This is a genomic window from Arcicella sp. GW458-12-2-14-TSB2, from assembly GCF_059423785.1.
Map to the genome: position 1 here is coordinate 1 of NZ_JBWKYN010000005.1, position 57,671 is coordinate 57,671.

The window sequence follows — 57,671 nt, forward strand, 5'->3', positions numbered from 1 at the left end:
GCTAAATAACGTTATAGACATTGAAGTTAATAACTTTATTGAGGAACAAATTTTAATGGTTTTTCTACCAATTTCAGATTATTTAAAGAAAGATTATATTCTTTCAAAAAAGGATTTGCCTCAAATAAACGCAAGCTTAATTTTATCATTTGCATTATTGAAGAGTATCACTAATAATGGCATAGACATAGAAAGTTATCTAAAAATTCTAAGATATACTTTATCAATCAATATGAATTTATTAGAGGATAAACGTTTGTTAAACTGCTTTATAATACTATTTGCAAAAAAACAATACCATTCAGTACTCTCTTTTTTTGAAGAAACGCCAGCATTCAAAGACCGCCTAAAACCAATTTATTTTTTAACAATGGAATATTTAAAAGACGAATATCCAAACGAGTATCTGAAAGCAGGTGAGGAATACAGAGAAACAATTGAGGAATTAAAAGCAAGCGTAAAATTGTTTGAGGAACATTTGAATTAAGGATTGAAGTATTTTTTCGAGAGTATTTTGTGCTATCACAATACCTTTAATATTAGTAGAACCAACCACTTAATAACATAAAGTATTGTTATTTTTAGATATTGTTGGTTATTTCGTGTAAATATTGCTTGAAAAATGACCAACCCCATTAAAAGTACACAACTATCGCAAGAACAATTGCTCTGGAATCATTTCAGAGCAGGTGACGAGGTGGCTTTTACACAATTATCTAAGCAGTATTATAAAACGTTGGTGCATTATGGCAGAAAGTTTACCTCCAACAATCAAATCATTGAGGATGCTATTCAAGACTTGTTGATAAAATTATGGATTCGCCGTGCTTCTCTCAATGAAGTAGAATCTGTAAAATTTTATTTATTAAGGGCTTTTAGAAACCAACTTTTCAAAACCTTGCAACTTTTCAAGGCTGTGCCTTTAGAAGATGATTTTAACGATATTCATGTGGAGGATTCTTCTGAAATATCTTTTATCGCAGAAGAATCTTCAAAAAGCATTAATAGCAAAGTATCGTCTTCCTTAAAACAGTTGCCAGAAAGGCAACGCGAAATCCTGTACCTTCGATTTTACCAAGACCTTCGGGTGGAGGAAATCGCTCAATTACTTCAAATAAAACCACAATCGGTTAGTAATACTATCCAGAGAGCTTTAGCCACTATTCGCGAAAACTGGGAACTTGTATTGCTACTATTCTGCTGGTTGACTTTCTAATATTTTACCTCCTACCTCATTATATTTCCCTAAGTAGCATTTCAAAGTAGGTTTTTAGCAAACCGAAAGGCTTGATAATTAGCGAAATATGAAGCCAAAAAAAATATTTGTATAATTTTATTAAAAAATTGTCTTTTTTGTGAGTATCCAATGCCCTCTTTTGGGATGTTAGCATTAGAACAGCTATTTCAAGCATTTTATGATAACTAATAAAGAATTTCAAGAGCTATTGGAAAATCCAAGTTTCAGGACTTGGGTATTTGATAGAAATTCACAAGATGGTGCTTACTGGACATCTTGGATAGCAGCAGATATAGATAGAAAGGAACTTGTAGAACATGCCCGAGATTTCTTAATGTCGATTCAAGGGGAAGCTGTTGATTTGGAAGACCAGTATATCGATTCTCAGATTCAGAAAGCAATCACCGAAGCTAAAAAACAAGAGCATTTACCAGAAGAAGAAGTAGAAATAACCGAAGTGGTTCCGCTTTGGAGAAGATATTGGGCAGTAGCAGCATCTATTATCGTATTGATAGGCATAAGTTGGTTTTTCTTGAATAAAAATGAAGGAAAACAAGAATATGCCCTCTATCAAAAACAGACCTCTGATGCAAAGGCGAATAGTGAACTTGTGGAGGTGATTAATGATGGAGAAAAAAGCAAGCTGGTACAGTTGCCCGATGGGAGCTCAATTATCCTCCAAAAAGATAGTCGATTAAGCTATCAGAAAACATTTAATGGTACCAAAAGAGAAGTTTATTTAATAGGGGAAGCCTTTTTTGAAGTAGCTAAAAATCCTGAACGTCCATTTTTTGTATATGCCAATGAATTGATTACCAAGGTGCTAGGGACAAGCTTTACCATAAAGGCTTTTGGAAAAGATAAAGACATTCGGGTAATTGTAAAAACAGGGAAAGTATCGGTTTTTACCCAACATGATGAAAGTGCTTCACAGCTCAAAAATAATAGAGAACTAACGGGAATGGTTTTAACGGCTAATCAACAGGCTATCTACCAACGTCAGGAAATCAGGCTAGTGAAAGCTATTGTGGATAATCCTGTGATATTAACATTGCCTATTGAAAACCAAAAGTTTGAATTTAATGCAACCCCTATTTCAGAGGTATTTAGCATCCTTGAAAAATCGTATGGAGTAGATATTGTTTATGATGAAGAAGTAATGTCTAAATGTAGCATTACAGCAAAACTTGGTGATGAACCTCTTTTTGAAAAACTAAAATGGATTTGTTCGATTACGGAGGCTAGCTATGAGGTTTCAGATGGGCAAATTATTATTTCTGGTAAATCTTGCAAGTAATTTAATATGAGTACTACATAATCAATAAAAAAGGTGAACAATGTTGACGCATCGTTCACCTAAAATGTCCCCTTCGCTTTGCTTCGACACAAACATCCAGAAATGGATGAGGGGATTCCTTTGCCAATTCTTTCCAACTAACAAATTATTCAAAAGTATGAAAAAAAAGTTGCCATCGTATCAAATTTTACGAAAAATCATGAAAATCAGTTTACTGCAAATCGCTTTATCTGTTTTGTGCATGAGCTTCTCATTTGCTCATGATACTAAAGCTCAAGATTTGTTGAACAAGAAAGTGACACTCCATTTGAAAAAGAATGAAGTAGAGGATGTTTTACAAAAAATTGAAAAGTTAGTGGGAATCAATTTTATGTATAGTCCCGAGTTGATTGAATCAAAAAGAAAGGTTTCAATTGATGCAGAAGGAAAACCACTTTCTGAGGTTTTGACTGACTTTTTATCTCCATTAAGTATTAATTATGAAGTATCTGGACAGCAAATTCTTTTAAAAAGAAAAAACGAAGTTCCCTCAGAAAACAAAATCAGTACCGCCCAAGCGTCCGAAAAAATTGAGGATGTAATAACGGGTACTGTCACGGATGATAAGGGGGAAGCACTTGTTGGAGTAAGTATTTTAATAAAAGGAACAAGCAGGGGGACTACTACCGACCCAAACGGAAAGTTTAAGCTATCAATTCCGAACGAACAAGCCGTTTTGGTATTTACTTCTGTGGGATATTTAAAAAGCGAAGTTGTTGTTGGCAAGCAAACTTCACTGAATGTAGTTTTAAAGGCAGATATTGGCAATCTTGATGAAGTAATTGTAGTAGGTTATGGTACGCAAAAGAAAAGTGAAATTTCTGGGGCAGTATCTGTCGTAACACCCAAAGAAATAAGTCAGAATCCTTCCCCAAACCTTAGTAATTCATTAGTTGGACAAACCGCAGGGCTTATCGCTACGCAACGTTCAGGGGAACCGGGCAAAGATGCTTCTAATATTTATATCAGGGGTATTGGTACTACAGGAGATGCTTCGCCAATCTTTGTTATTGATGGAATTGTGCGTTCTTCTAGCGACTTTGCTCAGTTAAATTCTAGTGAAATACAGTCTTTCTCTATCTTGAAAGATGCCGCAAGTGCTGCTGTTTTTGGGATTCGTGCGGGTAACGGTGTAATTCTTGTGACTACTAAAAGAGGTGCAGAGGGAAAAATGCAAATCAATTTTTCTTCTAACATAGGGGTACAAGAAAGAACCAGAAACCCTCAATTTTTGAATTCATACGAATTTGCATCATTATATAATGAAGCTTTGGCTAATGAAGGAAAATCTCCACTTTATACCGAAGACGACTTACAAAAGTATCGCACGCATTCAAGTCCTGATACACATCCAGATTCCGATTGGTTTTCTGTATTGAAAAAAAGTGCTTTAATGCGTAGTTACAACCTATCAGCTTCAGGTGGGTCGGATAAAATACGCTATGCTACTTCCTTTGGTTATTTAAAACAAGAGGGTATCATTCCTTCAAACGTATTCGATAGATACAATTTTAGAACTAATATTGATGCTAATGTTACCAGTACTACCAAGCTATCATTTGATATTTCTGGTAGAGATGAAAAAACTAATAATGTGGCATCAACAGAGGTATTTCGTTGGATGTCTGGAACGCCACCCAATAGAGCACCCATTCAATGGTCGAACGGACAGTATTCTAATGGTCCGTCTTATTTAACATTACCTGATAATGGATACAGAAAAACTGGCATACAGTCGTTCAGAGGCAGAATAGAATTAGAGCAACAATTGCCATTTATACCTGGTCTATCAATAAAAGGAATAGCAGCTTATGACAAAACTTTTACAGGAGACAAAAACTGGACTTTTACTAAAATTCCATTTTATAGCAGAAACCCAGACGGAACTTTTGTAGAAGGAGCAAAGGGTGCTAGTTTGTTGGAACAAAGAAATTATGATGACCAATCGGTAACATTAGAAACACACTTGAACTACAAAAAGACGATTGGATTAAGTGCATTATCAGGGTTATTATTATATACACAAACAAAACAGTCATGGAATTCATTATGGGCTTCAAGAGATGGCTATAATTTAGGGATTGATGAGCTGAATTTTGGTGCAGCCGCCAACCGTAACAATAGTGGTTATTCGGGAAGTAGTGGAAGACAAGGGATTGTAGGTAGATTTAACTGGTCTTATGATGACAAATATACGATTGAAGGTAGCTTTAGAGCCGATGGTTCAGAGCAGTTTGCTAAAGGAAAACGTTGGGGCTTTTTCCCTTCAGTTTCGCTAGGGTATGTAATATCACAAGAGTCATTCCTGAAAGAATCTTCAACAATTGATTACTTAAAGATTCGTGGTTCTTACGGTATTTTAGGAAACGACCGTTTGGGTAGCCAAAGATTCCTTTATTTACAATCTTACTATGTAAATAGTTCAGCCGTTTTTGGTAATGGAAGCGTACAACCGGGTATTGATGAAGGTCGTTTGTCTAATCCAGATGTAACATGGGAAACTGTTAAAAAACTTAATATTGGTGTTGACGGAACGTTTTGGAAAGGTAAATTGACGACCAGTGTCGACTATTTCTTTGATAAAAGAAGCGATATCCTAGCAGATAGAAACCTTTCAGTGCCGGGTCTTTTGGGTATTGGATTACCGATTGAAAACCTCGCAAAAGTTAATAATGGAGGGATTGAAATAACCGTAGGTCATAAGAATAGAGTAAACAAAGATTTACGTTATTCGATGAGTGGAAACTTCACTTTTGTGAAAAACAAAATTATTTTCATTGATGAAGCTGATTCAGAAAATCCAAACATCAAGAGAACAGGTCAGCCGCTTAATACGCAATTTGGACTTAGAGCGATAGGAATATTCCAAACGCAACAAGAAGTTGACAATGCACCAACCCAAATAGGAAAGACGGCCCCTGGCGATATTCGTTTTGAAGACATCAACAAAGATGGTAAAATAAACGACCTAGATAGAGTACCTATCGGAAAATCTAATACGCCAGAAATTATTTTTGGGTATAACGGTAACGTGCAATACAAAAACTTTGAATTTTCATTCCTATTTCAAGGAGCTACCAATGTGAACCAATATTATGCAGGCGAAGGTGCATGGCCATTTTTTGTAGGGGCGGGTGCTTTGCAATCAAATTTGGATCGTTGGACGCCAACAAACCCTAATGCCAGTGAGCCACGTGTACTAATTGATGTGAGTAACCTTAACCACAGTGAATCTTCATTCTGGATGAAAGATGCCTCGTATATACGTCTTAAAAATATAGAATTGGCGTATAATCTTCCGGTAGATAAATTAAAGCAAAAATTCATTAAAGGCTTACGCATTTATGTCAATGCCAATAACATAGCTACGTGGTCGAAGATAAAAAATTATGACCCTGAAAATGCAAGTGGTAGAGGGTGGGATTACCCACAATTCAGAATATGGAATGCAGGAGTAAACTTTAAATTTTAGAAGACATCAAGATGAATATAATTATTAAAAATACAATATTACGTCAATGTACGCTAGTGGCGTGCATCTCAATACTTTTAGGTTGTGATAGCGGTATCTTAGACCAAGTGCCTAAAGATTCGCTTACAGAAGAAACAGTTTGGACTGACCCACAAGGAGCAACACAATTTATTAATGCCATTTACGGGCGAATGCCTTCAGGCTTTGACCGCAACTACCAAGGCTGGGCTAAGGGGCTTTATTTATTAGATGGTGTTTCGGATGATGGCGAAGTGTGTATGCCTTGGACGCATTCTAACGAGTTACAATCGGGTAATTTTTTACCTTCTGGAACTCCTTGGGGTGAAACATGGGGTGATTATTATGCCTTAGTCAGAAAAACAAATGTTGCCTTAGAGAACCTTGGTAGACTAAAAGATGAGACCCTTAGGAATCGTCTTATGGGAGAAACCTATTTTTTAAGAGGGTTTATTTATCATGAACTTTTGAGATTATACGGACAGAAATCTACAGGTAGCGAACCTACAGGAGTACCATTAATCAGTAAAAGCTTGACACTTAATGATAATTTTCAATTACCGAGAGCTACTTATGACCAAGTGGTAGATTTTATCTTAAGCGATATGGATAAAGCGGCTTCATTATTACCTAAAAAAGGAGCTATTGAAGCAGGTAGAGCAACATCAGGGGCAGCAAATGCGTTAAAAAGTCGTGTGTTATTATATGCCGAACGTTGGGCTGCTGCGGCAGATGCTGCTAATAAAGTAATTAATACAGACTATACGTTGTTCAGTGATTATAGAACCTTGTTTCTTGTAAAGAACAATAACGAAGTAATATTTGCGAAGAAATTTCAAGCACCTGATAAAGTTCATTATGGATTGAATAACGGATTTGACGTTGTGAATACACCGCCTTCATTCAAAGGAGGTAGTGATGCGGGATGGGGTGGTAATGTACCTACTCAGAATTTCGTAGACTCTTACGAGATGATTGATGGAAAGTCTCAAACTACTTCTCCTTTATATAAACCAACTGATCCTTATACAAATCTTGACCCTCGTTTTGAAGCAACAGTAGTACATAATGGTTCTACTTTCCGCGGAAAAGTAATAGAATTGTTCCCTGGCGGAGGAGATGTAACTGGTAAGCCTGAAGATACAAAAACAGGGTATATTCTGCGTAAATTTCATGAAGAGCAATATGTTATTTATACAAAAAGTAGTGACCAAGATTGGATTTTTATGAGATATGCAGAGGTTTTGTTAAATTATGCAGAAGCTAAAAATGAAGCGTCTGGTCCTGATGCTACGGTATATAATGCCATCAACGCTATCAGAAAAAGAGCAGGTATGCCAGATTTAGAAACAGGACTTTCAAAAGAACAAATGCGAGCTAAAATCAGAAATGAGCGTAGAATAGAGCTAGCCTTCGAAGAACACAGATTCTTTGATATTCGTCGATGGAAAATAGCTGAAAGCTTATTGAATGGGCCTTTGTATGGGATGAAAGTAACTAAAACTGGTAATACGCTTACTTATACAAAGTATGCTTTTGAAACACGAAGTTTCCCATCTAAATTATATGTGTTACCGATTCCACAATCTGAAATAGATAAAAACCCAGCGGCTAAACAAATAGCTGGTTGGTAATTATTTCAATGAAGCTGTTTGAATTTTCCGTTTCTGAGGTGAAAGTATTGTATTTTTGAATTGATTTTTTCAAAATTTGCGAGGCATAGCATCGCTACGCTGAGAAAATGTTGAAACAAGCTATTCTAAAAGACTTAGTTTAACCCGAAAGGGAAAGTTTAAACAGCTTCAATGTTTTAATAGTTGAATTTATTTAATCAAAGAGGTTATTAAGGACTAACATGCTATAAAGTTAATTCTTGATAACCTCTTTCAATATTCTGGCTTTTTCACAATGATACAGCGACTTCTTCTTTTGTTAGTACCTTTTGTTTTATATGCTTGTAAGTCATCCACAGACGAACCTTTGTTTCATCTGGTAAAACCCGAAGATTCGGGAATAACGTTTGTGAATGAAATTCAAGAAAATGAACAATTAAATGTATTAGAATATCAGTATTTATACAATGGTAGTGGGGTTGCTATCGGCGATGTAAATAATGATGGACTACCTGATGTTTATTTTTCAGGAAATATGGTTTCGAATAAACTATATCTCAACAAAGGGAAATCAGATAAAGCAGCTTTTCAGTTTGAAGACGTGACAGATATTGCAGGGGTGGCTGGTAGAAAGAAATGGAAAACAGGCGTGACAATGGTTGATATCAATGCCGATGGAAAGCTTGATATTTATGTTTGTTACTCAGGGTCGGGTACTGACGAAGACCGAAGAAATGAACTGTATATCAATACAGGAAGCAAAATTGGTGTTCCCACTTTTGTGGAAAGTGCGGCAAAGTATGGCTTAGATGCCGTTGGTACATTTACCACACAGGTGGCTTTTTTTGATATGGACCATGATGGCGACCTTGATATGTTTATGGTCAATCATGCAGATATGTTTTATAATGCATTTTTTAATACTGAAAAGCTACGAAAAACGAGACATCCTAAATTTGGGAATAGGCTATACAGAAACGACAAGGGATATTTTACAGATATAAGCGACGAAGCAGGGATTAATGGAAGTGGTTTGAACTTTGGGTTGAGTGTTGCCATTGGCGATGTAAACAATGATGGTTGGGCAGATTTGTACGTAACCAACGATTATAACGAGCAAGATTTTTTATACCTAAACCTTAAAAATGGACATTTCTCTGAGATATTGAAGAAAAGTATTGGGCATATTTCTAAGTTTTCGATGGGGTCGGATATTGTTGATTTCAACAATGACCAAAATGCAGATATTGTAACATTAGATATGCTTCCAGAGGATAATCGTAGGCAGAAACTATTAAAAGGACCAGATGAATACGATACCTATCAATTACTGGTAGATAGTGGTTTCCATCATCAGAATATGCGCAATATGTTGCAGATGAATGTTGGCAATAATAGCGAAGGCATCCCACAATTTAGTGAAATAGGGCAACTAGCAGGAATGTCTAATACCGATTGGAGTTGGAGTCCGCTAGTGTGTGATTTAGATAATGATGGTAACAAAGATTTATACATTACCAATGGCTATTTACGAGATTTCACTAGCATGGATTTCTTGAAATATACTTATCAAGAAGAAGTAAATAAAGCCAAAGCACTGGGGCAAAAAATTAATACTTGGGAGTTGATTAAAAAGATGTCGAGTACCAAAATTAGTAATTATTGCTTTTTGAACAGAAACAGTAAAGAAGGCTTGGTCTTTCAAAATATAACAGAAAAATGGGGTTTGTCTGAACCCTCTATTAGCACAGGTGCTGCTTATGCTGATTTAGACAACGATGGAGACTTAGATTTGGTTGTCAGCAACAGCAATTCGCCCGCTATGGTTTATGAGAATCGTAGCAGACAAGTTTCAACCAATCATTATATTAAACTGCATTTGAGGGATAGCGGAGGGAATCATTTTGGATTAGGTGCAAAAGTGATACTGAAAACAGCGCATTCAACCCAAATGCAGGAAATGTATCCTTCACACGGCTTTCAGAGCAGTGTTGAGCCATCATTACATTTTGGATTAGGAAAGGATACAACAATAAAATCAATAGAAATATATTGGACTAATGGGAAAAAAACGCAACTGAACAATATTAAGGCTGATACAGCTATCACTATTCATAGCAATACGGCTAGGATTAATAACCAGAAAGTTCAGACTCCTGCCTTTTGGTTTGCGGATAATTCAACCTCAGCAGGTTTTTCATATACGCATCAAGAAATGCCTTATGTCGATTTCAAGCATCAATCACTCTTACCTTATCAGATTTCTAAACAAGGACCATTTATAGCTAAAGGAGATGTAAATGGAGATGGGTTAGAAGATGTTTTTGTAGGAGGAAACCAAGTGCATTCAGGGGAGTTATACCTTCAAAATGCTAGTGGAGGCTTTCAGCGAAGTGCTGCTCAACCTTGGGAGAAAGAAACATTGTCCAAAGATATGGGGATGAGCTTTTTGGATGCTGATAAGGATGGAGACCTAGATTTATTTATTGCAAGAGGAGGAACAGAATTCGATGCGCATCATGAAGTGTATCAAGACCAATTGTATATCAACAATGGCAAAGGCATTTTTACTAAAGCTAAAAAAACGTTGCCAGATTTGACAAGTAACGGAAGTTGTGTAGCAGTAGCAGATTATGATAAAGATGGTGATATTGATGTTTTTGTAGGAGGACGCTCTATGCCAAATAGTTTTCCTGAGGCTGACTATTGTTATTTGCTGAGGAATGAGAGCAAAAATGGAAATATTAAATTTCAGTATGCATCTGAACAAAAAGAGCAAACATTAAGACAACCCGGCATTGTGAATACTGCTTCGTGGACAGACATTAACCATGATGGGTGGTTAGATTTAATTATTGCAGGAGAATTTATGCCCATTACTATCTATGAAAATCATAAAGGACAGTTGGTGAATGCTACAGCCAAGTATGGATTAGAAAATACTGATGGTTTTTGGACAAAGCTAATAATAGAAGACATGGATAACGATGGAGATTTGGATATGATAGCAGGAAATTTAGGTCAAAATACCCAATTCAAAGCCTCTGAAAAAGAGCCATTGAACCTCTGTTATGGCGATTTTGACCAGAATGGCACCATTGAACCACTGATTTGCTATTATATTCAAGGAAAAAGTTATCCTTTGGCTTCGCTTGATGAGTTGGCTAATCAAATGCCTTCGGTTCGTAAGAAATTCTTGAAGTATCAAGAATATGCGGATGCAACGTTAGAAAAATTATTATCACCCGAGCAACTCAAAGATGCTAAAACATTAAAGATTAATACCCTCAGCACAACCTATTTTGAAAATACAGGTAATGGGAAATTTGTGGCTAGAACCTTACCTTTAGCAGCTCAAGCTTCTTTGGTGACAAGTATCATGATAGATGATTTTAATCATGATGGAAATAAAGACATTATAGTAGCTGGTAATTTTTATCCTTGGCGTGTTCAATTAGGAAGGAATGATGCCTCAATAGGTTCTGTTTTGTTAGGCAATGGTCATGGAACATTTACCTCAATCCCTTATCAAACTTCGGGCTTGAGTATTAATGGTGATGTCAGAGATTTGATGGTGGTTAAATCAGCCAATCAATCAAAAAACATAATTTTTACTAGAAATACTGGAAAACTTGGAGTTTTAAAACAGTTGGTGAAGTAAGAAACTTACTTCACCAATACCCAGCGATTTACAGTATTATATCGTCCTTCTATCAATATTTTGTAGAGGGATGATTTTTTTGTACTAACATCAATTTTCAAAGATTCTTTCGCTGTTGGTACAGTATCAATTAATTCATAAATATCTTTTCCACCCTCTTCAAAATGATTACTTGTACTCAGCCATATTTTTACTTCTCCTTTTTTCTCCAAAGCTTTCCAACTAATTTGTAAACTATCATTCGCTAAAACCGCATTTGGATTGGCCACTGAAATTGGATTGATTAATGCTACACCATCCATTTCAACTAGATTTTCTTTCGGAATTTCTAAACCCATAAAACGAGCAATCGTAGGCAGAATATCCACAATGGCAGGTTGATTTTCCTGAAAATAATTGTTCAGTTTTGGTGTATTCGTTGCTATCCATGTAGTACGTTCTCTGTCTGATTGCCCTCCATGATTTTTGCCTGTTTTGGCATCTCTTCCGTGGTCAGTAGTAATCACGATTAGCCAATCTTCTTTGAAGTTCTTCTTTCTATATTCAATAGCCTCCCATACTTTGCCGATTTGGTTATCTACATAGCCTAATGCTTTAGTAAATTGCTCGCTGTCACCATATTTATGTCCCATGTCGTCAGAATACTCTAAATATACCCACGAAAGGTCTGGAGCGTTTTCCTTAATAGTTTTAGCGGCTTCATCACTTACTTTCTCATCAATTTTATGAATGTATTCACTTTGTTTATCATGAGGATAAGTAAGCGTATCTAATTCATAACCATCCGCCACAAAATCCATTTTGATATTACCTGCATCTGCTAAAGATTCGCCAATGAGTTTGGTTCTATTATCTAGCCAAGTAGAGAAAACCCCTATTTTTTTTGCTGGATATTGGCTTTTCAATAGTCTAAAGATATTCCAATAATGATAATTAGGCTTTTTTATATCGTTACCCCAAACATTGTGTTTATTTACCCACGTACTTGTTAATAAACTATTATAACCTACAGCCGAAATCGTAGGAGTTTGTGAATATTGCCCCTTTTCACCACCCACATAAGCTCTTTTATAAGCACCAAGGCTACTGATTTTTTTCAGATTAGGCATATCTGTTTTTTCAATCGCATCGGCCGGAATGCCATCTACAATCATAAAAACTACTTTTTTAGCAGTTTTCTGTGAAAAAACAGTGGAAGAAAAAATCAGGAAAGTAAAAAGAATTTGAAAAGTTTTCATGGTTTTATTTTAGTTGTCTCTTTGTTAATGAATTCAAAGTTATTAGCCTACAAAATTCCATTTTCTTCCTCAAAACGCTATCATTATCTGTTTTATTTAATTGTTAATAAGCTGTGAGATTTTAGATGTCGGATTTCGGCAATCAGATTTCGGATTTTAGAATAGCTTTGCTTTATTCAATTTAAAATCACTAAATCTTCAATCACTCATTCCCTCAATAAACAAATCCCTACAAATCAGTAGAGTATTTATTTGCGGTATTTATATTTTCGCTTTTATTGATGAGACAAAAACTAAAAATACTCATAGTATGAAGAGACGACAGCTTATCAACAAATAATCACTCATTCACAATTCACTCATTAACTTATCTATGGAATTTTTAGAAACACTTTATCAAGAAATTGTTGGCTTTTTTAGTTTCAATGGACTTGTCGAAATTATTAAATCAGGTAATTATCAAGCATTACTTACGCAAGATGGTATTGGTAAAGCTTTAGGACCATTGATTCCTGTATTGTTATTCATTGAAATTATTCGTGCTTTATTCTATCGCCGACTTACTTTTCATCAATACAAAATTTCCTTTTTTACCTATGTTTTCAATCGGTTTATCTCTCGATTTATCTCGATTGGCATGGTTGGGGTGTGTATTGCTTTGTTTGAGCCTTATGCAGTTTTTAAATCTGAATTTACTTGGTATTGGTTTATTTATGGCTATATAGTGTGGGAGTTTGCTCATTTTATCTATCATTTTCTAGGACATAAAGTACGCCTTTTCTGGTGTCTGCACTCTACACATCACGCACCCGAATACATGAATTTGTCAGTGACTTATACACACTTTTTTCTGGAAGCTCCTTATGCCGATATTATTCGCACTACTATCTGTATTTTATTAGGTGTAAATCCCCCCTTATTGTTTCTCATCATGTTTATTGATGGTACATGGGGAGCTTTTATCCATGTCGGAGAGAATATTATGCATGACGGTCGTTTGGGTTTTTTGAATAAAATCATTCTTACACCTTCACACCACAGAGTACACCATGCCAAAAACCCTATATATATGGATACTAATTTTTGTAATCTATTGAATATTTGGGACAAAGCTTTTGGTACGCTGCAAGACGAAAAAGAAGAGGAAGTGATAGAATATGGTATTAGCAGACCAATGAAATCTGGCGATTTTTTAGATGCTTATTTTGGCGAAATCACTTTGTTGGTGAAAGATGTTTATCAAGCCCCGAGCCTAAAAGCTAAGGTTTTGTATATTTTTATGCCTCCAGGTTGGCATCACTCAGGCAATCATAAAACGGCGAAAATGGTAAAGAAGGAGTATTTTAATAGCGTTAAGGTTTGAGTTTCGAGCAGTGAGCTACAAGATTTTTGCCTGCTATTTCATGTCTTTAGACATGAAACCACAAATAATAATACTTCGCAAAATATGGGAGTATTTTGATAGTGTTGAGAGGTAAGATTTACAATACTCATGGCATGACTGACATTTTATTGTTTATTCTGAAAACAACTTGATAGTCATGCCATGAGTATAATATTAAAGCTCAAGGCTCAAAGCTGATAGCTTAAAGCTAAAAACCCTACTTCCCAAATTTCCCACCAAAGAAATCACCTTTATTCCAAGTAGGAGCGACGCTATCGTTGGCAACAAAATAGCCAATCAAGAAATTTAGTTTTACATGAGTAGCGGAAGCTTGGAAGTCGAAAGGCTGACTCATATCATCTTGTGGTGTATGATACGTGGTAGTTCGCCATGCCACATCCGATTTACTTCTGTCAATCGTATCCGTTGGTACTGTCATAAATCCACTTTTGATAAATAAGGCAGGAATACCCTTTTTGATAAAGCTAAAATGATCGCTTCTTACAAAAACCACTTGTTCTGGAAAAGGGTCTGGACTCACTTTCAATTTAAGTATTTCCGTGGCTTGCTTTACTTGTTTTGAAAGGCTTGAATGTTGTGCTCCATAAGGAACAACGTCTAGCACAGGATGGAAGAAAAAAGGCATATCAATGGCTAAGTTTGCTACAATTTTACCATCTTTTATCGGCGCATTTGTGGCAAAATAATCAGAACCTAACAAGCCATATTCTTCACCCGTAACTACTGTAATAATTATTGAACGCTTAGGTGCTTTGGGTAAAGAACGATACGCATGGGCGATTTCTAAGAGGATTGAAACCCCTGAAGCATTATCGTGCGCACCATTATAAATAGAATCATTTTTTACAGATGCACCAATACCAAAATGGTCAAGATGAGCGGCGTACACTACATATTCATCCTTGAGTTTTGGGTCGCTTCCTTCGATAAGTCCTACTAAATTTGAGCCTTGTACAAATTGATAAGCTGTTTTTACTTTGATTTTGGCACTAACATTTAAAGGGAAAGATTGTACTTTTCCTGCTTTGGCATTGCTGTAAATCTCGTCTGTTTTTTTGTCAGTATTACTAAATAGCTTTTCAGCATGTTCGGTGTTAAAAAAGATTACACCTTTTAATTCAGGAAAACCATCTTTGGCTATATTGTTGTCATCCAGCCATTTAAAAGAGCCTTGTTTTGCACGACGGACAGTGGCGTCCCAAGTAGTTCTTTTGTCAGTAGGAAGGTTAAATGAAATTACGCCGACAGCACCACGCTTGATAGCTTCGTTAGATTTAACAGTATTGTTGGTAAAATAGGCTCTTTCATTTGAGGGAAAAGTTTCTGGAGCACCATTGAGTATCACTACGATTTTGCCTTTTACATCAATGTTTTGATAATCGTCATAATTCATTTCGGGTGCATGTACTCCAAAGCCAACAAAAACTAGAGGGGCTTCAATCTCAGAGGCTTCATTAATAAAGTTTGGACTAGCAATAAAGTGCTTGCCATAATCTAACGTTTCTTCTTTCCCATTGATAACCAAACTCAAACCACTTGCTTTGTCATTTACTATGCCTTTTCTAAGGGGTACTTTTTGAATATATGAATTTCCATTGATGACAGGCTTCAAACCCAAAGCCATAAATTCTGTTTCAATATATTTTGATGCTAAAGCGAAACCTTTTGTTCCGGGCTGACGACCTTCTAATAAATCATCGGCGAGGTAGGTCATTGTGGCTTTAATAGCATCAGGATTAATCGCTTGAAGGGCTTGTTTGGGTACAGATTGCCCAAAAGTCAAGGATTGTGCAGATAAAAATAGGAGGGAAATCCCTGTTATTAAGTTTTTTTTCATGTTGATGAATTATTGAGTGATTTAGTGAATGTGTGATTTAGTGATTGATAATCGATGAATGGATGATTGACTTAAAGTTGTTTAGTTTAAGATGAGATAGTTAAAATAAAAACTCAACCTTTTCTATTAGCTGGCGACTTAAATCCTATCGATTACCCACAAGTGCATAAGTAATTGATAATCAAAGCGAATTAACCTCACCCCCAACCCCTCTCCTTCAGAGAGGGGAGCTTTAAACTCCAAAGTCTGCCCCCCTTCTCTGAAGGAGAAGGGGCTGGGGGATGAGGTTTGAAAGGCGATTTAAGCCCATTTTATCAATAATCTCATCATCATTTTAAATTTTTAAAAGATGTGGGTAATCAATAGGACTTAAGTCGCCAGCTAATAGAAAGATATCAATATACAAGTACACAAAAAAGCTCATTGCTCAAGGCTTAAAGCTCATAGCATTTCACAAAAATACTTAACAAAGCCAGAGTTCATAGTGCTTTAAAATTTTTCTTTGTTGCTTTAATTTAAAAATCTATAGGCGATAGAAAAATATTTTGGGAATAGTAGAAAAATTCACAAATTTTCTTGTCTAATCCCTTGATAATCAAATTAAAATGTGTACTTTTGCAAGCTAGTTGAAACTCGACGAAATCTCTTAGCGTTTCAATAAAAGTTGTTATTTCCGAGACACATCCTTTTTTCGTAGGAAGAATGCAAGGGAAATGATTTACTCACTTCTACGAGGCTCCATTTTTTACTTACGCTAATTTGCTGTAAGTCATTGATTTAAAGATTTTTTAGATATGTTTTTATTCGGAATTGAAAGGTATTTCAATGCAAAAGTTTCCAGTTTGATGTTCCATTGCTGAACATCAAAGACTTTTCTATTGACCTTATTTTACCGATTAAGAAATATCAGATTGTAAACTTCAAAACAGTAACAGCCTTGACACAGATGACAAAAACGGGCAGAATTTCTTTTGCCAAAGTCAAAAACTTACTCGAATACCCAGATTTCTTGGATATTCAGGTTAAGTCGTTTCAGGATTTCTTCCAGTTGGAAACCGCAGCGGAGAATCGTACTGACGAAGGTCTTTTCAAAGTATTTGCTGAGAACTTCCCAATTGCCGATTCTCGTGAAAACTTTGTCCTTCACTTTATTGATTACTCAGTAGATCCACCGAAATACTCTGTTGATGAGTGTATCGACCGTGGTTTGACGTATTCAGTACCTTTGAAAGCAAAGTTGCGCCTTATCTGTAATGATACAGACAACGAAGATTTCGAAACTATCGAACAGGAAGTGTTCTTAGGGAATATCCCTTACATGACTGAACGTGGTTCATTCGTAATTAATGGTGCTGAACGTGTAATCGTATCTCAATTACACCGTTCGCCAGGTGTGTTCTTCTCTCAGAGTCGTCACACAAATGGTACTAAATTATATTCAGCACGTATTATCCCATTCAAAGGTTCTTGGATTGAATTTGCTACAGACGTTAACAACGTAATGTATGCTTATATCGACCGTAAGAAGAAGTTTCCAGTAACTACGCTTTTGCGTGCTATTGGTTATGGTTCTGATAAAGACATTTTAGATTTATTTGGACTTTCAGAAGAAATCAAAGTTGATCGTGCTAACTTGAATAAAGCTGTTGGTCGCCGTTTGGCTGCTAGGGTTTTAAGAACTTGGCAAGAAGATTTCGTAGATGAGGATACTGGTGAAGTAGTTTCTATCGACCGTAACGAAGTATTATTAGAACGTGATTCTACGATTACTTCTGACGATATCGATACAATCATTGATGCTGATTTAGACACAATCATTCTTCACAAAGAAGATATGAACGTGAATGACTATAACATCATCTATAACACTTTACAGAAAGATTCATCTAACTCAGAAAAAGAAGCGGTTGAGCAAATTTACCGTCAGTTGCGTAATACAGAAGCACCTGATGAGCAAACAGCTCGTGATATTATCCAAAACTTGTTCTTCTCTGACAAACGTTATGATTTAGGTGAAGTAGGTCGTTATAGAATCAACAAGAAATTGGGTCATGATATTCCGATGGAAACAAAAGTATTAACGAAAGCAGATATTATCTCTATCGTGAAATACCTAATCGGATTGATTAACTCAAAAGCACTAATTGATGATATTGACCACTTGTCTAACCGTCGTGTTCGTACAGTAGGTGAACAATTATATGCACAGTTTGGTGTTGGTTTGGCTCGTATGGCTCGTACTATCAAAGAACGTATGAACGTTCGTGATAACGAAGACTTCAAGCCAGTTGATTTGATTAATGCTCGTACACTTTCGTCAGTAATCAACTCATTCTTCGGTACTAACCAGCTTTCACAATTTATGGATCAGACCAACCCATTGGCTGAGATTACGCACAAGCGTCGTCTTTCAGCACTTGGACCAGGAGGTTTATCTCGTGAACGTGCAGGTTTTGAGGTTCGTGACGTTCACTATACGCACTACGGTCGTTTGTGTACTATTGAAACACCAGAAGGACCAAACATCGGTTTGATTTCATCACTTTGTGTGCATGCTAAAATCAACTCGATGGGCTTTATCGAAACTCCTTATCGTACAATTGAAGACGGTAAAGTGAAAATCGATGAGATTACATTCTTTACTGCTGAAGAAGAAGATGGCAAAAACATCGTACAAGCGAATGCTCGTTATGATGAAGATGGCGTATTTACTTCTAATCGTGTAAAAGCTCGTTTTGAAGGTGACTTCCCACTAGTAGATCCTAAAGAGGCTCAATTAATGGATATTGCACCAAACCAGATTGTATCGGTAGCGGCTTCTTTGATTCCTTTCTTGGAACATGATGATGCCAACCGTGCTTTGATGGGTTCAAACATGCAACGTCAGGCTGTACCATTGTTACGTCCTGAAAATCCAATTGTAGGTACTGGCTTAGAAGCAAGCGTTGCTTTAGATTCACGTACTTTAGTAGTTGCTGAAGCTGACGGTGTAATTGAATATGTAGATAGTATCAAAATCGTAGTAAAATACGATATGTCGCCAGAAGAATATTTAGTAAGTTTTGACGGAGATACGAAGGAATATAAATTAATTAAATTCCGTAGAACCAACCAAGATACTACTATCAACTTAAAGCCAATCGTTCGTAAAGGACAGCGCGTTTCAAAAGGACAAGCTCTTTGTGAAGGATATGCTACTCAGCAAGGAGAATTAGCACTTGGTCGTAACATGAAAGTGGCCTTCATGCCATGGCAAGGTTACAACTTCGAGGATGCTATTGTAATTTCTGAGAAAGTTGTTCGTGATGACATCTTTACTTCTATTCACATTGAAGAATTTGAATTGGAAGTACGTGATACAAAACGTGGTGAGGAAGAATTAACAGCGGAAATCCCGAACGTAGCAGAAGAAACTGTGAAAAACTTGGATGAAAGCGGTGTGATTCGTGTAGGTTCTGAAGTAAAAGAAGGAGATATCTTGATTGGTAAGATTACACCAAAAGGAGAATCTGACCCAACTCCAGAAGAAAAATTACTACGTGCTATCTTCGGTGATAAAGCAGGTGATGTGAAAGATGCTTCTAAAAAAGCACCTCCATCATTGAAAGGAGTTGTAATTGATACAAAACTTTTCAGCCGTCCTAAGAAAGATAAAGACGAACGCGAGAAAGCTAAGAAAGAAATCGCTGGACTTTCAAAACAATTATCTAAAGATTTGACTGCCATCCGTGCAATGATGATTGGTAAGATGATTGAATTGTTAGAAGGTAAAATTTCTGGTGGTATCAAGCATAAATTCGGAACGGTAATTATTGAAGCAGGAACGAAATTGACTGGTCGTATGATCGAGGAAGCATTGTTCCCAGCTAAAAACTTATACCGTGACGATAGTTCATATAGCGTACCTGAAGAAGCTAACTTATTAGCTGATTTAATTCTTGAAAATGCTACTGAAGAATCTGAAATCAACATCTTGTTGTTACAAATGGTGAAAAACTATAACGTTCGTCGTAACGAAGTAGTAGGTCGCTACAAACGCGAGAAGTTTGTTTTAGAAGTAGGAGATGAATTACCAGCAGGTATTGTGAAATTGGCGAAAGTATATATCGCTAAGAAACGTAAGTTGAAAGTAGGTGATAAGATGGCGGGTCGTCACGGTAACAAAGGGGTAGTTGCCCGTATTGTACGTGATGAAGATATGCCATTCTTGGAAGACGGAACACCAGTTGAAATCGTGTTGAACCCACTAGGGGTACCTTCACGTATGAACATCGGCCAGATTTATGAAACCGTATTAGCATGGGCAGGTGAGAAACTTGGTCGTAAATACGCTTCACCAATCTTTGATGGTGGTACTGAAGCTGAAGTGGCACAAGAATTAGCAGAAGCAGGCTTACCAGCATGGGGACGTACTTACTTATACAATGGTTTAACAGGCGAAATGTTTGACCAACCAGTAACAGTAGGTATTATCTACATGTTGAAATTAGGTCACTTAGTTGATGATAAAATGCACGCTCGTTCAATCGGACCATACTCATTAATTACACAACAACCGTTGGGTGGTAAAGCTCAATTTGGTGGTCAGCGTTTTGGTGAAATGGAGGTTTGGGCATTAGAAGCCTTCGGTGCTGCTAATATCTTGCAAGAAATCTTAACGGTGAAATCTGATGACGTGATTGGTAGAGCTAAGGCCTACGAAGCTATCGTTAAAGGAGAAAGCATGCCAAAACCAGGTATTCCAGAATCATTCAACGTATTGATTCACGAATTAAGAGGTTTAGCATTAGAGATTACGTTAGAGTAATAGATAGATTGGCACACGAGCAATTGTGTGCCAATTAAAAATAATCATGTAAAGGTCAATCGTTTATTTATGAGTCAATATTCAAAAAAAACCTTCGTATGGATTGCTTGGATGTGGATGATTTTTTTGCTTTTGCCATCATTTGAAGGGGTACATGAATATACTAAAGGACTCGACCCCTCTTGGTGTATAGCATTAAAAGTAGCGATTGAAGATAAATTTAAGTTCGGACAGGATTTCCTTTTTACTTATGGCCCACTTGGGTTTTTGAATACAGGATATACGCCCAATGGCTTTATTTATCAGCTTGTAGCGTTTTTGGTTCATTTGTTAATACAAGTTGGTTTTGTTGTATTAATCGTTGAAATCGTAAAAAAGTCAGTATCAAAAGCGATGGCTTTGTTTTTTGCGGGGCTTTGTTTTTTCCCTTATCGCTTTGTAGGCGACTTATCATTTTCCTTATTGATTCTTCAAATAGGATTTTTGTTAGTCTTTCTACAACATAAGAAAATATACAGTTTGGGCGTCGTTACCATCATCACAATACTTGCCTTTTTTATTAAACTGAATTTAAGCCTAGCGATGCTAGTAATATGGTTCGGTTCGTTATTGTTCTTTGGTTTAAGGCGTTATTTAACAATAAAGTTTGTCATAGCATTGGCCAGTACTACTATTGTACTGATGCTAATTCTGGCATATATATTACAAACGGATATAATGGTATACCTGTCTTCAGGTATTAAATTGGTCGATGGATATATAGATGCTCAGGCTGTGATGAACGATATTAATGGAATTAGGCTTGTTTTAGCTTTATTGGCATTATTGGTGATAGTATCTCTATTTCTAGCAATCTGTTGGGATTATCTACCATTCAAAGCGAATAATAAGGACTTAATGGCAGACCGTTTCTATGTGATTTGTTTGATAGCAATGTCTTTGTTTTTGAGTTATAAACAAAGTTTTGCTTCATTATCATCAACCAATTTATATGGTTTCTTTTTGTTTTTCCCCGTAATGATAGGGTTAATCTTATTGGTTGAAAATAACAAAAGAATACAAGTGAAAGTAATCATTTTGATTCTCTCTAGTCTTGTGTTTAGAAACATCATTCATTGGTCTTGGTCAAAAAGCAATTTAAAGGAATATGTGTTTTCAGCTTTGCCAACCGCTAAAAGAGATTTAGGGAATTGGCAACACAGAAAATCAACACTCGAAGGTATCGGCACTTTTATCAGTAGCTCTTCGGCAGTACGATTTTTTACTCATTCATTTGATGACGAAATCGTTACTTATACCAAAGCAGATTCACTGGAAAGAGCATTCCCGAAGGAAGTGAATGATTATCTGAGCAAAGGAACAGTTGATATTTTGCCTTGGGAAATATCTTATATAATGGTTAATAAACTAAAGTATAACCCAAGACCCATTGTGCAAACGTATCAGGCATATTCTGGTTATTTAGATAGTCTGAATGCTCAGAAGTACCAATCTGCTACGGCTCCTGATTATTTATTATATCAGGAATTCCCTTACAGAGAACAGTATTTTTTCTGGGATGAAGACAGAACTAAGCTAACCATGTTGGCCAATTATAAAGTTGTTGATACGCTTGCCGTTAAACAATCTGTAGGTTACGATAGTCTACTGGTTTTAAAACAAAACCCGAATAAGAAAGAAGTTAAGTATAATCTGACTAAAAAAGCTGTGATAAACACTTTTGAAAAGATTGATTTACCTGATTCAGCTGAGTTATTATTTATAAAATTCAACCTGAAATATTCTTTGTTCGGACAATTTACCAGATTAGCTTTTCAGCCGCCTTATTTGTTTGTAAACTTTGTTTATGACGACAATACTGTAGAAAGGTTCAGAGTAATTCCATCGGTATTAAAAGGAGGAGTTATTGCCAATATTAAAGTAAAGAGTTTTTCAGACGCTATGAAGTTTTTTAACACAAGTGGTTTGAAAAATACAAAGATTAAATCAATTCAATTAGATAGTCCCTATCAATGGGGCTTCAGTAATACTACTGAGATTTCGATTGAAAAAGTGATATTTTAATAGTTTTCATCTGATTGATAATTAATTGAACGTCAATAAAATACATTCTTATATGTCATTCAAAAAGAATAGAAAATTGAACAGTGAATTCTCTAAGGTGACCATCTCATTGGCATCACCTGAGTCGATTCTTGAAGGATCACACGGAGAAGTTACACAACCGGAAACAATCAACTATAGAACTTATAAACCAGAAATGGGAGGTTTGTTCTGTGAGCGTATTTTCGGCCCTACAAAAGACTGGGAATGTCACTGTGGGAAATATAAACGTATTCGTTATAAAGGTATCATCTGCGACCGTTGCGGGGTAGAAGTTACTGAGAAAAAAGTACGTCGTGAGCGTATGGGACACATCGAGTTAGTTGTGCCTGTAGCCCACATCTGGTACTTCCGTAGCTTACCAAACAAAATTGGTTATTTGTTAGGTCTTTCTACGAAAAAACTTGACCAAGTAATTTATTACGAAAGATACGTAGTAGTTCAAGCTGGGGTAAAAGCGGAAGATGGTGTAAACAAAATGGACTTCTTAACAGAAGACGAATATTTGGACATTATCGACAAGTTACCTCGCGAAAACCAATTATTACCAGACGAAGACCCTCAGAAATTCATTGCTAAAATGGGTGCTGAGGCGTTGGATATGTTGTTGAAACGTACTGAATTAGATAACTTATCTTACGATTTACGTCACTCGGCTGCAAACGATACTTCTCAACAACGTAAGGCTGAAGCCTTGAAACGTTTGAAAGTAGTTGAAGCTTTCCGTGAGGCGGGTACTCGTATCGAGAACAAGCCAGAATGGATGGTTATCAAAATGGTACCAGTAATTCCACCAGAATTGCGTCCGCTTGTACCTTTAGATGGTGGTCGTTTTGCGACTTCGGATTTGAACGACCTTTACCGTCGTGTAATTATCCGTAACAACCGTTTGAAGCGTTTGATCGAAATCAAAGCTCCTGAAGTAATCTTACGTAACGAAAAACGTATGTTACAAGAAGCTGTCGATTCATTATTCGATAACTCGCGTAAAATCAACGCTGTTCGTTCAGAAGGTAACCGTGCATTGAAATCACTTTCAGATATGTTGAAAGGTAAGCAAGGACGTTTCCGTCAGAACTTACTAGGTAAACGTGTCGATTATTCAGGTCGTTCGGTAATTGTGGTTGGTCCAGAATTGAAAATGCACGAATGTGGTTTGCCAAAAGATATGGCTGCCGAGCTTTTCAAACCATTTGTTATCAGAAAATTGATTGAAAGAGGTATCGTGAAAACGGTAAAATCTGCCAAGAAAATTGTTGATAGAAAAGACCCTGTAGTGTGGGATATTTTGGAAAACGTAATGAAAGGGCACCCTGTTCTTCTAAACCGTGCTCCAACACTTCACCGTTTAGGTATTCAGGCATTCCAACCTAAATTGATTGAAGGAAAAGCGATTCAATTGCACCCATTAACTTGTACGGCATTCAACGCCGATTTTGATGGTGACCAGATGGCGGTACACGTACCACTAGGTCAGGAGGCAATCTTGGAAGCATCTCTTTTAATGTTAGGTTCACACAATATCTTGAACCCAGCCAACGGAGCTCCTATTACTGTACCTTCACAAGATATGGTTCTTGGTTTATACTACGTAACAAAAGGACGTAGAAATACACCAGAATATGAAGTGAAAGGTGAAGGCATGAAGTTCTACGGTTTCGAGGAAGTGGTAATCGGGATGAACGAAGGAGTGGTTTCTAAACATGCTAATATTGAAGTAAAAGCTAAAGTGCGTAAAGAAGATGGTACATTGGTTGAAGAAATGGTGAAAACTGTTGCGGGCCGTGTATTATTCAACCTTTGTGTTCCTGAAGAAGTAGGTTATATCAATGAATTGTTGACTAAGAAGAAATTACAACAAATCATTGCTACAGTATTTAAAATCTCTGGAGTTGCTCGTACTGCAAAATTCCTAGATGATATTAAAGACTTAGGATACCAAATGGCATTCAAAGGTGGTCTTTCAATGGGTATTGGTGATATCATCGTTCCAGAAGAAAAAGCTGCTCTTGTGGCACAAGCAAAAGATAGAGTAACTGAAGTAACAGATAACTATTTGATGGGTTTAATTACAGATAACGAACGTTATAACGCTGTAATTGACATTTGGACATCAGTGAACAAGAAAATCACTGATACCTTGATGAATCAAATGGAGAATGATAGACAAGGTTTCAATGCTATCTATATGATGATGCACTCAGGAGCACGTGGTTCTCGTGAGCAGATTCGTCAGTTAGGTGGTATGCGTGGTTTGATGGCGAAACCTCAGAAGAACTTACAAGGTTCGGTAGGTGAAATCATCGAAAACCCAATCCTTTCTAACTTTAAAGAAGGTCTAGACGTACTTGAATACTTTATCTCTACACACGGTGCGCGTAAAGGTCTTGCGGATACAGCCTTGAAAACTGCCGATGCGGGTTACTTAACTCGTCGTTTGCATGACGTTGCTCAAGACGTAATCGTAAATGAAGATGACTGTGGTACTTTAAGAGGTATTCAGATTGCAGCGTTGAAAGATAATGAGGAAATCATCGAACCATTATCAGAACGTATCTTGGGTCGTGTTTCTATCCATGATGTATATGACCCAGTAACGGGTAAATTGTTAATCACAGCAGGTGAAGAAATCAGCGAAGAGGCAGCGCTGTCTGTAGATGATACTGCGATTGATTCAATCGAAATTCGTTCGGTATTAACTTGCGAAACTCGTTATGGAGTTTGTGCTAAATGTTACGGACGTAACCTTTCAACAGGTAGAATGGTAGGTATTGGTGAAGCTGTAGGTGTAATTGCATCACAGTCAATCGGTGAACCAGGTACGCAGCTTACACTTCGTACATTCCACGTTGGGGGTACTGCTCAGAACGTAACGTTGGATGCAGCTATCAAAGCTAAATTCGACGGTATTATTAAATTTGAAGAGATGCGTACAGTTTCTTCGGTTGACCCAGAAGGAAAACCAGTTGAAATTGTAATGGGTCGTTCAGGTGAGGTTCAAATTTTGAATGCTAATAATCCTCAACAAGTGTTTATCGCTAATAACGTTCCTTACGGTTCTTATTTGAGAGTTAAAGACGGACAGACGATTACTAAAGGTGAAGAAATTTGTGCTTGGGATCCATATAATGCTGTAATCTTATCGGAAGTTGAAGGTACTATTCAATTCGATGCTATCGAAGAAAATGTTACTTACAAAGAAGAAGCCGATGAGCAAACAGGTTTACGTGAGAAGGTAATTATCGAATCGAAAGATAAGACTAAAAACCCTGCTATCTTGGTTAATGTAAAAGGTGCTGACGAACCAGTAGCTTATAACGTACCAGTAGCGGCTCGTTTATCAGTTGAAAACAAAACGAAAATTAAACCAGGACAAATCTTGGCGAAAATTCCTCGTGCTGCTGGTAAAACACGTGATATTACGGGTGGTCTTCCACGTGTAACTGAATTATTTGAAGCACGTAACCCATCTAACCCAGCAGTAGTTTCTGAGATTGACGGTGTTATTACTTTAGGAGGTATCAAACGTGGTAACCGTGAAATTTATGTACGTGCTAAAGATGGTGGCGAACGTAAATACTTGGTGCCATTGTCTAAACACATCCTTGTTCAAAATAATGACTTTGTGCGTGCTGGTGTACCACTTTCAGATGGTGCTATTACGCCTTCAGATATTTTGGCTATTAAAGGACCAACCGCTGTACAAGAGTACTTAGTAAATGAAATCCAAGACGTTTACCGTCTGCAAGGTGTGAAGATTAACGATAAGCACATCGAGGCTATCGTTCGTCAGATGATGCAGAAAGTAATCATCGTTGAATCTGGAGATACAATGTTCTTGAACGGACAAAATGTTGATAGATTCTTGTTCCGTGAGGAAAATGATAAAATCATGGATAAGAAAGTGGTAATGGATGCAGGTGATTCTGAGAAAATGAAAGTGGGTATGATTGTTTCTGCTCGTGCTTTACGTGACGAAAACTCTTCATTGAAACGTCGTGATATGAAGATTGTTACAGTACGTGATGCTTCACCAGCGGTTTCTCAACCAAACTTACAAGGTATCACTCAAGCATCTTTAGGAACTGACTCATTCATTTCTGCGGCTTCTTTCCAAGAAACAACGAAAGTATTATCTGAAGCATCTATCCGTGCAAAAGCTGATACATTAGATGGCTTGAAAGAAAACGTAATTGTAGGTCACTTAATCCCAGCAGGTACGGGTGTTCGTAAATATGCTGATTACGTGATTACTTCTAAAGAAGAACTACAACAAGTAGAAACAGCTAAAGAAGCCAAAGCCCAAGAAAAGGTTGGAGGTTATCGTAAAGCTCGTTGGATTGTGTAATTTAATTTTGTAGCAATATAAAAAATGCCCTTTGATTCATTTCAGAGGGCATTTTTTTGGATTTTGGATTTTTGGACTTGAAGACTAAAAGATATAAGAGGCAAGACACAAGAATTTTGACTTTAAGATTTGCTCCTCGGAGTCTCTGACTTCGTGGGTTAGATAAATGACAATCTGTGATTGTCCAAGCTGTTTTAAATGCTATCCAACGAGTTATTTGAAATAGGATTTGAGATTATTAAGTTTCATTATTTTCAGCTTTTTATCTAATTTTTAAAAGTGACCAAATAATAAAATGAGAACAAAAGAACTATTAAGCATTATCAAAAATAGTGATTTACCATTTGAGGTGATAAATCAAATAAGTCAAGTAGAGATTTTAGCAAAATTTGTGCAAACGAGAGCCATTCTATTAGATATTTATGGAGTTCGAAATAAAATGTTTGCAGATGCTACTTATCGAAATAATTCAGGAGATACTCGTTTTTATGAAGGACTGAATGAGGTTGTATCTAAATTAGAGAAAAGTAAATCTGAAAACATTTTATTTCTTGAAGTTAACACTGAGGAAGGAGACGAAATAAGTCTTTTCTTTCAAGAGGATGACAACTTATTTTTAGGATATATTTATATCTATTAATGAACTTTGGAAGAAGCATCTCATACTCGAATTTTGACAAGTTTTTGTTCAGCTACAGGCTGTAATAGCCTCTTAACTACTAAAACTCCCTATTAGCTGGTGACTTAAGTCCTATCGATTACCCACAAGTACATAAATAACTGATAATCAATGTATTTATTCCTAGCGAGGGACTTAAGTCCCTCGCTAGGAATAAGAGTTTCAGGTAGTCAGGCTGTGACATGAGGCGACCGACGCTGGGTTTGAAAGGCGATTTAAGCACATTTTAACCAATTTTTCAATAATTATATCCTCATTTTAAATTTTTAAAAGATGTGGGTAATCAGTAGGACTTAAGTCACTAGCTAATAGGAAAACTGACAATCCTGCTATTTAAGTAAGCCCTAATCCTCTCCAACCGATACCCGAAGACCGACACCCAATTACTAATACCTCTTAATCTGCTCTGTATTCCGTGGCTGGTCTCCTGACCAGTCCACAGGTTCACACGGGAAAATGGACTGGTCAGGAGACCAGCCATGTGAGCAAGCCTTAATTCTCTGCAACCGATAACCGAAGACCAAAAGCTGACAGCCACCACCACTAATACCTCTTAATCTGCTCCATAATCTTAATCTGCTCCAATACTTCTTCTGGTTTTATAAGCAATTCAGCTTTTCCAGTGATTGCTTCATAAAGATTTTGGAAAAGTATTCCCCAATCGCCTTTCTTTGTTTCAATAGTTCCTCGGAAATGTAAACCATTAATATCTGTATTAATAATGCCCGAATTACTTTCAGATTCAATTCCGAAAGCATCCATATTTGGCATGATGCCTGCTTTTAGATGGTCTTCTTGCATATCAATTCCATACTTTACAAAAGAACCTTTTGTACCATACAAAATATATCTTGGGCCTTCTTCACGAACTAATAAGCTCGATTTTAAGGTAACTTTCAATTTACCATAGTTAAGCCTGATATCGAAAGAATCATCAATTTCAGAGCCTTCTCTTTCAGTACAAGTTTCACCCCACACCTGTTGCGGAACGCCAAACAGTACTATTGCTTGGTCGATGATATGTGCGCCTAAATCATATAATATTCCATTGGCTGCATTGTTGGTTTCTTTCCATTTTTTAGCATTCAAAATGGGCTTATAGCGGTCATAATGTACTTCATAGCTTAATAAATCACCCAATAAACCCTCTTCAATTACTTGTTTAACGGTCATAAAGTCGCTATCAAAACGACGATTCTGATAAACAGAAATAACTTTACCTCGTTCTTTAGATAATTGTATCAATTCTTCTGCTTCACTGGCCGTAGCCGTAAAAGGCTTTTCTACCAGTACGTGTTTGTTGGCCAGTAAACATTTCTTCGCAAATTCGTAGTGTGTAGCATTTGGCGAACAGATACTAACTAAATCAATGGTATCATCAGCTAATACTTCTTCTAAACTTTTGGCGACTTGAACGTCAGGAAAAAAATCTTTGGGATTCTGACTGTTTGAAACAATCGTTTTAAGATTAAAATTAGGATTTACCGAGAAAAATGGGGCTTGGAGGTATCTGCCAGATAAACCAAAACCAATAAGAGCAACATTGAGCATTATTAATTGGGATTCTGTTTATAAATCAATTTTAACAAAAATAAGCAAAAAACTAGCAAAGTCTACTCGCGGTTATCATTGGATATTGCGTTTAATTTTTGTTCATCTATACCTCATTTGCTAAATTATCAGACAATTAGCAGATATTTCATTATGGTTCTAGTAAATTTGTAGTCTTATAACAAAACAACTATTAAGAACTTTAAAAATAACGGTATAACCAATGTTAAATCTAGTCTTATTCGGCCCTCCGGGTGCAGGTAAAGGAACACAGTCAGCTAAATTAATTGAGAAGTATCAGTTAGTTCATATTTCTACAGGCGATATGTTTCGCATGCACATTTCTAATAATACTGAACTCGGGCAGCGCGTGAAACAAATCTTAGCTGATGGGCTTTTAGTACCTGATTCAGTGACGATTGATATGTTAGAAGAAGAAGTAAAAAACAATCCTGAAGCAAAAGGTTTTATCTTTGATGGATTTCCACGTACTGTGCCTCAAGCAGAGGCATTAGATGCATATTTGACCAAAAATGGACAAAAAATCAATGGCGTAGTTCAGTTAGATGTAACTGAAGAGGAAATTAAAAATAGAATTGCTGAAAGACAAAAAGTGTCGAGTCGTGCAGACGACGATGCAGATAAATTGTTGAAGCGTATTGACGAGTACTTCTCGAAAACAGTTTACGTATTACCTTATTATGAAGCACAAGGCAAAGTATCTAAAGTAAACGGAATCGGAAATATCGAAGAAATTTTTACTAATATCTGTACTGCAATTGATGCAGTAAAATAATTTAAAATGGGGTAATTTGTAGTGATTTTGTAGTTCTGCGAATTACCCATTTTAAATCAATCAATAATAATTAAATATCATGGCATCCAACTTCATTGACTACGTAAAAATTAACGTCCGTTCGGGCCACGGAGGAAGCGGTTCAAGCCATTTCCGTCGTGAAAAACACGTACCTAAAGGTGGTCCAGATGGTGGTGATGGCGGCCGCGGAGGACACGTTGTATTAAGAGGGAACTCGCAACACTGGACTTTGCTCCACTTGAAATACCAAAAACATATTTTTGCTAAAGACGGAAAAGGTGGCGAAGGCGGACGCCGTTCGGGACTTCAAGGAGAAGACGCAATTATTGACGTTCCATTGGGAACAATCGTAAAAGACCCTGAAACAGGAGAAGTATTAGCAGAAGTTACCAAAAATGGCGAAGAGGTAATTTTGTTAAAAGGCGGAAGAGGCGGTTTAGGTAATACCAATTTTAAATCATCAACGAATCAAGCTCCACACTATGCACAGCCTGGCGAAGTAGGCGAAGATATGTGGGTTGTATTAGAACTTAAAGTATTAGCAGATGTTGGTTTGGTGGGCTTCCCGAATGCAGGGAAATCTACGTTACTTTCTGTCATGTCTGCGGCTACTCCTGAAATTGCAGATTATCCTTTTACAACCCTTGTTCCAAACTTGGGGGTTGTGGCTTATCGTAATTTCAAATCATTTATCATGGCTGATATTCCTGGAATCATTGAGGGGGCAGCGGAAGGAAAAGGTTTAGGAACCAGATTTTTAAGACATATCGAGCGAAATTCTATTTTGTTGTTTATGGTACCAGCTTCTGTAGAAAATATTGAAGAAGAGTATCTTATACTCCTGAATGAATTAAAAAAATACAATCCTGCTTTGTTGGATAAAGAAAGAATTTTGGCTATTTCTAAAATGGATTTAGTACCAGATGAAGAAGACAAAGCCAGAATTTTAAAGCAGATTCCTGATAACATCCCTTACGTCTTGATTTCGTCAGTGATGCAACAAGGTCTGACAGAATTGAAAGATTTATTATGGACAACTTTACAGAATGCACAGCCTGAGGTTATTGAAAGTGAAAGTCCAGAAGAATCTACAGAAATTGATTTTGAGTAAATTAACCTTTATCATCTACATTTAGCTTCAGGGCTGAATGTAGATGACTTTACCTGTTTTATCTTCATACATTACCGCAATCGATGGTAATTATATCAACATGATAATTATGAAAAAAAGCTGTTCATATCTTTTAATGATGTGGTTAATCTTATCATTTACGATATCGTCTGCTCAAACGCCTACAATTACGGCAACGGGTGTTTATAACTGTACTGGCTTAGGTACGTCTCAACTTACGCTTCCTAGTGGCTATGCCGTTTATGAATGGTATAATTCAAGTAATGTTTTGGTAGCATCTACACAAACTTACACAGCAGCTGCAGGAACTTATACCGCCAAAGTAAAGCAAACTGCGGTTGGTTCATATATTGTAGTAAGTGCTTTTACGGTAACACAGATTGTGCCAACTGCCCCAACTATTACACCACCTAGTGATGTCCTAACGGCGATTTGTGGAGTAAGTAGCAGGAATATTGTAGCCAGTGGTGCTACTAATTATGATTGGAAAAGAGATGGCGTTTCTACGACAATCACTACAGCCACTTTGTCCGTAACAGGTAGTTCTGTGACTACCCCTGGCACTTATGCCTATACTGTTTCTACCACGAATAGTGTTACAGGTTGTACCTCAACTAGTACTGCCGTGAGCTTAAAGGTATCTCCCAAACCAACAACGCCTGTCATTACTCCACTTACACCCAATCTAATTTGTGGAACAGACTCAAAAACATTAACGGCTACAACAGGAGGGGCTAGTTATACTTGGAAAAGAGATGCTACGATTCTTAGTGCTTCAACAAACACGTTAACAGTTACTGGAACGGATGTACCAACAGGTACATATAATTATAAAGTAGTACTTCAAAATGCAGTAGGGTGTGTTTCTGATACCTCTGCATCGGTGAGCTTAAAGGTATCTCCAAAGCCAGCAACACCAGTAATTACTCCAGTTACTCCTAATTTAATTTGTGGAACAGACGCTAAAACATTAACCGCTACTAGTGGTGGAACAAGTTATTTATGGAAACGAAATAATACGATACTTAGCTCAACAATAAATACACAAGTCGTTACTGGAACGGATGTTTCAGTAGCTGGTACATACAATTATAAAGTAGTGCTTACCAATGCTGTAGGCTGTACTTCAGATACTTCAGTAGCAGTTGCGCTAAAAGTTTCTCCGAAACCTAGCAGACCTGTAATTTCGGTTCCTGATACCAATTCGGTTTGTGGCGTAAGTACTAAAACATTGACGGCAACCGCTGATGGTAGTATCTATACATGGAAGAGAGATGCTACTATATTATCATCAACCATCAACACTTTGACCGTTACAGGAAATGATGTTTCTGTAGCGGGTACTTATAATTATAAAGTTGTTCTTCAAAACTCAATAGGTTGTATCTCAGATACTTCTTTAGCGGTGGGAGTAAAGGTTTCTCCTAAACCTACAAAGCCGTCTATTGCTGCAGTAGATACCAATGCCATTTGTGGTGTAGGTACTAAAACGCTTACAGCAACGAGTGGCGGAACATCGTATGTTTGGAAAAGAGATATTACAGAATTGTCAAGTTCTAAAATAAATACCTTGTTGATTACAGGAAATGATGTAACGACTGCAGGAACATATAGTTACACAGTAGCTTTAATCAATTCAGTTGGTTGTATTTCTGATGCGTCTACGGGGGTGAGTTTGAAAGTTTCTCCGAAGCCAGCTAAGCCTACTATTACCCCCGACACAAGCATAACATTAGTATGTGGAACAGACTCTCGTATTCTAAAAGCGACTAGTGGAGGAACGTCTTATAGTTGGATTGTCGGAAGTAAAACGCTCACAGGCTCTACCAGTAGTGCTATTACAGTAACGGGGCGAGATACTTCTTCGGCTAATGGAAGCAGTAACTATACTTATACGGTTGCTCTAAAAAATTCAGTGGGTTGTGTTTCTGACTATTCTACAGGCTATACGTTGCAACTGTTTCCTTCTATTCCTGCAAAGCCAACGATTACGGCTGGCGGTGTAACAACTTTTTGTGAAGGTGGAAATGTGACATTGACTTCATCTTATACAACTAATTCGAACGTTTGGAGTTCTACCACTGCAATAGATACCACTACTTCAAAAGCAGTAGGATTGGTAGTTACAAAAACAGGGATTTATACCGTAAAAGCTAAAGATGCAAATGGATGTGTATCGCTTGCCTCAGATGCCAAATTGGTTACTGTCAATCCAAATCCAACAGCACCTACTATATTAGAGGGAACAGCAGTAAGTATTTGTGAACTTGAAAGCAAAACTTTAACAGCTAATGATAAAGGCACTGGTGTATATACGTGGAATACTGGTAGCAAAACAAAGAGTATCACCGTTAGTACGGCAGGAAGTTATAGTCTTACCTTTACTGATGCTAATACTTGTACTTCTAAACCATCTGTAGCTACAGTGCTTACGGTAAATCCGTTGCCAGTTAAACCAACCATTTCAATTATCCGCCCTGCGGAGTTTTGTGATGGCGATTCTACTATATTACGTTCATCAACGGCTTCGGGATATATTTGGAGTACCAACCAAACCGTTGGGCAAATCATTGTTAAGGAATCAAAGACTATTTCAGTAATTGCGGTTTCAGACAAAGGTTGTAAATCAAAAGATGCTTCCGACCCTGTTGCGGTTATTGCCAACCCTTTACCTGCTACACCAACTGTCGTAGCAAATGGGCCCTTGATTTTCTGTCCAGATTCTACGGTTACACTATCGTCTTCGGTAATAGGTAATGAATATACGTGGACGAATATAAGTAGTAGCATCGTTTTTGGAAAAACTCAATCTGTAATAGTTGGAGAAGCAGGAGAATATGCTGTACAAGCGATTAGTGTGAAGAAATGTATTTCTAAGATTTCAAAAAGTGTAAAAGTATCTGTGCGAGAAGCACCACAGCCAGCGAGTATCTTGGCTTCACCTATTGCTACTTTCTGTAAAGGTGGAACAGCCACATTAAGAGCACTAATAGCAAATGGAAATGTGGATAGATATAGCTGGAGAGATGAAGATACTAAAAAAGAGATTGCCACGACAGCAGCTATCACAACAGATACGTCGGGAAGATATGCTGTAAAAGTAAGAGATACCTTTGGATGCTTTTCGGCCTATTCAAAAGTATTGAAAGTTACCGTGAATCCATTGCCTGCTAAACCAACATTGAGAATAGTACGACCAAAGATTTTCTGTGATGGTGACAGCACTTTATTAGAAGCAAGTTTGCCAACTACTACTACCAATGGATTGAAAAATGTATATCAATGGACAGTCGATGGGTTATTACAAACTGGTATCAGCGGTAGAACATTTACATGGAAAAAAGCTAATGGCATAGGAGTAGCCGTAATTGATACGAATGGATGTAAATCTGTAGCGAGTTCGGATACCATCAAAACAACAGTCAATCCACTACCAGCTGCACCATCTATCACCCTGAGAGGAGCCAATCCTTTTTGTGCAGACAAAAGCGTTTCTTTAACAGCGATAGGAGTACAGGCAAGTAGTTATAAATGGAGTATTTCGAATAGTACGGCTAGCACTATTACGGTAAATTATGCAGGAAATGTAACAGTACAAGCTGTTAGTGCTTTTTCATGTTATTCAAAATCATCACAGCCCATTACTTTAAGTGTATATCCATTACCAGCGACACCACAAATTAGTGCTACGGGGAATCTTACTTTTTGTGATGGTGGTAGTACTGTCTTAGCGACTGCAAATACTAATAAAGCCTATTGGTATAAAAGTACCAACGATTCGCTAGGCAATGGTACAAACAATACTATTGTAGTGAATAAATCAGGAAACTATTTTGCAAGAGTAGAAGATAAAAACTTCTGTCTGTCGGCGCCATCGAATGCTATTACAGTAGATGTTCGTTCGCTTCCAACTACGCCAGTGATTTCACAAGCTGGTGCTTTCTTTTTAGTAGCTCAAAGTTCTGGAGACGAAAATGGCTATATCTGGAAATATAATGGAGAAGAACAGAAAAGCTTTATTACCAATACCATCAAAGTGAAAAAGGATGGTAATTACCAAGTACAGGCAAGTAAAATATATAATCAAGTGGCTTTGCCAAGTGGTAGTCTGATGTGTTATTCACAACCGTCATTAGTGTATAAATATACGCAGGATTTGACTTTTGAAGGAATGAACGTTTATCCAAACCCAAGTGCTACGGGTGATATTACGATTCAAGTTGTTGAAGATTTGATAGGTGCTGATGTGTCAGTGTATACAATGGATGGAAGACTGATTGAGACATTTAAAGTCAATAAATTTGATACGCCAAGAACGCTTAAACTGAGTGGTTCTATAGGAAATATTTATTTTATCAAACTCAAAACAGATAGTTTTGAAAGAATAAAGAAAGTAGTCGTAACGCAATAGCGTAGTTTTGAGTGATGAGTTGTCATAATATCAGTTGATACAAAAAAGCGGTCAAAATTAATTTTTTGACCGCTTTTTTGTGATTGATGTTCTCCGAATTCCTACTGTTTGAGCGAAGCGAGTTTAGGAATTCTTGATTTTTTTGTTACTTTTTGCATCAAGGCAAAAAGTAAGGACGAGAATAAATTCAAAAACCTTAGAAATCGTCTGAAACACTTTCTTTTAAATAGAAATTCTAGGTTTCATTTATACATCACAAATTAAAACACCTTGTTTTAATGAAGCGATTTTATCAGATTTTGCAGGAATGAACTCTTGTCCGATGAATCCTTTATAACCAGTATCAAGGATAGCTTTCATAATAGCTGGATAATACAATTCTTGCGTATCGTCAATTTCATTTCTACCCGGAACGCCACCTGTATGGTAGTGTGAAATATATTGATGATATTTTTTAATCGTAGCAATTACGTCGCCCTCCATGATTTGCATGTGATAAATATCATAAAGTAATTTGAATTTATCTGAGCCAACCATCTCGCACAAAGCAGCACCCCAATCAGTATGGTCACATTGATAATCCTTGTGGTTTACTTTTGAATTCAGCAACTCCATCGTGATGGTTACATCATGTTTTTCTGCTGTTTTCATGATTCTCTGTAAACCTTTTTTACAGTTGATTAATCCATCTTCATCGCTTAATCCATTTCTGTTTCCAGAAAACGTAATTAAGTTTTTAACACCCGCCTTAGCTGCTTTCGGAATCAAATCCTCATATAATGCCACGAGTGCATCATGATTCTTTACATTGTTGAAACAGCTAGTTAAGCCCATACCATTTCCCCATTGGTTACTTTCTGGCCAACCGATGGCTGATGTTAAATCATATTTTTTCAAAATTTCCCATTCCGAAGGACCTGTCAACTCAAGGCTTTGCATACCAATATCTTTGGCAGCTTTACAAAGGTCTTCAAATGGAATAGAGCCATAACACCAACGACAAGCAGAGTGATTTACTCGACCTTTCAATGCGGCACCTATCTGTGTGTCTGCCGCTTCAATTCGATTACTGAGCGAAGAAGTTAGCATGGTTGCAGTTACCGCACCGACTCCCTGTAGAGCCGCTCGGCGTGAAAAAGTTTTTCCCATAGTTTTTTAAAAGTCCTGAATTAGAATTAAAGAGTATAGTTAAACTAGATTATACTCAAATTCGATGGAATTTAGGGGATTTTTTTGAAAAAACAATCCTGCAACGTATAGTTTTATGAATGCCAAGTTTTCATCAAATGAATTGTTTCATAGGCAGCTTTCTGATTATACTCAAAAGCAAGACTTTTATAATTTACTAAATCTACAATTGTACCAATGAAGCAAAGACCTAAAGTAAAGAAATAAAGTATTCCCATTCCAATTTGACCTGTTAAAAAGCGTTGAATTCCTGCAAGCCAAAAGAAACCCACAATGGTAGTTACTAAAATAAGTGTAGTGTCTCTGCGTTTGTTTTGATACATCATGATAAAGGTCTTTTGTTGGTCTTCAGACATATCTTTGATTAAACTTTGGATAAACATTGCTTCCTCAGCCTCAAGGTTCGAAAGCATCATCATTATGTTGGGTGTCATTTTCTTGTATGTTTAAGTTTAAATGTTGGTAAGTATATTTTAGTAAAGTGATAATTCTGGCAACGATAACAATTACAGCAAAAATTCCAAGTGGGTGACTGTCAAATGATTGTTGTAAATTTCCATGAAATAAAAATGAAATAGCATGACCTAATCCACAACCCGGACAAAATGAAAATCCTAAGTTTTTTATCGGACAAAAACTAAAATGGTTTTCGTGTGGATTATCAAGAAACAACCAGATTAATCCACTAACCCAAAACAAGAGTTCTATATTTAATTTCCGTATCATTGTGAATCAAAGGTGATGGATATTTTCTGATAATGGCTATAATTCTACACAGAATGTCTTTTTTAGGGGTGGATAATGTGTTTTGTAGGATGAATTTAATTTTAGGTAGTAAATCGGAAAATTATGCAACATAATCAGAAACTAATATAAATACTTATCATGTTGAAAATACGTATATTTGTAACATACTTTTACTTTTAGCATTCGGCTTTCAGTAGTCAGCTATCAGTGTTTGTTTTACTATAAGATTTAATATTAGATACATAGACATTTTCTTTAAATATTTTAGCCGAAAGCTGATTGTCGACGACTGAAAGCTTTACTTTTAAAGCTTATTATGAAAAAAGTACTCATACGCATATTTTGCCTTTTGATGGCCTTCCAAGTGCTTTTCGCAAGCGTTGGATTTGCTATGTATGAGCATCTTTGTAAAATAAGCGGAAAAAGTAATTATATGCTTTCTCAGCCTAAGCGTAGTTGTTGTGCTAAAAAAGCTAAGATGACAGAACATTCATCAAAGCTTAGTATCAAAAGAGCTAAATGTTGTTCAGATTCAGTTACTCATTATAAAATCACGCCAAATGCATCACAGGGAATTAGTATAGACTATAAAATTCCTTCTTTAGCATGGATAATTGAAACACCCATTTTTTATACTTTTACGTGGGTAGCTCAATCTGTTTCTTTCAAAATCTCTCATTATTATAATACCGCACCCCCTTTATTTGGACGACTCCGCCTTATCTTTATTCAGTCCTTTCTTATTTGATTTTTGTTAGAATATCAAACGCTATCTTTTGTGGTATTGCGTTATCTAATTGTGTTGATAACTCAAAAACCTTAGTCGTTTTAATATTTTAATATGAAAAATCATGAATTCTATTATAGTTTCAAAAATATTCTCTAGGCTCATTGTACTGATAATCACCAATGTAGTGTTGTTTTCACCATTATTTGCTCAGAGCGGCGAAACAGTTCGAGGCATTGTACAAGAGAAAAAAACTGATGGCAAAACAGAAGTCATCATCGGTGCTACCCTTCGTTGGCAAAATGCCCAACGAGGAACCACCACCAATGAAAAAGGAGAGTTCTCTATCAGCAAAGAATCTCAAAACCATCAATTAATCGTTAGTTCTGTCGGGTGTAAAACCGATACGCTGATGGTACATTCATTAGACTTCTTAGAGATTAATCTTATTCCCATAAATGCCAATTTATCTGAAGTTGTTGTAAAAGCGGAGGCTAGTGCTATGGATAGAATGAACCCTATTCATACCGAAATCATTACTTCGAAAGCCCTAGCCAAGGCCGCTTGCTGTAATCTGTCAGAAAGTTTTGAAACCAATGCTTCGGTGTCTGTTAGTTATGCTGATGCGGTAACGGGTGCAAAGCAAATTCAATTATTAGGACTATCAGGGAATTATATCCAAACGAATGTTGAAAACATTCCCGCTATTCGGGGCTTGAACAGTACTTTCGGACTAAACTATATTCCCGGCACTTGGATTTCTTCGATTGATGTAGGTAAAGGAGCAGGTTCAGTAATAAGTGGTTATGAGTCTATGACGGGAGCATTGAATGTAGAATTGGCTAAGCCAGATGTTGCAGAAAAATTGTATTTGAATACTTACTTCAATAGTCAAGGTCGAGGAGAAATCAATCTTTCTTTAGCCAATAAAATCAACGAAAAATGGTCTGTAGGTTTACTCACGCATGGGAGTACTTTGCAGACTAAATTAGATAAAAACAAAGATGGGTTTTTAGATTTACCACTTTATACACAATACAATGCCATCAATCGGTGGAAGTACCAAAGTGATAAAATGATGGCTTCGTTTGGCGTAAAAGCATTGTATGAAGACCGTTTGGGTGGACAAGTAAAATTTAATCCAGATACAGACCGCAATACTCCAAACGCTTATGGTTTTGGGAGTACCACAAAGCGTTATGAGTTTTTTAGTAAAACCGCCAAGCTATATCAAACTAAGCCCTATCAGGGCTTAGGGCTTATTATCAATGGTTTGTACCATGATAACCAGTCGTATTTTGGGTTTAAAAACTATACAGGCACTCAAAAGAGCATATATGCCAATTTAATTTATCAAAATATATTAGGCAATACCAACCACCAATACAAAACAGGAATAAGTTACCTGTTGGATAATTACAATGAAAAGTACTTAGATTCTACCTTTAAAAGAACAGAATCTGTACCGGGTGTTTTTGTAGAATATACAGAAACCATTCCTGAAAAATTAACGCTTGTAGTAGGAGGTAGGGTAGATTTTCATAATTTGTATGGTACTAGGTTTACACCTAGAATACATGCCAAATATGATATTACATCTGACCTTCACCTACGTCTTAGTGCAGGGAAAGGTTGGAGAATGCCTAATGCGATTGCCGAAAATTTTGGAATGCTAGTGAATTCGAGGCAATTGGTTGTACCTGAAATCATCCGACCAGAAGAATCTTGGAATTTTGGAGCGAGCCTGAGTAACGATTTTTATCTTTTTGGAAAGAAAGGAACAATCATTTTAGATGCCTATAGAACGAACTTCCAAAATCAATTAATCGTAGATATGGAAAATGCTGATTTAGTTCGTTTTTATAATTTAAAAGGGCGTTCGTTCTCTAATAGTTTTCAGGCAGAAGTAAATTATGCACCTAGCAAACGTATCGAAACTAAATTAGCTTATCGCTTATTTGATGTTAAAAACGACGTATTGACTCCAGCGGGGGAGCTTACTTTATTACCAAAGCAGTTTGTTAACCGAGAGCGGGTGTTATTCAACATCGCTTATGCCTTGCCTTATAATAAATGGAAGATTGACTTTACATGGCAATGGAATGGCAGACGTAGGATTCCTGACACTGCCGAAGGACATGTGCATTCTGTGACGTCTCCATCGGTATTTGCTCCTGCTTTTTCAAATATTAATGCACAAGTGACAAAGGCTTTCTTGAAATGGGAAATGTATGTTGGAGGCGAAAATCTCAATAACTTTATACAGAGCAATCCTATTATTGCAGCGAACGACCCTTTTGGAAAGAACTTTGATGCTTCAATGGTATGGGGCCCTGTTATTGGACGAATGGTGTATGTGGGGATGCGTTATAAAATTAAATAAGAGCGATGAATTTATATATCAAAAATATGGTTTGTGATCGCTGTAAGATGGCCGTAAACCAAATCCTTACACAACTGAATATTGAGGTAGAACAGATTGAACTTGGCGAAGTTATTATTCAGCATGATTTAGACGAACAAACACAGACTATTCTGGCTCAAAAATTGAATGATGTAGGTTTTGAGTTATTGGATGATAAACGAAAGAAAATTGTTGAGAAAATAAAGAATGTAGTGATTGAGATGATTTATCAAGCAGACGATAGTGTTGATAAAATAACACCATCTTTTCTGATTGCTGAACGTGTGGGGCGAGATTATAAGTACCTGAGTACCCTGTTTTCGGAAATTGAAGGAAAAACAATTGAACAATATTTAATTTTTCAGAAGATAGAGAGGGTAAAGGAATTGTTGGTGTATGATGAATTAACACTAAGCCAAATAGCTGACCAATTGCATTACAGTAGTGTTCAACATTTATCGAATCAGTTTAAAAAAGTAATGGGCCTGACGCCTAGTCGTTTCAAGGAGTTACAATCTCATACAAGAAAAGCCTTGGACGAAATATAATTTAAAGATTGAATCAGACTTTAAAATGCCATAAAAACAAATATACTTTAACAAAATAATCAATCAATAAAACAAACAACAACATGAAAAAGAACATCTTAGCATTAATCCTTTTATTAGTTTCAGTGCTTACATTTGCAGAAACGCCTAAAACAGAAACAGTAAAAATTAAAACTTCTGCCATTTGCGAAATGTGCAAAGAGCGTATCGAGAAAAAATTAGCCTTTACCAAAGGAGTTTCAGAATCTAATCTGAATATTGAGAGTAAAGAAAAAATTGTAACAGTAACGTACAACCCAAAGAAGACATCGGTAGAAAAAATTAAAAAAGCTATTGCAGATGTAGGATACGATGCTGACGAAGTAACCGCTAATGCTAAAGGCTATGAAAAATTACCTTCTTGCTGTAAAAAGGGGGGAATGTAGTTTTTTAGCTTTTAGCCTTGAGCAATGAGCTTTGAGCATAAAAAGGGGGTGCTGATTCAAAATCAACAACCCCTTTTTTGTTTTATAATTTGTCTGATAATACTTGAAAATTTATTTATGAAATTCAACCTTTATACAAAATTAAATCTTCAATTGTTTTCATTGGAATAAACATTTTTCCTGAAGTGGGGAGTAAAATAAAACCATAAGAGCTATAAAATTCTTGAGCTTTTATATCAATAGGGTCTACAACAACAGCAATTGTTCCTAATTGACTAGATAGCTTATAACATTCGTTTAGAGCATCCAATAATAAAATCTCACCCAAACGTTTACCTTGAAAAGACTTATCTATTGCTAATCTGCCTAATAACACAACAGGTAAATCAACATAATTTTTAGGTAATTTTTTGCTTAAATCTTCAGGTAATGATTCTCTTTTTATTGAGTTAGCAGACAATGTATAATATCCTATCACAGTATTTTCATCATCGACTAAAACATAGCATACTGATAGTTTTCTTTTTACATCTTGGCTTGCTTGCTTGCTTATGTAATTATCTAATAGTGCTTGACCACAACTAAATTTATTTTTTTTATGAAGATTAGCTAATTTTTGGATTTTAGCTTTCATTTGTCTCTTTAAATTTTTTATAATTTAATTGAGCTCGCTTCAATTTGCTGTTAGGCTTTGCTGGATTCAATATAGCATCAACAAAAATTCTTTTATCTTCAATTGATTTTAGAATTAGATTGTTTTCTACTATTATCTCATTTGCTTGTTTATTAATACAAAAAATTACAAACTCAGATAGGTTTTTGAATCCACTAATTTCAGAAGCGTATTTAACGAACTCTTTTTGTTCTTTGCTAATTCGAACATCAATTCTATCGTTAATTATTGTTCCCATGATTTTTTGTTGTCTTCTTAGTATATCGTATTGCCGTTTTCTTAGTATATCGTATTGCCGTTTTCTTAGTATATCGTATTGTTGTCTTCTTAGTATGTCGTATTGTTGTCTATTAGTAAATATTTAATATCATTAATAGCAAATTTAAAACATAACAGAATTAATCCTCGAATTAGCTTTGCAAATGTACGAGTATTTTCCGTACAATTCCTAAATAAATTTTTAATTTTTAGATTTTAAACTTCCTAAAGACTTTCTTTTATTTTGAACAATAAACAAAAAAAGGGATTGTCGATTCAAAATCGACAACCCCTTCTTATGCTCAAAGCTCATCGCTCAAGGCTTAAAGCTATTACGCCAACATCCCTAATAAAGATGAAAGTTTATCTTTTAAATCTTTTCTATCCACGATAAAATCAAGGAATCCGTGTTCTAATACGAATTCTGCACTTTGGAAACCTTTTGGTAAATCTTTACCGATAGTTTCACGAATAACTCGTGGTCCAGCAAAACCAATCAAAGCACCCGGTTCAGAGATATTAAAATCTCCGAGCATGGCATAAGATGCCGTTACGCCTCCAGTTGTTGGATCTGTCAATAAAGAAATATAAGGAATCCCTGCTTCGGCTAATAAAGCTAATTTGGCAGAAGTTTTCGCCATTTGCATTAACGAGAACCCAGCTTCCATCATCCTTGCACCACCCGAACGAGAAATCATTAAGAATGGAATTTTGTGTGCAAGAGCATAGTCGATACCACGAGCAATTTTTTCACCTACTACAGAACCCATTGAACCGCCAATAAATGAAAAGTCCATCGCAGAAACTACCATTTCAATGCCATTTACTTTACCATGAGCAGTTCTTACGGCATCTTTCAAGCCTGTTTTCTTTTCAGTAGCTTTAATACGATCAGGATAACGTTTTGTATCTACAAACTCCAGAGGGTCGCCAGAAGAAAGCATGGCATCCAATTCTGTATATTTTGTTTGATCGAAAAGAATCTCAAAGTATTCTTGAGAGCCAATCTTTTCATGATAATTGCAGTTTGAACAAGTATAAGCGAACAACTTATGTTCACGAGTGTGCATTGCTTTTTTGCAAGATGGGCATTGATACCAAAGCCCGTCTGGAGCTTCACGTTTTGATTCGGTAGGGGTTAAAATACCCTTATCTTTTCTGGTAAACCAAGACATATTTTATGATTGCTAGATTCGAATGTTAATGATTGAAAGCCTTTTGTTTCAATATATAATTGCGGTTAATACATTTCTAGGAAATGCAAAATCTTGGCAAAGATAAGGTATTGCGTTTCGACTTATAACATTTTTGTGAAAAATTGTTATGTAACATAATAAAAATGAGCCTTTTTGAATACACAAAAAGGCTCATTTTTATTATTCTTTGAAAATTATTTAGCTAAAACTATTTTTTTATTAATCATTCCATTTTCTGTTTGAAGCTTTAAAAGATAATAGCCATTTGAAAGATTCGCTAGGTTAATGGTATGGTTAAACTCATTTCCCGAATTAGTATGTTGTTCGTTAAAGACAGATACCCCAAAGATATTTACAACATTAATGGTTACACTCTTTGTCGCTTTAGCAAAGCTCGCTTTTAGTTTGTATTCACCATTAGGTGAAGGGTTTGGAGAAATAGTTACTTCAATTGTACTGCTTGGTTCATTACCTAATACAGTTGGCGTTACTATCACAGCTTTGCCCGATGGCCCTTGTATATTCAAGTTATCGACAGTCCATCCCCATCCATAAGCAAGAGGGTCAGCTAACAATCTAAAACGAACCAAGACCTTATCACCCGCCTTGAAATCCCCAGAAGTTAGCATATCTATTTCTCTTTTTCTAAAAAGACTAGGCGTGCCGACTACCTTTGAATTTTGATCTTTATCCAAATTTAAAGAAGTCCAAGCTTTTTTCCAGTCAGGGTCATCATTTGAATCCCAACCTGATTGGAACCACTGCCATGTTTTACCATTGTCTTTAGAGCCTTCCACTACCACATAATCAAAGAAATCTCTATCAGGGAAAACTGCACCATCTGCACCAGGTTCTACTAGTACTATTTCATCAAAGTAGATTTTAGCAGTATCGCTTCTTAAAGTAATTGGTTTCAGTAATTGAGCGATATAATTGGTAAATAAATTTCCATCTACTTCAAATGTCTCTTCTGAACCATTTTTATAAGGATGGTCAGAGTTTAAAGCAATACTTGTAAAGTTTGTGGGTTTTGAGAAAGTAAAACCTTTTAGATAAAAATCATCAGGCGCTGCTGGCGACGTATCAAAATTATTGATGTAAGTATTTACCGCAGGAAATAATTTCAAGACTTTAAATTCATAAAAACCAGTTTCAGGCGAGAAGCGTGTATTCTTAGCCTTAGCTTTATCTTTTACTACGATGCGATATTTTACTACATCATTCCCTTTAAATTGAGCCAATGTAAATTTAAAACTACCATTAAAAGTAATGGTTTTATCGCTAGTAGTATAGGTCAATATAATGGGCGTTTGTTTTACATCATTGATATAATATTCTACATAAGCACTGTCAATACCTATGTTATCAGAGGCTTGTCCTTCAGGAAGCTTTATCTCTGTATCAGTGTTGTAAATTGAAAAAATATTGTTGGTGTAAGAAATAACAGGTTTTACAGTATCTGCTCCAATGGTAAACTGATAATAATTTGCAAAACCTTTAGGACTCAATGGTGCCTCTGCGGGCGTAGCTAATTTTCTGCCTGCTAAGTCTTCACCTTGCCAGTAATAACTAATTTTGCGTCTCTCTGTTGATTTTGGTAATGTATATGAATATTGATTGCCTGCTTTGGTAAGTGGTACTTCTTTGGCATCTGCAATGCTATTAGTAGTAGTCATATACAACTTTACAGAACCATCTTTTATAGCAGTATCTCCTAATACTTTTGCTGTAAAAATGTAGTCTTTGCTCGTATCTTCATTATCAGTCAAGGGGTCATGGGTGATAGAGCTACTTATCCAACCCAAATCTGCAAATAAGTTTAATACAATTGGCCCGATACTTCGTGTCATTTCACCAGCTGCAATAGAAGGGGTCATTAAAGCATTTGGGTCGCCGATACGATAAGTAGCTTGATCTACGTGATAAATACTAGAACCCGCACTATAAGTAGTAGGAGCATATAATTTAGCCTGTTTGTTAGCATTCGCTTTTGTCGCTGAAGGGCTATTTAAAAATAGTTTGCCTCCTACAACTTCTTTACGAAGAGCCGCAGAAAAATTTTCGATAGTAGTAGAGTCAATCAATGATACACCTGCACTATTAACAATGAAATTGTCAAAAATTCCTGCTGAACCTACAAAGCTACCACTCCCCCAACCAGCTACGGTATCGCTTGCTCCAAAAGTACCTATAAAACCAAGTCCATGTCCATATTCATGCAATACAACCGAATACAGGTCATATTGTAATCTTGTGGGAGTAGATTCCCCCGTGTACCAGTCGGTACGGTCAGAATTAAAAGTAGCAACAATATCTGGTTGATCAGTACCATTAAGGTCTTTTCTTGCCATTTTCTCGGCAAGGGCAATAGGATACCAAGTACCTGCTTTAGCTGCTCCCGGAAAATTACGATAATAAGTTGACGCACCAGCTGACCCTAATACACCAGAGGCTAGACTCCGCCAGCGTACTAAAATTTTAATAGGCACATCCGAATTTAGTGCATTAGCCCATGTTGCGGCAGCTCTTTCAAAAACACTTTTTACCTCGGCGGATAAATTGGAGCCTTGTTCGTAAAAAACTTGAAAATTAGCTGCTTGAGTGGAAGATTTTCGAATATTAGCAGCTATTTTCTTATCTGCTTCTAGTTTTGCTTTCATCATCTCGGTATATCCCATTGGCAAAACACGTTCTTTGGCTTGCTCAGGTGTTGGTGCATAATCAACAATCTGAGTTCCTGGGATAGACTCAATTTTGATTTTTTGAGTGAAAGCAGCAAAGCTTCCCATGGTTATTAGAGTAGCAAGTAATAATTTTCTCATATTAAAATAAATTTTAGGAGACTTATTAAATAGAATTTGAAGTGTTTGCTACACAAGATAATAACTATTTTTGATAGAAGTTAATAAAGGTTTTAGAAACATAGTTAATCCATAGATAGCTATTAGATAAACGAAAAAAAAGGCTTTCTTTTTATATTTAAGAAAGCCTTTTTAATAAAATAATTTTCAACTATTAATATCCAGGGTTTTGAACAACGTTCGCATTTGTACGAATTTCATTGGTAGGAATAGGCAATTGAAACCTAGCATCACCTGCAGCCAATGTTCTAAAACTATAGGTTGTTCCAGTACCATCTGCTCTATCGCCCCAGTTTGAACGATTGATAGCTAATCCTTTACGTTTGATATCGAAGAAACGATGACCTTCAAATGCTAATTCAAGGCGTCTTTGTAAATCAATTTCAGTTTTCAACGCATTACCACCTTCTTGATTATCAGCAGCTACAAATCCTACATAACGGTTAGCTCTCAAAGTATTCAAATCTTTTAACGCATCGGCATCTTTGTTTAATTGAGCCAAAGCCTCTGCACGATTCAATAATACCTCTGCTACTCTGATTACCTTAGGGTCAACAACGTTGGCATTCCCTGTAGCACGACCAAAATACTTAATGATGTTGTTATATTTTAAACCACTAAAAGTACTTGAACCAATGTAAGCATTTTTACGGACATCATTGTCTTTGTATAATTTAAAGAAATCATAATCAATTACATACTCAGAGCGAACACCCGAAGCAGAACTTTGGCTATATTCAACACCTGGCGAAACGGCATCCTTGTCTACAATTTGTAATTTTAGTAGTACACCGTCGTTACTTGCATCTTTCCAAATATTTGTAAAATTAGTAATTGATCCAGGACTTGAACTCAATGCTAATGATTGAGTCGCTGAATCTGCGGCTTTTTGCCATTGACCTTCATACAAATACAAACGTGAAAGTAGGGCATAGACTGCTGCTTTATTAAAACGATAAATGCCATTTGCACTTCCAATTAAGGTTGCAGCTTCTAACAAATCTGCTTCAATTTTAGCATAATTAGACTTAACTGTTTCACGAGCAGGTCTTGCACTAGGGTCAGTACTAGTTACATAAGGAATACCTAAATCAGCATCATTTGCTTGTGTAAAAGCTTTTCCGTATAATTTAACCATATCAAAATGAGCTAATGCTCTTACTGCCAAAGCTTCTCCTTTAAAGTTATTCTTTGCCGTGCCATCTGCTAATTTGTTGATATTGACCAAAATACCGTTGGCTCTACGAATAGATGAATAAGCCTGAGTCCATAAATCCCAAGCAATATCACCGTTATAACGCCATTCTTGGAAAAAACGATTTGACAAACGACCTGTACGACACATGATAGCATTGTCTGACATAATATCAGGAAGGCTAATTGATGAACCAGCATAATATGAACTACCTGATAAACCTGATAAACCATTTACTGCACGAGCATACATACCTTGTGCTGCATTGGTAAAATCAGATTCTGTTTCAAATGCCTGTGTATCAGTTACTGAGTTATATGGACCTAATTCAAGTTCTTTGTCACTGCAGCTTGTTACTCCGATCAGAGCAAAAATGCTAAGAGTTAAAATATATTTTTTCATATTTTGTAAGTCTGTTTAATGGATGAATTTAGAAGGTTAAATCAATGCCGAATGTTAATTGACGTGTTACTGGATAGCTATACCCACGGAATAAACCTACCGTTTGTCCACCAGTGCTTTCTGCTTGACCAAAACCAACTTCTGGGTCACCTTTTGCTTCAAATGCATGATACCACCAGTTTTGTGCTTGTGCATAAATTCTAACTGATTGTATTTTAGCTTTTCTGGTAATAGATGAAGGAATAGTGTATCCTAAAGTAACATTTCTTAAACGAATAAAATCACCTTTTTGTAAATAACGGTCTGTAGTGTAACTAATTCCAGTTGGTACAGGCAAAACACCAGTATCACCAGGTTTTTTCCAATAATTCAAAGCATCAGCTGCTTGATTATTATAGATAGATTCACCGTCTGAAGTTAAGTCATTCCACATAGAGTTATATATGTAATTACCACCCGAATAATATAAATCAGCCCCTAATGAAATGCCTTTGTAACTAATATCTGTATGGAAATTACCAAAACGAGTAGCTAAACGAGATTTTCCTTCTAAAATCACTGCATCTGATGCAAGGTATTGTTCAACAACCTCACCAGTTTTGCTGTAGAATTGTTGTGCACCTGTTTGTGGATTCACACCTGCATAACGCGTCATAAAGTAAACATCGATAGGTTGTCCGATTTTTAACTTTGAAAGTCCACCCGGACGATTGAGTTCATCCTCTGTCAAAGCAGTAACTTTATTTTTGTTGATTGAATAATTAACATTTACATCCCATTTCAAGTCTTTTGTATCAATAATTTTATATCCTACCGTAAACTCCATCCCTCTGTTTTGTACCGCACCAACATTTTCAGTTCTTACTTGGAAACCCGTTGTTGCTGATAAAGGACGATCGTAAAGCAATGAAGAGTTGTTTTTATTATACCAATCTACAGTACCATAAAGACGATTATTCAAGATAGAAAAATCAATACCAATATCAGTAGCAGCCAATTTTTCCCAAGTTAAATCTGGGTTATCTACTTGTGACGGAAAGGTAGCTGATGTTAAACCATAACTACTATAACGGTACAGGCCTAATGAGGTATAGTTACCGATACGGTCGTTACCAGTTATACCATAACTTGCTCTTAGTTTTAAGGAATTAATAAAAGTTAAATCTTGAATGAATGCTTCTTTTTCTAAATGCCAACCTGCACTTACTGCACCAAATAAACCATAACGGTTGTTCTTACCAAAACGCGAAGAACCATCACGACGAGCAGATAAATCTAAGAAATACTTTTGATTGAAATCGTAGTTAATACGTCCAAAAAGTGAATACAAAGCCCAATCTTGCTTACCAGTTGTGGCTCCAGTAGGGGTAGAGGCATTGTCTTGTGTACTAACTTTGTCTGATGGGAAGCCTTTTGATGACAAAGAATATGAGCTAACTCTATCTCTGGTAAACTCTATACCACCTAATACTTTGAAATTATGAGTATTGTCTATAGACTTAGTATAAGTAGCAGTATTTGTAAAAACATAGTTGAAATTCTGGAAGCCATTGTCAGTCTTTGAACCTCTAGCCGAAGGGTCACCTACGTACTGATCTAAAATAGAGTTTGGTTTGATATAGTATTCTCTAGCGTAGTCAGTAAGTGTAAGTCCAATCTGAGAACGCACTTCCAAATCTTTGATGGGCGTTAAAGCTAAATAAAAACTACCTAAACCGCTAACGATTTTCTGATTTTCAGTATTATTTTTAATTGCTTCAGAAATACTGAACCCATTAGCCGTTAGATTATAGCTACCATCTGTATTGTATTCAGGTTCATAAGCATTATAGGCATAAATGGCATAAAATGGGTTCTGAACATTATAACGGTCTCTTTGCTCATTTGTTTGAATAGTAGAGAACTGGATATTACTACCTGTTTTTAACCATTTTGAAGCACGGTATTCAAGGTTCAATCTTCCCGTATTTAGGTCAGAATTAGAACCATTTACAATTCCTCCTATTTTAGAATTCTGAAAACCAATATTATAAGAAAAAGAATCGTTCGCACCACTAATACCAAAACGATGTGTTCTTAATTGGCCTTTTTGTAAAAGTGTTTTAAACCAATCTGTTTTACCAGCTGTAAGTTTAGCCAGCTCAGTTTGGTATTGAGCATCCGTCAAAGTTGTGATGTCGTCAACGCCATTTTCTTGAAAATATTGGTTTGTATAGCCTAATTCTTTTTCATAACGAAGCTTTTCATCAAAAGTCATCATTTTAAAATTATCTGGTGTTTTTTCAGAATAACCTGCTTGGAAAGAATAAGTAAGTTTTGGTAATCCTTTTTTTCCTTGTTTGGTAGTTACCAAGATTACACCATTAGCACCTCTTGAACCGTAGATAGCCGCTGAAGAAGCATCTTTTAATACTTGAACATCTTCGATTTCGTTAGGATTAAGCGTATTTAAAATGTTGATACCCCCTTGAGCTTCACTGTTTGATACAGGTACACCATCAATAACAACCAATGGCTGTGAACCTGCAGATAATGAGCCTTCTCCACGAATACGAATGAATGATTGACCTGAAGGACGACCATTTACCGAAGTTATCTGCAAACCTGCAGCTTTACCTTGTAAAAGATTATCAAAAGTGCTACCTCCTGGTTTACCTTCTAGGGCTTTACCAGAAATATTGGCTTGTGATGCAGTAAGGTTTTGCTTTTTAGTAGTACCATAACCTACTACAACTACTTCTTCAATATCAGTAAAATCTTGTACCAATGCTACATTGACAATTGTCTTTGTGCCAACAGATACATCTTGCTTAATAAAGCCTACAAAGCTAAAAGATAGTGTTGCACTATTAGGAACACTAATTTTATACGAACCATCCGCACCAGTAGTTGTTCCTTTGGATGTACCCTTAACCGACACACTTACACCTGGGAGTACTGCCCCATCTTCTGACGAAGTCACTTTTCCGGAGATAATTCTGTCCTGAGCCGCCATTTTTAGCGTTAAAGTCAGCATCAGTACAAAAATCATTAGTAGTTTTCTGTTCATGTTGTTGATTTTGTTTTTTAAAGTTTCGAATGTTTAGTTAGAAAAAAAATGAATCTAGTAGGTTTAACTTTACTTTAGAACTCATACTCTTTAATCAATATATAAACGAATATTGATAATTTATTATTTTAAAATTAACATATATTACTAGTCTTTTGTTGCGTTTTTTTTGACAAAACATGGTTTTTATTTTGTTATCACTAAAAAACTTCGCTTACTAATAAGTATTTGTTGAAATAATAGAAGAGTATTCAATACTAAAGATAATTTTTATTTTACACATTAGTATAGGTAAATATAACTATTTTTAAAAAAGAAGTAGTGCAACCTCATAATAGTTGCGGGTAGAAATACTATATAGAATAGCTGTATAGCGATTGACGGTAATATGTATACTAGCTTTAATAATAGACTATTACATTAAAAATAACACTACAGATAAAAGTAAAAAACTATTTTAATTCTAACTAAAAATGAGAAAGCTACTTTTAATTTACCTTTTCATTGTTGCATCCCATATTTTATATGCAAAAGGTCCTCGTTATAGGGTTATGGGGATAGATTCAACAGAAGTACAGTATGTAATTAACTTACAAAACGTCTCTAATTATCAGATATATACGATTTATACCTATAAGATTTCTTCCGAGGATTCTGAATCTTGTATTAAAAAGGGGCAAAAGAAAATTACTATTGGAGGGATATACAGATTGAAATTTGCTGAGTATCTAATGTTACCACCTGAATTTAAATTGGATAGTAATGGGAATAGAGTACATAGATTTTTCGTAGATAGGTTAGAAGGGTTATACTATGATTCTTCGCCTGTTTCAATATTTCGTGGAAGAAATTATTGGAAACCCAAGAAAGATAGTTGATTAAAACCCCAAGTAAGAATAACTAAAAAATATCTATCTTGTCATATATTATCCTACAACTCCAAATCTAAAAGAGCGTCTCGCTCGTATTTGGGCACAGGGAAGTTTTTATTTGTTCTTTAACCCTTTAAATGTGAGGCAAAATAACGATACCATAACGTTATTTAACGCTTAATTAAGTATAACCAGGAGCCAAAGAACCTTCTTCTTTTATAAAACCCTATTTTTTATTGGCTTATTCCTAAAAATTACCGTTCAATAAATCGCAATCGACTAAAGCTATAGAACAGTACTCAAAACAATAAATAATTTTTATATTTGTTGGTCGAAAAATCTCAGACTTTAACTTAACAAATAATATTATGATCGCTAGCTTAGACGCACTTACCCAAGAAAAAATCAACTTGTGGCTTTCGGGAAACTATGATGCAGATACCAAAGCCAGAATCCAACAACTTTTAGATGAAGGAAAAGAGACAGAGTTAACAGATTCTTTTTATAAAGACCTAGAGTTTGGAACGGGTGGAATGCGTGGTGAAATGGGTGTAGGTTCAAACCGTATGAACAAATATACTGTTGGTTCGGCTACACAAGGATTTGCTAATTACCTAAAAGCGAATTTCACAGGAGAAAGCATTAGCGTGGCTATCGCTCATGATTCAAGAAATAATGCTTCATTTTTTGCTAAAGTAGCTGCGGATATTTTTTCGGCCAATGGCATAAAAGTGTTTTTATTTAAAGAATTACGTCCAACGCCTGAATTATCTTTTGCAGTGAGACACTTAGGGTGTAATGCAGGGCTAGTGATTACGGCTTCGCATAACCCTCGTGAATACAATGGTTACAAAGCTTATTGGAATGATGGTTCGCAGGTAGTAGCACCACACGATAAGAATATTGTTGCTGAAGTAAAAAAAATCCAATCAGTAGATGAAATCAATTTTACGGGTAATCCAGATTTAATTACGTTAATCGGCGAAGAAATTGATGCAGAATATTTGAAAACTATTCAAGCAAATTCAATCAACCCTGATGTAATTACGCGTCAGAAAGACTTGAAAATTGTGTATTCGTCTATTCACGGAACAGGTATTACTCTTGTACCAAAAGCGTTAAAATTGTTGGGATTTGAAGATGTTAACGTAGTTGAAGCTCAAGCTGAACCTAACGGAGATTTCCCAACGGTAATTTATCCAAACCCAGAAGAAACAGAAGCAATGACTTTAGCCATGAACTTGGCCAAAGAAATTGATGCTGATTTGGTAATCGCTACAGACCCTGATGCTGACAGAGTAGGGGCGGCGGTAAAAAATCCAGCAGGAGAATGGGTGTTGTTGAATGGTAACCAAATGGCAAGTTTGATTATCTATTACTTATTAGATGCTTGGAAAAAAGCTGGAAAACTGACGGGCAAAGAATTTGTTGCTAAAACCATCGTTACGACCAACATCATTGATAAAATGTGCGAAACACAAGGCGTTAAATGTTATAATACTTTAACAGGCTTTAAATTTATTGCTGCTGTAATTCGTGAGTTGGAAGGTAAAGAAAAATTTATTGGGGGTGGCGAAGAGTCGTATGGCTATTTAATTGGTGATGCCGTTCGTGATAAAGATGCCATTGCTTCATGTGCCATGATTGCTGAATTAACAGCTTATGCTAAAGATAATGGCAAGTCGTTATTTGATTTCTTGACGAGCATGTATATGGAAAATAATTTCTATTACGAAGGCTTGATTTCATTAACGAAAAAAGGAAAAGCAGGAGCGGAAGAAATTCAGAAAATGATGGCTGATTTGCGTAGCAATGTGCCAGCAACAGTAGCAGGTTCTGAACCAGTAACGGTAATTGATTATACCAATCTTACTTCAACTGATTTGAAGTCTGGAGCAGTAACTAATATTCCAACTGGATTGGGTATGGAAGCTTCAAACGTAATTCAATTGGTTTTAGCAGATGGTACAAAAGTATCTGCTCGTCCTTCAGGTACTGAGCCTAAAATCAAATTTTATGTTTCTGTAAACGAGCCTTTAGAAAAAGCGGAGGACTTTGAAACAGTATTGGCTAAATTAAAATTGAAAGTTTCGGCTATTCAAGAAGATTTGGGCTTGAAGTAAAAAACACATATTTAAACAAAAATGGCGAGAAATTTTTCTCGCCATTTTTGTTTTATACTTCTACTGCTCTCTTGAATTCTGAGGTAAAGTGGAATTGAATATCAGGATTATTCTGAATGTTCATCCTTAAAATCCACTCAGATTCTGCCAAGAAAACAAAATTTCCATCTTTATCTTGGGCAATATTTTGTGCCTTTAAACGAACAAATTCTGTTAACTTCTTCTCGTCGTCTGAAGTTACCCAACAAGCTTTGGCAATATCACGGTGGTCAAAACGACATTTTGCACCATATTCGTGTTCTAAACGATACTGAATTACTTCATATTGAAGTTCTCCAACTGTACCTACTATTTTTCTATTTCCTAAATGTGGTTGTACAAATAACTGTGCTACTCCTTCGTCTGTCAATTGTTGAATCCCTTTTTCCAACTGTTTCGATTTCATCGGATCTAGGTTCATCAATTCCTTGAATATTTCAGGCGAGAAACTCGGGATACCTTGGTATTGTAAGATTTCCCCCTCTGACAGGGTATCTCCAATTTTAAAGTTACCAGTATCGTATAAACCCACTACATCACCTGGGAAGCCTTCGTCAATTACTTCCTTTTCCTGAGCCATAAAATTATATGGATTGTTGAAACGAAGGTTTTTATCTAAACGAACGTGCTTGTAGAATTTATTACGCTCGAATGTTCCTGAACATACCCTCAAGAAGGCAATTCTATCACGATGTTTAGGGTCTAGATTAGCGTGAATCTTAAAGATAAAACCAGTAAATTTTTTCTCTTCTGGTTCAACAATTCTTACGTCTGTTTTTCTGGCTTGTGTACTTGGTGCTATTTCAGTGAAAGTATCAAGTAATTCTTGTACACCAAAATTATTAACAGCAGAACCAAAGAATACAGGTGCTATTTCTCCAGACAGATAAACACTTCTGTCAAAATCGCCATAAACTCCCTCAATCAATTCAATATCTTCACGTAATTGATTCGCATCTTTTTCTCCTACTTTCTTATCTAATTCCTCTGACCAAATGTCAACAGCCACTACTTCTTTCTCAATTTTAGTTTTGTTGGCATTGAAAATATTCAGCGACTTTTCATAGATATTATAAACACCTTTGAAGTTTGAACCAATATTAATAGGCCAAGTAAGTGGACGTACTTTGATGTTCAGTTTTTGCTCTAATTCATCTAATAAATCAAAAGGATTTTGCCCTTCTCTATCCATTTTATTGATGAAAACAATTACAGGCGTATTTCTCATCCTGCAAACTTCCATCAATCTTTCTGTTTGCTCTTCAACCCCTTTTACACAGTCGATAACCAAAATAACTGAGTCAACGGCAGTTAAAGTTCTATAAGTATCTTCAGCAAAGTCTTTGTGACCTGGTGTATCTAGAATATTGATTTTAAGATTGTTGTATTCAAAAGTCATTACCGAAGTAGCAACCGAAATACCTCTCTGGCGCTCAATCTCCATGAAATCGGAGGTTGCTCCTTTTTTAATTTTATTTGATTTTACTGCACCAGCCGTTTGGATAGCTCCACCAAATAAAAGCAATTTTTCTGTGAGCGTAGTTTTCCCTGCATCGGGGTGAGAGATAATACCGAAAGTACGGCGTTTATGTATTTCTTCTTGTATGGTTGCCATTGTCAATCTATAAATAAGTGACTGAGGAATAATAACTCAGTCCTAAAAAACTAATCAAGTCGCAAAATTACTCATAAAAAAATAAACCTCACAGAATTTTGTTTTCTGTGAGGTCTGAAAATCAAACTATGAGAATAATATATTATTCTATTTCGTTGAGGTTACTTTTGCTTTTGCTATAAATGAAATAAACTATTAGTCCAATTCCCATCCAAACAAATGCAAATAATTGAGCTTTGCTATCTAATAATGACATTAACGCCACATTGGTAATAATACCAAGCGGAGCAATAACTACTAATAAAGGAGTTTTGAAAGGACGATCGCGATTTGGTTCACGCTGACGCAAAATTAATACGGCTAAACAAACCATAGCAAAGGCAAAAAGCGTTCCGAAGCTAGTCATATCACTTAATACACCAATAGGGGTAAATGAGGCTACTAAAGAAACTACTAAACCTACTAACAATGTGCTTTTCCAAGGAGTTTGGAAAGTAGGGTGAATTTTGCTGAAGAAATCAGGTAATAAACCATCTTTTGCCATTCCTAAGAATACACGCGTTTGTCCAAGCATCATCACCAACATTACAGACACCAAACCTACAGTAGCAGCCGTTGTGATGATAAATACTGCCCAAGGCTGTCCTACTTGGTCGAAAGCATAAGCTACTGGAGCTTTTAGTGCATCGCCTGTAATATCTTTGTAGTTAAGCATACCAGTAAGTACTAATGATACTAAAATGTACAATAAAGTACAGATAGCTAAAGAAGCAATAATGGCAAATGGGATATCTTTTTTAGGATTAATCGCTTCACCTGCTGAAGTAGAAACAACGTCGAAACCAATGTAAGCAAAGAAGATAGCTGCCGCACCGCTTAGAATACCTTTGATACCATAGGCTTCTTGCATCTTACCATCTGCATGTTTTACCATTTCTGGTTCTGGGATAAATGGATGCCAGTTATCAACATTTACGAAGAATATACCTACAATGATAACAAATAAGATAGCTGATAATTTAAGAATTACAATTAAGTTATTGGTGTTAGCAGCTTCTTTAACACCTTTTACTAGAATCCAAGTAACAAGCCATGTAATCAAGAAAGCAGGCAAGTTAAAAGAAAATGATGCGGGTTCTGTGATATTATTATCAATGGCGTACTGAGCACCAGAAAAAGGGTCATTAGTTAAATAATAGGGCATCGTAATGCCGAAGAGGTGCAGTAGCTTATTAAAGTAGCCGGACCAACTTACGGCGACGGTCATTGCTCCCATAGCATATTCGAGAATTAACCCCCAGCCAATTATCCATGCAAAAATTTCGCCCATTGTGCCGTATGCATACGCATAAGCAGAACCTTCTACAGGTAGCATTGAGGCAAACTCGGAATAACATAATGCAGCAAAAACACAACCAATTCCTGCTACAACAAATGATAATGCCAAAGCAGGCCCAGCATGATAATGTGCAGCGGTACCTGTTAATACGAAGATACCCCCACCAATGATACCTCCGATACCGATTGCTGTAAGGCTCCATTTACCCAGCACTTTATTTAATTTATTATTTTTAATATCAGCTTCATATGCTGACATAGGTTTTTTACGCCAAATACTGTTGCTCATAGGGTTTTAGTTTTTGTGTGAATTTGAAGTGATTTTTAGATTTTGGTTACTTGATTA

34 protein-coding genes are annotated in these 57,671 nt (G+C 36.3%); 20 read left to right on the plus strand and 14 right to left on the minus strand.

Annotation, left to right across the window (positions count from 1 at the left end; genetic code table 11):
* The 6 genes from AC07XN_RS01170 to AC07XN_RS01195 form a co-directional block, all read left to right on the plus strand.
* The coding region (locus AC07XN_RS01170) for a hypothetical protein (protein WP_494741752.1) at positions 1 to 487 on the plus strand (487 nt) is incomplete at its 5' end.
* Between the two features lie 135 nt (positions 488 to 622).
* Positions 623 to 1,216: an RNA polymerase sigma factor gene (locus tag AC07XN_RS01175; RefSeq protein WP_309920743.1), complete on the plus strand. Its 594-nt coding sequence runs from the start codon at positions 623 to 625 to the stop codon at positions 1,214 to 1,216.
* 199 nt (positions 1,217 to 1,415) lie between these two features.
* Complete coding sequence (locus AC07XN_RS01180; RefSeq protein WP_494741753.1) at positions 1,416 to 2,534, plus strand: FecR family protein; 1,119 nt, start codon at positions 1,416 to 1,418, stop codon at positions 2,532 to 2,534.
* Between the two features lie 199 nt (positions 2,535 to 2,733).
* Positions 2,734 to 6,045, plus strand: coding sequence for a TonB-dependent receptor (locus tag AC07XN_RS01185; protein WP_494741754.1), 3,312 nt, complete (start codon positions 2,734 to 2,736; stop codon positions 6,043 to 6,045).
* Positions 6,046 to 6,056: 11 nt separating this feature from the next.
* The gene (locus AC07XN_RS01190) at positions 6,057 to 7,697 is read left to right on the plus strand and encodes a RagB/SusD family nutrient uptake outer membrane protein (RefSeq protein ID WP_494741755.1); all 1,641 of its coding nucleotides are present in this window, start codon (positions 6,057 to 6,059) and stop codon (positions 7,695 to 7,697) included.
* A 274-nt stretch (positions 7,698 to 7,971) separates the two neighbouring features.
* Positions 7,972 to 11,337, plus strand: coding sequence for a VCBS repeat-containing protein (locus tag AC07XN_RS01195; RefSeq protein ID WP_494741756.1), 3,366 nt, complete (start codon positions 7,972 to 7,974; stop codon positions 11,335 to 11,337).
* Between the two features lie 5 nt (positions 11,338 to 11,342).
* Here AC07XN_RS01195 and AC07XN_RS01200 read toward each other — a convergent pair whose 3' ends face one another.
* Complete coding sequence (locus AC07XN_RS01200) at positions 11,343 to 12,575, minus strand: alkaline phosphatase family protein (protein ID WP_494741757.1); 1,233 nt, start codon at positions 12,573 to 12,575, stop codon at positions 11,343 to 11,345.
* Positions 12,576 to 12,948: 373 nt separating this feature from the next.
* Between AC07XN_RS01200 and AC07XN_RS01205 the strand changes: the two genes are divergently transcribed.
* A complete protein-coding gene (locus AC07XN_RS01205) occupies positions 12,949 to 13,938 on the plus strand; it encodes a sterol desaturase family protein (protein WP_494741758.1) in 990 nt (329 codons plus the stop codon).
* 238 nt (positions 13,939 to 14,176) lie between these two features.
* On the opposite strand, the gene AC07XN_RS01210 is transcribed toward AC07XN_RS01205, so the two are convergent.
* Positions 14,177 to 15,817 carry a M28 family metallopeptidase gene (locus tag AC07XN_RS01210; protein WP_494741759.1) on the minus strand — a complete coding sequence of 547 codons (1,641 nt, stop codon included), beginning with the start codon at positions 15,815 to 15,817 and terminating at the stop codon, positions 14,177 to 14,179.
* 946 nt (positions 15,818 to 16,763) lie between these two features.
* Between AC07XN_RS01210 and rpoB the strand changes: the two genes are divergently transcribed.
* The 4 genes from rpoB to AC07XN_RS01230 all read left to right on the plus strand — a co-directional run bounded on the left by rpoB (position 16,764) and on the right by AC07XN_RS01230 (position 27,715).
* On the plus strand, positions 16,764 to 20,624 hold the full coding sequence (gene rpoB / locus AC07XN_RS01215; protein ID WP_309921116.1) for a DNA-directed RNA polymerase subunit beta: 3,861 nt from the start codon (positions 16,764 to 16,766) through the stop codon (positions 20,622 to 20,624).
* A gap of 69 nt (positions 20,625 to 20,693) precedes the next feature.
* Positions 20,694 to 22,688: a hypothetical protein gene (locus AC07XN_RS01220; protein ID WP_494741760.1), complete on the plus strand. Its 1,995-nt coding sequence runs from the start codon at positions 20,694 to 20,696 to the stop codon at positions 22,686 to 22,688.
* Positions 22,689 to 22,740: 52 nt separating this feature from the next.
* Positions 22,741 to 27,075, plus strand: a complete 4,335-nt coding sequence (rpoC, locus tag AC07XN_RS01225; RefSeq protein ID WP_309920717.1) for a DNA-directed RNA polymerase subunit beta' — start codon at positions 22,741 to 22,743, stop codon at positions 27,073 to 27,075.
* A gap of 295 nt (positions 27,076 to 27,370) precedes the next feature.
* A complete protein-coding gene (locus AC07XN_RS01230; protein WP_309920714.1) occupies positions 27,371 to 27,715 on the plus strand; it encodes a hypothetical protein in 345 nt (114 codons plus the stop codon).
* Positions 27,716 to 28,297: 582 nt separating this feature from the next.
* On the opposite strand, the gene AC07XN_RS01235 is transcribed toward AC07XN_RS01230, so the two are convergent.
* A complete protein-coding gene (locus AC07XN_RS01235) occupies positions 28,298 to 29,305 on the minus strand; it encodes a Gfo/Idh/MocA family oxidoreductase (protein ID WP_494741761.1) in 1,008 nt (335 codons plus the stop codon).
* Between the two features lie 223 nt (positions 29,306 to 29,528).
* On the opposite strand from AC07XN_RS01235, the gene AC07XN_RS01240 reads away from it, so the two are divergent.
* From AC07XN_RS01240 to AC07XN_RS01250, 3 genes are all read left to right on the plus strand, one after another.
* Positions 29,529 to 30,101 carry an adenylate kinase gene (locus AC07XN_RS01240; protein WP_494741762.1) on the plus strand — a complete coding sequence of 191 codons (573 nt, stop codon included), beginning with the start codon at positions 29,529 to 29,531 and terminating at the stop codon, positions 30,099 to 30,101.
* A 76-nt stretch (positions 30,102 to 30,177) separates the two neighbouring features.
* A complete protein-coding gene (gene obgE / locus AC07XN_RS01245) occupies positions 30,178 to 31,233 on the plus strand; it encodes a GTPase ObgE (protein WP_309913122.1) in 1,056 nt (351 codons plus the stop codon).
* 109 nt (positions 31,234 to 31,342) lie between these two features.
* A complete protein-coding gene (locus AC07XN_RS01250; RefSeq protein WP_494741763.1) occupies positions 31,343 to 35,665 on the plus strand; it encodes a T9SS type A sorting domain-containing protein in 4,323 nt (1,440 codons plus the stop codon).
* Positions 35,666 to 35,911: 246 nt separating this feature from the next.
* On the opposite strand, the gene AC07XN_RS01255 is transcribed toward AC07XN_RS01250, so the two are convergent.
* The 3 genes from AC07XN_RS01255 to AC07XN_RS01265 form a co-directional block, all read right to left on the minus strand.
* A complete protein-coding gene (locus AC07XN_RS01255; protein ID WP_494741764.1) occupies positions 35,912 to 36,814 on the minus strand; it encodes a hydroxypyruvate isomerase family protein in 903 nt (300 codons plus the stop codon).
* A gap of 113 nt (positions 36,815 to 36,927) precedes the next feature.
* On the minus strand, positions 36,928 to 37,287 hold the full coding sequence (locus AC07XN_RS01260) for a TM2 domain-containing protein (protein WP_494741765.1): 360 nt from the start codon (positions 37,285 to 37,287) through the stop codon (positions 36,928 to 36,930).
* Positions 37,250 to 37,579, minus strand: coding sequence for a DUF2752 domain-containing protein (locus tag AC07XN_RS01265; RefSeq protein WP_494741766.1), 330 nt, complete (start codon positions 37,577 to 37,579; stop codon positions 37,250 to 37,252). Before AC07XN_RS01265 ends, AC07XN_RS01260 begins: the two co-directional genes overlap by 38 nt.
* A 337-nt stretch (positions 37,580 to 37,916) precedes the next feature.
* On the opposite strand from AC07XN_RS01265, the gene AC07XN_RS01270 reads away from it, so the two are divergent.
* The 4 genes from AC07XN_RS01270 (at position 37,917) to AC07XN_RS01285 (ending at position 41,704) form a co-directional block, all read left to right on the plus strand.
* Positions 37,917 to 38,348, plus strand: a complete 432-nt coding sequence (locus tag AC07XN_RS01270) for an HYC_CC_PP family protein (protein WP_309913085.1) — start codon at positions 37,917 to 37,919, stop codon at positions 38,346 to 38,348.
* 103 nt (positions 38,349 to 38,451) lie between these two features.
* Positions 38,452 to 40,710 carry a TonB-dependent receptor gene (locus AC07XN_RS01275; RefSeq protein ID WP_494741767.1) on the plus strand — a complete coding sequence of 753 codons (2,259 nt, stop codon included), beginning with the start codon at positions 38,452 to 38,454 and terminating at the stop codon, positions 40,708 to 40,710.
* Positions 40,711 to 40,715: 5 nt separating this feature from the next.
* On the plus strand, positions 40,716 to 41,279 hold the full coding sequence (locus tag AC07XN_RS01280) for a helix-turn-helix domain-containing protein (protein WP_494741768.1): 564 nt from the start codon (positions 40,716 to 40,718) through the stop codon (positions 41,277 to 41,279).
* Positions 41,280 to 41,362: 83 nt separating this feature from the next.
* Entirely contained in the window at positions 41,363 to 41,704 is a 342-nt protein-coding gene (locus tag AC07XN_RS01285; protein WP_309913075.1) for a heavy-metal-associated domain-containing protein, read from the plus strand.
* A 124-nt stretch (positions 41,705 to 41,828) separates the two neighbouring features.
* On the opposite strand, the gene AC07XN_RS01290 is transcribed toward AC07XN_RS01285, so the two are convergent.
* From AC07XN_RS01290 to AC07XN_RS01315, 6 genes are all read right to left on the minus strand, one after another.
* Positions 41,829 to 42,338: a GNAT family N-acetyltransferase gene (locus AC07XN_RS01290; RefSeq protein WP_494741769.1), complete on the minus strand. Its 510-nt coding sequence runs from the start codon at positions 42,336 to 42,338 to the stop codon at positions 41,829 to 41,831.
* Positions 42,328 to 42,615 (minus strand): type II toxin-antitoxin system TacA family antitoxin, encoded by a 288-nt coding sequence (locus tag AC07XN_RS01295; RefSeq protein WP_494741770.1) that lies wholly within the window; start codon positions 42,613 to 42,615, stop codon positions 42,328 to 42,330. The genes AC07XN_RS01290 and AC07XN_RS01295 overlap by 11 nt, the downstream gene beginning before the upstream one ends.
* Before the next feature lie 352 nt (positions 42,616 to 42,967).
* The gene (gene accD, locus AC07XN_RS01300) at positions 42,968 to 43,810 is read right to left on the minus strand and encodes an acetyl-CoA carboxylase, carboxyltransferase subunit beta (RefSeq protein ID WP_309913072.1); all 843 of its coding nucleotides are present in this window, start codon (positions 43,808 to 43,810) and stop codon (positions 42,968 to 42,970) included.
* A 215-nt stretch (positions 43,811 to 44,025) separates the two neighbouring features.
* Positions 44,026 to 46,653 (minus strand): T9SS type A sorting domain-containing protein, encoded by a 2,628-nt coding sequence (locus AC07XN_RS01305; RefSeq protein WP_494741771.1) that lies wholly within the window; start codon positions 46,651 to 46,653, stop codon positions 44,026 to 44,028.
* Between the two features lie 193 nt (positions 46,654 to 46,846).
* Entirely contained in the window at positions 46,847 to 48,289 is a 1,443-nt protein-coding gene (locus tag AC07XN_RS01310; RefSeq protein WP_494741772.1) for a RagB/SusD family nutrient uptake outer membrane protein, read from the minus strand.
* Positions 48,290 to 48,317: 28 nt separating this feature from the next.
* On the minus strand, positions 48,318 to 51,338 hold the full coding sequence (locus tag AC07XN_RS01315) for a SusC/RagA family TonB-linked outer membrane protein (RefSeq protein WP_494741773.1): 3,021 nt from the start codon (positions 51,336 to 51,338) through the stop codon (positions 48,318 to 48,320).
* A gap of 551 nt (positions 51,339 to 51,889) precedes the next feature.
* Between AC07XN_RS01315 and AC07XN_RS01320 the strand changes: the two genes are divergently transcribed.
* Both AC07XN_RS01320 and AC07XN_RS01325 read left to right on the plus strand, forming a co-directional pair.
* Positions 51,890 to 52,216 (plus strand): hypothetical protein, encoded by a 327-nt coding sequence (locus tag AC07XN_RS01320; RefSeq protein ID WP_494741774.1) that lies wholly within the window; start codon positions 51,890 to 51,892, stop codon positions 52,214 to 52,216.
* 362 nt (positions 52,217 to 52,578) lie between these two features.
* On the plus strand, positions 52,579 to 54,333 hold the full coding sequence (locus AC07XN_RS01325; protein WP_494741775.1) for a phospho-sugar mutase: 1,755 nt from the start codon (positions 52,579 to 52,581) through the stop codon (positions 54,331 to 54,333).
* Positions 54,334 to 54,385: 52 nt separating this feature from the next.
* Here the strand turns inward: AC07XN_RS01325 and AC07XN_RS01330 are convergent, their stop codons facing one another.
* Positions 54,386 to 55,987: a peptide chain release factor 3 gene (locus tag AC07XN_RS01330; protein WP_309913058.1), complete on the minus strand. Its 1,602-nt coding sequence runs from the start codon at positions 55,985 to 55,987 to the stop codon at positions 54,386 to 54,388.
* A gap of 142 nt (positions 55,988 to 56,129) precedes the next feature.
* Positions 56,130 to 57,614 carry an APC family permease gene (locus AC07XN_RS01335; RefSeq protein WP_494741776.1) on the minus strand — a complete coding sequence of 495 codons (1,485 nt, stop codon included), beginning with the start codon at positions 57,612 to 57,614 and terminating at the stop codon, positions 56,130 to 56,132.
* Between the last annotated feature and the right edge of the window lie 57 nt (positions 57,615 to 57,671).

What these genes read in the sequence shown, in the direction of transcription:
- rpoB (WP_309921116.1), top strand. Translation starts at nt 16,764, where the DNA reads ATGACAAAAACGGGCAGAATTTCTTTTGCCAAAGTCAAAAACTTACTC.
- AC07XN_RS01260 (WP_494741765.1), bottom strand. Translation starts at nt 37,287, where the DNA reads ATGACACCCAACATAATGATGATGCTTTCGAACCTTGAGGCTGAGGAA.
- AC07XN_RS01180 (WP_494741753.1), top strand. Translation starts at nt 1,416, where the DNA reads ATGATAACTAATAAAGAATTTCAAGAGCTATTGGAAAATCCAAGTTTC.
- AC07XN_RS01335 (WP_494741776.1), bottom strand. Translation starts at nt 57,614, where the DNA reads ATGAGCAACAGTATTTGGCGTAAAAAACCTATGTCAGCATATGAAGCT.
- AC07XN_RS01240 (WP_494741762.1), top strand. Translation starts at nt 29,529, where the DNA reads ATGTTAAATCTAGTCTTATTCGGCCCTCCGGGTGCAGGTAAAGGAACA.
- AC07XN_RS01330 (WP_309913058.1), bottom strand. Translation starts at nt 55,987, where the DNA reads ATGGCAACCATACAAGAAGAAATACATAAACGCCGTACTTTCGGTATT.
- AC07XN_RS01265 (WP_494741766.1), bottom strand. Translation starts at nt 37,579, where the DNA reads ATGATACGGAAATTAAATATAGAACTCTTGTTTTGGGTTAGTGGATTA.
- AC07XN_RS01255 (WP_494741764.1), bottom strand. Translation starts at nt 36,814, where the DNA reads ATGGGAAAAACTTTTTCACGCCGAGCGGCTCTACAGGGAGTCGGTGCG.
- AC07XN_RS01270 (WP_309913085.1), top strand. Translation starts at nt 37,917, where the DNA reads ATGAAAAAAGTACTCATACGCATATTTTGCCTTTTGATGGCCTTCCAA.
- AC07XN_RS01185 (WP_494741754.1), top strand. Translation starts at nt 2,734, where the DNA reads ATGAAAATCAGTTTACTGCAAATCGCTTTATCTGTTTTGTGCATGAGC.
- AC07XN_RS01275 (WP_494741767.1), top strand. Translation starts at nt 38,452, where the DNA reads ATGAATTCTATTATAGTTTCAAAAATATTCTCTAGGCTCATTGTACTG.
- AC07XN_RS01305 (WP_494741771.1), bottom strand. Translation starts at nt 46,653, where the DNA reads ATGAGAAAATTATTACTTGCTACTCTAATAACCATGGGAAGCTTTGCT.
- AC07XN_RS01320 (WP_494741774.1), top strand. Translation starts at nt 51,890, where the DNA reads ATGGGGATAGATTCAACAGAAGTACAGTATGTAATTAACTTACAAAAC.
- AC07XN_RS01295 (WP_494741770.1), bottom strand. Translation starts at nt 42,615, where the DNA reads ATGGGAACAATAATTAACGATAGAATTGATGTTCGAATTAGCAAAGAA.
- AC07XN_RS01195 (WP_494741756.1), top strand. Translation starts at nt 7,972, where the DNA reads ATGATACAGCGACTTCTTCTTTTGTTAGTACCTTTTGTTTTATATGCT.
- rpoC (WP_309920717.1), top strand. Translation starts at nt 22,741, where the DNA reads ATGTCATTCAAAAAGAATAGAAAATTGAACAGTGAATTCTCTAAGGTG.
- AC07XN_RS01210 (WP_494741759.1), bottom strand. Translation starts at nt 15,817, where the DNA reads ATGAAAAAAAACTTAATAACAGGGATTTCCCTCCTATTTTTATCTGCA.
- AC07XN_RS01235 (WP_494741761.1), bottom strand. Translation starts at nt 29,305, where the DNA reads ATGCTCAATGTTGCTCTTATTGGTTTTGGTTTATCTGGCAGATACCTC.
- AC07XN_RS01325 (WP_494741775.1), top strand. Translation starts at nt 52,579, where the DNA reads ATGATCGCTAGCTTAGACGCACTTACCCAAGAAAAAATCAACTTGTGG.
- AC07XN_RS01175 (WP_309920743.1), top strand. Translation starts at nt 623, where the DNA reads ATGACCAACCCCATTAAAAGTACACAACTATCGCAAGAACAATTGCTC.
- AC07XN_RS01230 (WP_309920714.1), top strand. Translation starts at nt 27,371, where the DNA reads ATGAGAACAAAAGAACTATTAAGCATTATCAAAAATAGTGATTTACCA.
- AC07XN_RS01290 (WP_494741769.1), bottom strand. Translation starts at nt 42,338, where the DNA reads ATGAAAGCTAAAATCCAAAAATTAGCTAATCTTCATAAAAAAAATAAA.
- AC07XN_RS01285 (WP_309913075.1), top strand. Translation starts at nt 41,363, where the DNA reads ATGAAAAAGAACATCTTAGCATTAATCCTTTTATTAGTTTCAGTGCTT.
- AC07XN_RS01190 (WP_494741755.1), top strand. Translation starts at nt 6,057, where the DNA reads ATGAATATAATTATTAAAAATACAATATTACGTCAATGTACGCTAGTG.
- AC07XN_RS01315 (WP_494741773.1), bottom strand. Translation starts at nt 51,338, where the DNA reads ATGAACAGAAAACTACTAATGATTTTTGTACTGATGCTGACTTTAACG.
- AC07XN_RS01280 (WP_494741768.1), top strand. Translation starts at nt 40,716, where the DNA reads ATGAATTTATATATCAAAAATATGGTTTGTGATCGCTGTAAGATGGCC.
- AC07XN_RS01200 (WP_494741757.1), bottom strand. Translation starts at nt 12,575, where the DNA reads ATGAAAACTTTTCAAATTCTTTTTACTTTCCTGATTTTTTCTTCCACT.
- accD (WP_309913072.1), bottom strand. Translation starts at nt 43,810, where the DNA reads ATGTCTTGGTTTACCAGAAAAGATAAGGGTATTTTAACCCCTACCGAA.
- AC07XN_RS01250 (WP_494741763.1), top strand. Translation starts at nt 31,343, where the DNA reads ATGAAAAAAAGCTGTTCATATCTTTTAATGATGTGGTTAATCTTATCA.
- AC07XN_RS01220 (WP_494741760.1), top strand. Translation starts at nt 20,694, where the DNA reads ATGAGTCAATATTCAAAAAAAACCTTCGTATGGATTGCTTGGATGTGG.
- AC07XN_RS01310 (WP_494741772.1), bottom strand. Translation starts at nt 48,289, where the DNA reads ATGAAAAAATATATTTTAACTCTTAGCATTTTTGCTCTGATCGGAGTA.
- AC07XN_RS01205 (WP_494741758.1), top strand. Translation starts at nt 12,949, where the DNA reads ATGGAATTTTTAGAAACACTTTATCAAGAAATTGTTGGCTTTTTTAGT.